At 43.3% G+C, this 57,671-nt stretch carries 36 protein-coding genes and 1 pseudogene (2 of these 37 running past the window's edge); 20 read left to right on the forward strand and 17 right to left on the reverse strand.

Going from position 1 to position 57,671, the window contains the following annotated elements:
* The 12 genes from HMPREF9010_RS21915 to HMPREF9010_RS21860 form a co-directional block, all read left to right on the forward strand.
* On the forward strand, window positions 1-52 hold the end of the coding sequence (locus HMPREF9010_RS21915) for an RNA polymerase sigma-70 factor (RefSeq protein ID WP_004312254.1). Its footprint begins 551 nt before the window's first position; 52 of the gene's 603 nt are visible here — the last part of the coding sequence; its start codon lies beyond the left edge, outside the window; it ends in the stop codon at window positions 50-52.
* Window positions 53-114: 62 nt separating this feature from the next.
* Window positions 115-1,278, forward strand: a complete 1,164-nt coding sequence (locus tag HMPREF9010_RS21910) for a FecR family protein (RefSeq protein ID WP_004322945.1) — start codon at window positions 115-117, stop codon at window positions 1,276-1,278.
* 152 nt (window positions 1,279-1,430) lie between these two features.
* Window positions 1,431-5,021, forward strand: coding sequence for a SusC/RagA family TonB-linked outer membrane protein (locus HMPREF9010_RS21905; protein WP_008646733.1), 3,591 nt, complete (start codon window positions 1,431-1,433; stop codon window positions 5,019-5,021).
* A gap of 23 nt (window positions 5,022-5,044) precedes the next feature.
* Window positions 5,045-6,613, forward strand: a complete 1,569-nt coding sequence (locus HMPREF9010_RS21900) for a RagB/SusD family nutrient uptake outer membrane protein (RefSeq protein WP_004312250.1) — start codon at window positions 5,045-5,047, stop codon at window positions 6,611-6,613.
* Window positions 6,614-6,634: 21 nt separating this feature from the next.
* A complete protein-coding gene (locus HMPREF9010_RS21895) occupies window positions 6,635-7,531 on the forward strand; it encodes a putative zinc-binding metallopeptidase (protein WP_004312249.1) in 897 nt (298 codons plus the stop codon).
* Between the two features lie 12 nt (window positions 7,532-7,543).
* Complete coding sequence (locus tag HMPREF9010_RS21890) at window positions 7,544-8,860, forward strand: DUF4302 domain-containing protein (RefSeq protein ID WP_032852575.1); 1,317 nt, start codon at window positions 7,544-7,546, stop codon at window positions 8,858-8,860.
* A 7-nt stretch (window positions 8,861-8,867) separates the two neighbouring features.
* On the forward strand, window positions 8,868-9,908 hold the full coding sequence (locus tag HMPREF9010_RS21885) for a BACON domain-containing protein (RefSeq protein ID WP_008646737.1): 1,041 nt from the start codon (window positions 8,868-8,870) through the stop codon (window positions 9,906-9,908).
* A 3-nt stretch (window positions 9,909-9,911) separates the two neighbouring features.
* Window positions 9,912-11,045 (forward strand): fibrobacter succinogenes major paralogous domain-containing protein, encoded by a 1,134-nt coding sequence (locus HMPREF9010_RS21880; RefSeq protein ID WP_008646738.1) that lies wholly within the window; start codon window positions 9,912-9,914, stop codon window positions 11,043-11,045.
* A gap of 35 nt (window positions 11,046-11,080) precedes the next feature.
* Window positions 11,081-12,229 (forward strand): FISUMP domain-containing protein, encoded by a 1,149-nt coding sequence (locus HMPREF9010_RS21875; RefSeq protein ID WP_008643920.1) that lies wholly within the window; start codon window positions 11,081-11,083, stop codon window positions 12,227-12,229.
* Window positions 12,230-12,469: 240 nt separating this feature from the next.
* On the forward strand, window positions 12,470-14,626 hold the full coding sequence (rnr, locus tag HMPREF9010_RS21870) for a ribonuclease R (RefSeq protein ID WP_008646739.1): 2,157 nt from the start codon (window positions 12,470-12,472) through the stop codon (window positions 14,624-14,626).
* An 84-nt stretch (window positions 14,627-14,710) separates the two neighbouring features.
* Window positions 14,711-15,190 carry a pyridoxamine 5'-phosphate oxidase family protein gene (locus HMPREF9010_RS21865; RefSeq protein ID WP_004312244.1) on the forward strand — a complete coding sequence of 160 codons (480 nt, stop codon included), beginning with the start codon at window positions 14,711-14,713 and terminating at the stop codon, window positions 15,188-15,190.
* Window positions 15,191-15,453: 263 nt separating this feature from the next.
* Entirely contained in the window at window positions 15,454-17,856 is a 2,403-nt protein-coding gene (locus HMPREF9010_RS21860; protein WP_008646742.1) for a glycoside hydrolase family 3 N-terminal domain-containing protein, read from the forward strand.
* 436 nt (window positions 17,857-18,292) lie between these two features.
* On the opposite strand, the gene HMPREF9010_RS21855 is transcribed toward HMPREF9010_RS21860, so the two are convergent.
* Entirely contained in the window at window positions 18,293-20,017 is a 1,725-nt protein-coding gene (locus HMPREF9010_RS21855; RefSeq protein ID WP_008646743.1) for a hypothetical protein, read from the reverse strand.
* A 331-nt stretch (window positions 20,018-20,348) separates the two neighbouring features.
* Between HMPREF9010_RS21855 and HMPREF9010_RS26730 the strand changes: the two are divergent.
* From HMPREF9010_RS26730 to HMPREF9010_RS21825, 7 genes and pseudogenes are all read left to right on the forward strand, one after another.
* Window positions 20,349-20,534, forward strand: a pseudogene (locus HMPREF9010_RS26730) (helix-turn-helix transcriptional regulator); the annotation flags it as partial.
* A 96-nt stretch (window positions 20,535-20,630) separates the two neighbouring features.
* On the forward strand, window positions 20,631-24,602 hold the full coding sequence (locus HMPREF9010_RS21850) for a hybrid sensor histidine kinase/response regulator transcription factor (RefSeq protein ID WP_008646745.1): 3,972 nt from the start codon (window positions 20,631-20,633) through the stop codon (window positions 24,600-24,602).
* A gap of 421 nt (window positions 24,603-25,023) precedes the next feature.
* Entirely contained in the window at window positions 25,024-25,839 is an 816-nt protein-coding gene (locus HMPREF9010_RS21845) for a family 16 glycosylhydrolase (RefSeq protein ID WP_008646746.1), read from the forward strand.
* 20 nt (window positions 25,840-25,859) lie between these two features.
* A complete protein-coding gene (locus HMPREF9010_RS21840) occupies window positions 25,860-29,048 on the forward strand; it encodes a SusC/RagA family TonB-linked outer membrane protein (RefSeq protein WP_008646747.1) in 3,189 nt (1,062 codons plus the stop codon).
* Between the two features lie 11 nt (window positions 29,049-29,059).
* Window positions 29,060-30,736 carry a SusD/RagB family nutrient-binding outer membrane lipoprotein gene (locus HMPREF9010_RS21835; RefSeq protein ID WP_008646748.1) on the forward strand — a complete coding sequence of 559 codons (1,677 nt, stop codon included), beginning with the start codon at window positions 29,060-29,062 and terminating at the stop codon, window positions 30,734-30,736.
* 20 nt (window positions 30,737-30,756) lie between these two features.
* Window positions 30,757-32,019 (forward strand): hypothetical protein, encoded by a 1,263-nt coding sequence (locus tag HMPREF9010_RS21830; RefSeq protein WP_008646750.1) that lies wholly within the window; start codon window positions 30,757-30,759, stop codon window positions 32,017-32,019.
* 45 nt (window positions 32,020-32,064) lie between these two features.
* Window positions 32,065-34,359, forward strand: coding sequence for a glycoside hydrolase family 3 N-terminal domain-containing protein (locus tag HMPREF9010_RS21825; protein ID WP_008646752.1), 2,295 nt, complete (start codon window positions 32,065-32,067; stop codon window positions 34,357-34,359).
* Between the two features lie 283 nt (window positions 34,360-34,642).
* Here the strand turns inward: HMPREF9010_RS21825 and cysK are convergent, their stop codons facing one another.
* The 12 genes from cysK to HMPREF9010_RS21765 form a co-directional block, all read right to left on the reverse strand.
* Window positions 34,643-35,590 carry a cysteine synthase A gene (cysK, locus tag HMPREF9010_RS21820; protein WP_008646758.1) on the reverse strand — a complete coding sequence of 316 codons (948 nt, stop codon included), beginning with the start codon at window positions 35,588-35,590 and terminating at the stop codon, window positions 34,643-34,645.
* A gap of 392 nt (window positions 35,591-35,982) precedes the next feature.
* On the reverse strand, window positions 35,983-36,891 hold the full coding sequence (locus HMPREF9010_RS21815) for a hypothetical protein (protein WP_008646760.1): 909 nt from the start codon (window positions 36,889-36,891) through the stop codon (window positions 35,983-35,985).
* Between the two features lie 6 nt (window positions 36,892-36,897).
* A complete protein-coding gene (locus HMPREF9010_RS21810) occupies window positions 36,898-37,887 on the reverse strand; it encodes an alpha/beta hydrolase (protein WP_008646762.1) in 990 nt (329 codons plus the stop codon).
* Between the two features lie 48 nt (window positions 37,888-37,935).
* Complete coding sequence (locus tag HMPREF9010_RS21805) at window positions 37,936-39,138, reverse strand: alginate lyase family protein (RefSeq protein ID WP_032852421.1); 1,203 nt, start codon at window positions 39,136-39,138, stop codon at window positions 37,936-37,938.
* A 120-nt stretch (window positions 39,139-39,258) separates the two neighbouring features.
* Window positions 39,259-40,011, reverse strand: a complete 753-nt coding sequence (locus HMPREF9010_RS21800; RefSeq protein ID WP_008641349.1) for an SDR family NAD(P)-dependent oxidoreductase — start codon at window positions 40,009-40,011, stop codon at window positions 39,259-39,261.
* Window positions 40,012-40,035: 24 nt separating this feature from the next.
* Entirely contained in the window at window positions 40,036-41,502 is a 1,467-nt protein-coding gene (locus HMPREF9010_RS21795; RefSeq protein ID WP_008646766.1) for an MFS transporter, read from the reverse strand.
* A gap of 4 nt (window positions 41,503-41,506) precedes the next feature.
* Entirely contained in the window at window positions 41,507-41,851 is a 345-nt protein-coding gene (locus HMPREF9010_RS21790; protein ID WP_008646768.1) for a cupin domain-containing protein, read from the reverse strand.
* A 236-nt stretch (window positions 41,852-42,087) separates the two neighbouring features.
* Window positions 42,088-44,295, reverse strand: a complete 2,208-nt coding sequence (locus HMPREF9010_RS21785; protein WP_032852422.1) for a heparinase II/III family protein — start codon at window positions 44,293-44,295, stop codon at window positions 42,088-42,090.
* Between the two features lie 46 nt (window positions 44,296-44,341).
* Complete coding sequence (locus tag HMPREF9010_RS21780; protein ID WP_008646774.1) at window positions 44,342-46,606, reverse strand: chondroitinase-B domain-containing protein; 2,265 nt, start codon at window positions 46,604-46,606, stop codon at window positions 44,342-44,344.
* A gap of 3 nt (window positions 46,607-46,609) precedes the next feature.
* Window positions 46,610-48,325 carry an IPT/TIG domain-containing protein gene (locus HMPREF9010_RS21775; RefSeq protein ID WP_032852576.1) on the reverse strand — a complete coding sequence of 572 codons (1,716 nt, stop codon included), beginning with the start codon at window positions 48,323-48,325 and terminating at the stop codon, window positions 46,610-46,612.
* 20 nt (window positions 48,326-48,345) lie between these two features.
* Window positions 48,346-49,866: a RagB/SusD family nutrient uptake outer membrane protein gene (locus HMPREF9010_RS21770; RefSeq protein WP_008646777.1), complete on the reverse strand. Its 1,521-nt coding sequence runs from the start codon at window positions 49,864-49,866 to the stop codon at window positions 48,346-48,348.
* Between the two features lie 12 nt (window positions 49,867-49,878).
* Window positions 49,879-53,061, reverse strand: a complete 3,183-nt coding sequence (locus HMPREF9010_RS21765; protein ID WP_032852423.1) for a SusC/RagA family TonB-linked outer membrane protein — start codon at window positions 53,059-53,061, stop codon at window positions 49,879-49,881.
* Window positions 53,062-53,302: 241 nt separating this feature from the next.
* Between HMPREF9010_RS21765 and HMPREF9010_RS21760 the strand changes: the two genes are divergently transcribed.
* Window positions 53,303-54,022: a FadR/GntR family transcriptional regulator gene (locus HMPREF9010_RS21760; RefSeq protein WP_008646779.1), complete on the forward strand. Its 720-nt coding sequence runs from the start codon at window positions 53,303-53,305 to the stop codon at window positions 54,020-54,022.
* Between the two features lie 226 nt (window positions 54,023-54,248).
* Here the strand turns inward: HMPREF9010_RS21760 and HMPREF9010_RS21755 are convergent, their stop codons facing one another.
* The 4 genes from HMPREF9010_RS21755 to HMPREF9010_RS21740 all read right to left on the reverse strand — a co-directional run.
* Complete coding sequence (locus HMPREF9010_RS21755; RefSeq protein ID WP_008646780.1) at window positions 54,249-55,043, reverse strand: endonuclease/exonuclease/phosphatase family protein; 795 nt, start codon at window positions 55,041-55,043, stop codon at window positions 54,249-54,251.
* A 61-nt stretch (window positions 55,044-55,104) separates the two neighbouring features.
* Window positions 55,105-56,484: an SMP-30/gluconolactonase/LRE family protein gene (locus tag HMPREF9010_RS21750; protein ID WP_008646781.1), complete on the reverse strand. Its 1,380-nt coding sequence runs from the start codon at window positions 56,482-56,484 to the stop codon at window positions 55,105-55,107.
* 17 nt (window positions 56,485-56,501) lie between these two features.
* The gene (locus tag HMPREF9010_RS21745; protein WP_008646783.1) at window positions 56,502-57,335 is read right to left on the reverse strand and encodes an endonuclease/exonuclease/phosphatase family protein; all 834 of its coding nucleotides are present in this window, start codon (window positions 57,333-57,335) and stop codon (window positions 56,502-56,504) included.
* A 21-nt stretch (window positions 57,336-57,356) separates the two neighbouring features.
* Window positions 57,357-57,671, reverse strand: the end of a protein-coding gene (locus tag HMPREF9010_RS21740) for a DUF3823 domain-containing protein (RefSeq protein WP_008646784.1). 414 nt of this gene lie beyond the right edge of the window; the window shows 315 of its 729 coding nt (coding positions 415-729); the start codon falls outside the window, past its right edge; its stop codon occupies window positions 57,357-57,359.

Below are 57,671 nucleotides of genomic sequence, written 5' to 3' on the forward strand. Positions count from 1 at the left end.
TATTGTGAAAGCATTACAGGTGATACGTGAAGAATGTGCAAAAAAATCATAAAGCAGGTGTCTTTATTTTATGATTAAACGTAATATAAATAAGTATGATACAGTCGAACAGTGATGAATAAAGATATTGACAATATAGATAGTACAGATAAATCTGTAGAGAAGGCACTCGACATTATGGAGAGCTCTTCAGAAATAAACGTCGAACAACTGCAGGAAATGCTTAAAGATGAAGAAACCCTGCAGGCTTGTCGCGACATCATGGATAGCAGCCTCTTCCTACAACAAAAAAGTGGAATGGAACTACCCAATATAGAGATGGAGCTAGAACGATTCAAGAAAAAACAGTACACGGCAAGAATGCGTTCCAACTTCTGGAAAGTAAGTATGGGAATAGCCGCCATGATTGCCGTTCTATTTGGAACTTACTATCTTATCAATACCCTGACGACCCCTGCCCTGGAACCAATCACAGTATTTACTGCGGATGCTGCCCCTCAACATATCACTCTGCAAAAAGATAACGGAGAAAAGATTGTATTAGACGAACCGCAATCAAACAATCAAACCTTACCACAGAAAATGATCTCAAAGTCCGAAAAGAAAGAATTGGATTACAGGCAAGTCATTTCAACGACCACTCAAACACATGTACTCACTGTTCCACGCGGTGAAAGTTTCAAGGTAGTGTTATGTGACGGCACGGAGGTCTGGCTCAATGCCAATAGTAACTTTGTCTATCCAACGGCCTTTATTGGCGACGAACGTATCGTCACTTTAGAAGGTGAGGCTTATTTTAAAGTGGCCAAAGATCCGGAGCGACCTTTCATCGTAAAAACCAAAACTGTGCAAACCCGCGTTCTCGGTACTGAATTTAATATACGCAGCTATACTCCTGAAGATACTCATGTAGTGCTTATTAATGGAAAAGTAGAAGTCAGCAATACCAAAGGAGGATCATATACCAGACTATATCCGGGAGAAGATGCACATCTGCAATCTGATGGCAACTTTATCCTGGCAGAAGTAGATCTAGACTCCTATGTTTATTGGAAAGACGGCTATTTCTACTTTGACAATGTCACATTGAAAGATATTATGCAAAATTTGGGACGTTGGTACAATGTAAACATAGAGTTCAGAAACAAAGAAGCGATGGAGTATAAAATGCACTTTATATCCGATCGTACCAAAGACCTGGAACATACAATCTCATTACTTAATAGAATGAAAAAAGTGACAGTCACCTTGCAAGGCAATACGCTTACTGTAGACTAGATTTTTATTGCATAAGTATAACTAATCTATGCAAAATACAACAAAATATCACTTTTATTAAAAAATAAATCACAAAAGGGGTATCCATTTTTTCTTCTCATACGAACTAGTTATATAAACATGTTCAAAATAGTGTTATTAAAGACAAACGTATGAGAAATAATTGGAACCTACTTATTGTGTGTTTTCTATGCGTATTATGTTTCCGACCCTACCAAGTAAATGCTCAGGTGCAATCGCAAAAGAAAATCACGATTGAAATTAGCAACGAACGGTTGCCGTCCGTACTAAAACGTTTAGAAAAACTATCTGGATATAAGATCCTGTTTACGTATGACGATGTCAAGAAATTCACCGTTTCTGGCTCCGTCAAGGATAAGAGTATAGAGCAGACTCTCGATATAATCTTAGCCAATAAGCCACTGGAATATCATATTGAAGACCAATTTATCACAATTACTATCAAAGGTCCTTCCAAACAGGCGAAAGTATTCAATGTGAAAGGAGTGGTTATTTCCGGTGATGACGGACAGCCGCTCATTGGTGCAACCGTTGTCATCAAAGGAAGTAAGTCCGGTGTATTAACGGATATAGATGGAAAATTCTCGATAGAAAATGTATCCAATAAATCCCTGTTACAATTTTCCTATATAGGAATGAAACCGCAAGACCTGACTCCTGCTCCAAATATGAATGTTACATTAATGCCTGATGTACAAACATTATCTGAAGTAGTAGTAACAGGTATGCAGAAAATGGACAAACGTCTGTTTACAGGAGCAACCAAACAATTGTCCGCAGATGAGGTCAAACTAGATGGTTTGCCTGATATCAGCCGGGGACTTGAAGGACGTGCTGCAGGCGTATCTGTACAAAATGTTTCCGGCACATTTGGTACCGCCCCAAAAATCCGGGTACGTGGTGCTACATCTATTTTCGGTAGTTCAAAGCCACTATGGGTGGTAGATGGAGTCATCATGGAAGATGCTATCGACGTAGGTCCGGATGACTTATCCTCAGGAGATGCCGAAACATTGATTAGTTCAGCTATTGCCGGATTGAATTCAGATGATATTGAAAGCTTTCAAATATTGAAAGACGGATCAGCAACCTCTATCTACGGTGCGCGAGCCATGGCAGGGGTTATTGTAGTAACCACCAAAAAGGGAAAAGCCGGTGTCAGCAAAATCAGCTATACCGGTGAATTTACAACTCGTATGATTCCCAGTTATAAAGAATTCAATATCATGAATTCACAGGAACAAATGGGAATCTATAAAGAAATGGAACAAAAAGGATGGCTCAACAATAGCGATACTTACCGTGCAAAAGATAGCGGAGTGTATGGACGTATGTATCAGTTAATCAATCAATACAATCCGGTTACAGGACAATTCGGACTTGCCAACACTCCGGAAGCACGTAACGCTTACCTGCGTGAAGCGGAAATGAGAAATACCGACTGGTTTGATACTTTATTTTCCAACAATATCACACAAAATCATTCTGTCAGTATCACTTCCGGAACAGAAAAATCTTCATTCTATGCTTCATTAAGTGCCATGTCAGACCCGGGGTGGTACAAGCAAAGTGAAGTAAAACGCTATACAGCTAATTTAAATACAACATATAATATATATAAGAATTTATCTATAAATTTAATATCCAGTGCTTCCTACCGTAAGCAGAAAGCGCCCGGAACACTAAGTTCTGAAGTGAATGCAGCTAGTGGAGAAGTCACCCGTCAATTTGACATCAATCCATATTCGTATGCACTAAACACATCACGCGCATTGGATCCGGCAGTCAACTATACAGCTAACTACGCACCATTCAATATCCTTCATGAATTGGATAACAATTATATGGACTTAAACGTAGTTGACGTTAAATTCCAAGGAGAAGTAAAATGGAAAGCACTTCCAGAATTAGAGCTTAGCGCATTAGGAGCAGTCAGATATCAAGCTTCTTCGCAAGAACATAATATTAAAGACCACTCGAATCAGGCAACAGCATATCGCACAGGAATGGATGACGCCACTATTCGTGACAACAATAATTTACTCTACACCAACCCCGACAATCCTTATGCTTTACCCATCAGCATACTGCCGGAAGGCGGTATTTACCAGCGTAAGGACTATCGCATGCTGGGAGTAGACTTTCGTGCCACAGCATCCTGGAATCATTTATTTGCAGAAAAGCATATAACCAATCTTTTCGCTGGTATGGAGGTGAATGATTTAAAACGCATGCAGAATTATTTTCAAGGATGGGGAATGCAATATACAATGGGCGAAATTCCATCGTACGTATATGAATTTTTCAAGAAAGGTATTGAGTCCGGTGAAAATTATTATGGATTAAACCATACCACAACAAGGAGTGTAGCAGGTTTTGCCAATGCAACCTATTCGTATGATGGCCGTTATACAGTAAACGGAACATTCCGCTATGAAGGCACCAACCGCATGGGAAAAAGCCGTTCTTCCCGCTGGTTACCTACATGGAATATTTCAGGAGCATGGAATGTACATGAAGAAAATTTCTTCGAAACACTCAGCTCCGTGCTGTCACATTTGACATTCAAAGCATCCTACTCTTTAACTGCCGACAGAGGTCCGGAATATGTAACAAATTCACATGCCATAATCACCAGCTATTCACCATTTCGCCCTTTCACCAGCGGACAGGAAACCGGACTTTATGTATCCGACCCCGAAAATAGCGAATTGACTTACGAAAAGAAGCATGAATTAAACATCGGTGCTGATATGGGATTCTTAAACAACCGGATCAATTTCTCAATCGACTGGTATAAACGCAACAACTATGACCTGATTGGTATAACTCCGACACAAGGAGTAGGTGGTTCTATTTATAAATATGCCAATATAGCCTCCATGAAGTCACATGGTATTGAATTCACCATCTCAAGCAAGAATATCCAATCGAAAGACTTCTCATGGAATACAGATTTCATCTTTTCCAAAGCAAAAAATGAAGTGACCGAGCTTAACGCCCGTTCCAGCGTGATGGATCTGGTTTCAGGCTATGGTTTTGCGCGTCAGGGCTACCCGGTGCGTGGTTTGTTCTCTATCCCATTTGTCGGCCTAAGTTCAAATGGTATCCCAATGTATAATATCAATGGAAAAATAACCAGTACTGATATTGATTTCCAAACACGTGACAATATAGACTATCTAAAATATGAAGGTCCCACTGATCCTACTATAACAGGTAGCTTTGGTAATATCTTCACCTATAAAGCATTCAAACTAAATGTATTTATCACCTATTCATTTGGTAATGTAGTACGTTTAAATCCGTGCTTCAATTATCAATACAGTGACTTATCCTCTATGCCCCGTGAATTCAAAAATCGCTGGACAGTTCCGGGTGATGAGAAGCATACCAATATCCCTGCCATCATTTCCAAACGTCAATATGAAGATAATAAAGATTTGATGTATGCATATAATGCCTATAATTACTCTACAGAACGAATTGCCAAAGGAGACTTTATTCGTATGAAAGAAATTTCCTTGTCCTATGATTTTCCAAAATCATGGATTACATCAGCAAAGATATCCAATTTATCTTTGAAACTTCAGGCTACCAATTTATTCCTAATCTACGCAGATAAGAAGCTAAACGGACAGGACCCGGAATTCTTCAATACCGGTGGAGTTGCCTCCCCTGTACCCCGTCAGTTCACATTAACTCTTAGATTAGGATTTTAACCATTCAGATAATTATAAAAATGATGAAATATAAAAACGTATTATATACAGCAGTCATTTCAACCTTATGCCTGGGAATAACCTCCTGTAGCGATTTTTTGGATGAAATGCCGGACAACCGAACTGAACTAACTACCGAAGAGAGCATTACCAAAGTATTGGTATCTGCATACCCAATGACCACCAACTGTCATATAGGCGAATTCTACAGTGACAACATTGATGAAAATAGTAAAGCATACAGCTATCTTTTCCGGTTAAACGAGCACTTGTATCGCTGGCAGCAAACCACTGAAGAGAATCAAGACTCACCTCATGCCTTATGGAATGATTGTTATAACTCGATTGCATCGGCCAACCAAGCCCTGGCAGCCATCGAGCAAATGGGAAACCCTCAATCATTGTCAGCACAAAGAGGTGAAGCTCTAATATGTCGCGCATATAATCATTTCGTACTAGCTACCACATTCTGCAAAGCGTATGGTACAAATGCAGATAAAGACCTAGGTATACCTTACATAAAGGAACCGGAAACATCTGTAAATCCACAATACTCACGCGGAACTGTTGCTGAAGTCTATCAAAATATCGCAGCCGATTTAGAAGAAGGATTGCCTCTAATCGACGACAATATTTACTCACGAGTGAAATATCATTTTAATAAAAAGGCTGCCTATGCATTTGCTGCCCGCTTTTATCTATATTACACACAGCCGGATTTTTCTAACTGCCAGAAGGTTATCAATTATGCCAATATAGTACTCGGCACGAATGCTTCCCAATATTTACGTGACTGGGCTGCATTAGGAGCTTTATCTCCCAACAAGAACATACAGCCGAACGCTTATGTAGATGCAGATAATCGGGCAAATCTACTGGTAATATCAGCAGCTTCATATTGGCCATTGGTTTCCGATCCGGGTTATGCCAACTGTGAAAGATACTGCATGAATAATATTACTGCCTCGGAAAGTTGTAAATCCGAAGGTCCATGGGGAGACCAGTCAAGCTACCACCAAATCCCATTTGCGCCTGGTGGCTCTATCAAGAACGGATTCCGCCGTTTAGTCATCTATCAGCAGTTCACATCAGGCAACAGCTGGGTCGGTTATATGCTGTATCCTGCTTTCACTACCGATGAAGCATTACTTTGCCGGGCTGAAGCTTACACATTACTAAAACGTTACGACGAAGCTGCAGCCGATATAGACGCCTGGCAGAAAGCCTTTACGAAAAATACACAAACCTTGTCCAAAGAGACAATCAATGATTTTTATGCTCAATTAAAATATTACACACCGGAAGCCCCGACAGTAAAAAAGGAATTGCATCCGGATTTTATAATAGAAAAAGGAATGCAAGAGAATCTGATACACTGTATTCTACATGCGAGACGCCTGTTAACTTTAGAAGAGGGACTTAGATGGCAAGATATAAAGCGCTATGGCATTGTAATCTACCGCCGCTATTATGAAGGTTATACCTTGGTGAATATCACCGACAAGATGGACACGAATGACCCCAGACGTGCAATTCAGCTACCGGCCAGTGTCATTACGGCAGGTATGCAACCAAATCCAAGAAATGACTAACTAACTTAAGGAGGGAAAAATATGAAGAAATACATCATATATAGTTTAATCATATCATTAACCTGCGGACTGGGAGCTTGCAACAACGACGAGGGCGTGGACAAAGCAAACAGCATCTTCTCTACAGAAGAAGTAGAACGCAGCCCATTCGACAACTGGATATTGGGTAATTACACCCATCCGTACAACATTGCATTGAAATATCGCATGGAAGATAACGAGAGCGATATGACACATGTATTAGCTCCTGCCGACTATAAAAAATCCGTAGTACTGGCTAAAATTATCAAACATGTATGGCTGGAAGCATACGATGAAGCGACCGGTAATCCGGACTTCTTACGTCAATACATCCCCAAGACCATTCACTTTATCGGCTCTCCTGCCTATGAAGACAATGGCACCATGGTATTGGGAACGGCAGAAGGTGGTATGAAAATTACATTATACAATGTAAATGACATCAATCCTGATAAAATAGATATCAATCTGCTAAACGAATACTATTTCCAAACAATGCATCATGAGTTCGCCCACATCCTGCATCAAACCAAAAACTATGATCCGGCATTTGATCGTATCACAGAAAATGCCTATATCGGCAGCGACTGGTATATGGTGGGAGCTAACCGCAATGCATGGCAACAAGGATTTGTCACTTCCTACGCAATGAGTGAATCACGTGAAGATTTTGTTGAAAACATTGCGGTGTACGTCACAAATACAGAAGACTACTGGAATAATATGCTACAAAATGCCGGTGAAAGCGGTCGTGCACTTATCAAACAGAAATTCGAAATAGTCTATAGTTACATGGAACAAACCTGGGGAATCAATCTGGACGAATTACGCGACATCGTTCTACGCCGCCAAGATGATATAGCAAACGGCAATGTAGACTTAAGTATTATTGAATAAACTATGAAAATTATGAAGAAATATCTATCAATATACACACTTCTGGCATTGACTTGCATTGTATTACAATCTTGTCTTTTCTCTGAAGAAGAAATATTCGACGAATCATCTGCCAACAGAGCTACAGCCGATGTAATAAAATGCCAGGAGATTCTTAAAGATGTTCCGAACGGATGGAAACTGGAATATTACATAGGAAGCAACTATTCTGCAGGTGCAGTCACCCTACTAATGAAATTTGATGGAAAACAGGTAGAAATGGCGTCGGAAGCAGGAGCAGAAGGTTACAAGCCGGGTACCATAATAACCTCCCTGTATCAAGTTAAATCGGAACAAAGCACTATGCTCACTTTCGACTCATACAACCAGCTGATCCACATGTTTTCAGGTCCTTTAGGCCTGAACATGAACGTGGGAGGAGATTATGAGTTTATTATCATGAGCGCAACTCCCGACAAGGTTATTCTACAAGGAAAAAAATATAAAAATATAATGGAAATGACGCCTATGCCCAAAGACATACCATGGCGTATCCAGCTTGAGGATATCATTAACATCGAGAAAGATGCTTTTCTGAATACATATCGCATGGAGAAAGGGGGCCAAGTACTGAACTACTTTATACGTGACAATGGCACAATGTCTACATTCTCCGTTTACAGTACCAATTATAGCAGTGCAGAAAGTTTACCATATATTTATACAGAAAAAGGGCTGAAGTTACAGTCTCCATATAATGTCAACGGAGTTGAAGTCCAGCACTTCAAATGGGATAAAAAGTCCAGGCTATTTGTTTGTACCGATGCAGATGCAACGGATATTGTATTAAAAGAGTATTATCCCGAAAACTATCTGCAATATGAAGACTATATTGGCACCTACACCGCAACGGTTGACGATTACGATGAAGGTCCAACTTCACAATCTGTAACCATCACTCCTAAAGTCAGAGGAGAAAGTTATACTCTAAAAAGTATTGGCGGATTCAACTTCACTCTTCTGTATGACAAAGCCAGCGGAAAACTGATCTTAGATTCACAAAGTATAAGTCCGGTTTCTTCATCGTCTTACTACTTTGCGTGTGCGGCAGGTGTAGAAGGATATGCTCACACAGAATTAAGTTTGCCTTCACGTCTACGCAGCGGATTGGTAAATGTAACGGCAAATACCAACCCTTTCACTTTTTACTTTGCGGATAAAGCAAGCCAGGAAAATACATTATTGATAATCTGGGCTTATTCCTCTGATGAATATTCAACTTCAGGACTAATGGGTTACTGGAGCTGGTATAACTCAATCTTAATGGAAAAAGAAAACGAAGGTAATTAATACAATTATGAGAAAGTTTTTTAATATATTCTTATTTGTACTTTGCACCATAGCAATAGCGGGATGCAATGATACGGAAAGCAGCGAATCCAGGTTAGAGATCAAAGCTGTAAATACTAATTTCCAAGCGACTGGAGGAAAAGGCTACATACAACTTCAGGCAACAGGCAATATAACAGCAGATGTTAATGCCGACTGGTGTGTGCTGAAAGAAGTAAACCCCAATGAAGTAGTATTCGAAGTAAAAGAAAACACCGGATACTCTGGTAGAAATGCTTTATTGACAATCAGTAACGGAGTAGAAAAAAAGGCGTTCAATATCAATCAATCCGGAGCTGTTTTCATCTTCGGTAAAGACGAGTGGATGCTCCGCACCGACAATAAAGCAGCTACGCTACCTATAAAATTACAAAGTTCTTTCGATTATACAATAGACATACCCGCAGAAGCTCAAGAATGGTTGTCATTTGAACAGAATGCGAAGGGAATAAATTTCAAGGTAAAAGAAAATACCTCCGGAAAAATGAGAGGAGCTATTGTCAATGTGGCAGCAAAAGACAGATCGGCTTCTTATCAGGTAATACAATATGATGTTGACGAACTTACCGGAACATGGCAAGGCATGTTTTCAGATGGGCAAATGAATTACGGTTTGAAAGATGTCACCATTGAGAAACAGGAAGACGGAACATACCTGCTTTCAAACATTCTAACCGGATTGCCTTACAAACTGAAAGCAAAAGCCATAGACAATTGCCTGGCTTTTGGGGCCGGTCAAAACCTAGGAGTCTTCGAGGACAATTTATATCTCTCATTCGAAATTCTTAGCTCTGATCTATATTATGTAAAAGATCCTTCTGTAACAATCTCATTAGGCCCCGTAATGTTAACAGACGGAACATTCGTTTTCGCTTTTTCCGGAATAAAAGAAAATGATCCTTTCGGTTTTGTTTTCCGGGTATATGAAGATGCAAAACTACAGAAAGTTATAGACAATCTGTCTATTTTTATTAATTGTATTCTATTTAAAGAAGACATAATCCAATAACATATGAAAAAGATACTATTAACTAGCTTTATCGTGGCATTAGGATTACTTGGTGCAAGCTGTAAAGATGACAACAGCACCGCAGGCGGAGGAGGAGAAATACTTCCGGACCAACAGGTAAGCTGTGAGATATTTATGCCAACTGATGGCGCAACCGTTATTATGTCAGACAAACTGATTATCAGAGGAGAAGGGACTACAAACTATGGTAAAATCATTTCTGCAGAACTGAAAGTCGGGGAAGAGATTATCACTGACATCACTTCAGTTCCATTCTATTATGAGTATACCTTCTCCAAAGATGCCGAACCGGGAGAACTGAAAATTGAGTTAGCAGTTAAAGGAGATCACGAAGGTAGTGCCTTGGCAACTATTACAGTGACAACAGAACAAGGAAACAAGCCTGCTCCCCCTCAATATGGAGAAGTGCTAACCGATACCCGTGATGGAAATACATACAAAACCGTACAACTTGCAGACCAGTTATGGATGGCAGAAAATTTACGCTATCTACCAGAGCAACAGTTTGATGTGTCCTCAACCGAACCAAGATATTACGTAATGTTTGATAATGATGCAAAAACAGAACTTGGAAAAGGTTTCCTGAATGCATATGGAGCCTATTACAACCTACCTGCTGCTCTACAAAACGAAACGGCTTTAGGTCCCGATGAAACACGTATAATAAAAGGAGTTTGTCCTGATGGATGGCATATTCCTTCTCAAAAAGAATGGCAAAAATTATCTCAATACGTATTAGATTCCGGAATGGCAGCAATTATGAATGATGGTCAAGTAGATGAAACAGCCCTAGCAAAGGCTCTAGCTTCAACAACGATGTGGATGATGCCGGAATACACAGAAATAGAACCACAGCCAACCTGGGTTGGAGTTGAGATGGAAAAGAATAATGCAACCTTATTCAATGGTCTGCCTATAGGTTTCCGTGCTTGTGCAGGCGACGAAGATTGGATGCATTCAGCCTACAGTGCGGGTTGGTGGAGTTCGACAGCGGGAGTACAAATGGGACCAGAATTTGGTATTACCGTACGTATGTGGTCAGACCTCCACACATTTGTAACCAATGCAGAATTTAATCCGGGAGTAGGACTCCCCGTTCGTTGTATCAAAGATTAACCATATATTATTACTCACTAAATAAAAATACAATTATGAAGAAGTTAGGATTCCTTTTATTTTTAGTCTTAGGACTAACGGCTTGCGGTGATGACAACAATGATCCCGCTCCAGAACAACATGTAACATGTGCCATATCTTCTCCTACTGAAGGAGCAACGATAGACATAGCTGAAAAGATGACAATCAAAGGAGAAGCAACTGTTGACATTGGTCAAATATCGAATGTTACTCTTAAAATCGGAGACAAACAAATTTCAGAAGTAACTTCTGTTCCATTTAGTTATGAATACACATTCGAAGCCAGTCAAGCCGTAGGAGCACTAAAAATTGAACTGACCGTCAAAGGCGATCAAGGTGCCATGGCGACAAGTGAAGTAAATGTCACACTAAAAAAGACCGAACCAACCCCAGAACCGGAAGAAGGAAAGATGATTGACCCACGGGATAATCATGAATACAAAATTGTTACAATTGGTGAACAAATATGGATGGCAGAGAACTTGGCTTATTTACCATCAGTTAGCAAACCGGAAGATGCCGCTACCAGTGATGGAGATCCGCTCTATTTTGTTTTCAACTATGATGGCAAAGATGTAAATGCAGCTAAAGCCACGAAAGAATACAAGACATACGGAGTCTTGTATAATTGGTATGCCGCTATGAACCAAAAGAACGCAACCGGTGGAAATGCGGATGCCATACCAAGTGGTATTCAAGGAATCTGTCCTAACGGATGGCATCTACCCAGCAAAGCAGAGTGGAAAAAACTAGAAAATTTTGTTGCAGATGAATTAGCACCAGTTGAAGGTAATGTATGGACAGATGATGAAGGAAATAAATACTCCGATAAAGACTGTAAAAACGTCTGGTCAGCATTGACAGGAAAACTGGATGCTGACGGTTGGGGAGAATCCGGCATGATAGATGAAAATCCTGATCTCGCTAAAGGTCCACGTGACACCTATGGCTTTAATGTTATACCTGCCGGACAATGTTATCAGAGCGGAAGTTTTGAAATGCCTAAGTCACAGAGTAGAACAGACTTTTGGAGCACAGACCAAGCTACTTACGGAGCAGGAACTGTATATTTCAGTAATATGAGTTATGGGTTAGGTTATTCTTCTGATAAAGGAGGAATACAAGTAAAACGTGGCCTTTCAGTACGTTGCGTAAAAGATTAACTATATTGTAGATAAACATTTATCAATTAGTTCATTACAGAATTAATAAATTCTCTCTTAAAGATAAGGGAAGTATGTCGAGAGATATGCTTCCCTTTTAATATATCTTTTTACACCTAGTTACCAACTCACTCAAACATATAATTAGTCGATATCCAATATCACGAAATAAAACAAATTCTGAATGTTCTTCCATTTTATTATATATCTTTGTAACTAGATATTTTAAAAGACTACATTATGGCAAAAAAGAAAGAAAAGAAAGAGAAAAAGGCCGGCAAGAGAATGAGTAAGAAAGAGCTGGCAGCGTTATTAATAGACTTTTTCCATGCCAAATCCAGCGAGACCTTAAGTATGAAATATATTTTTTCAGAACTGCGTCTCACTACCCATCCGCAAAAAATGTTATGCGTCGATATATTACATGACCTTTTAGCTGACGATTATATTTCTGAAATAGAAAAAGGAAAATTCCGTCTCACCAATCATGGAACAGAGATGGTAGGCACTTTCCAACGGAAAAGCAATGGCAAGAATTCCTTTATTCCTGAAGGAGGAGGCGAGCCGATATTTGTAGCCGAGCGTAATTCCGCCCATGCGATGAATAACGATAAGGTAAAGATAACCTTCTATGCCAAACGGAAAAACAGAGAGGCAGAAGGAGAAGTGATAGAAATACTGGAGCGTGCAAACGATACTTTCGTCGGCACACTGGAAGTAGCTAAGTCATACGCATTCCTGGTGACAGAGAACCGTACATTAGCCAATGATATTTTCATCCCGAGAGATAAGCTAAAAGGCGGAAAGACCGGAGATAAAGCCATTGTGAAAGTAACCGAATGGCCAGACAAGGCAAAGAATCCTATCGGACAAGTAATAGATATATTAGGTCAGGCTGGCGACAACACCACAGAGATGCACGCAATTCTTGCGGAGTTCGGTCTGCCGTATGTATATCCGAAAGCAGTAGAGACAGCAGCGGACAAGATTCCTGCCGAGATTTCAGCAGAAGAGATTGCCAAACGCGAAGATTTTCGTAAGGTAACAACTTTCACTATCGACCCGAAAGACGCCAAAGATTTTGACGACGCACTCTCCATCCGCAAGCTAAAGGACGGATTGTGGGAAGTAGGCGTACACATTGCCGACGTAACACACTACGTAAAAGAAGGTAGCATCATCGACAAAGAAGCAGAAAAGCGGGCAACTTCCGTTTATCTGGTAGACCGTACCATCCCGATGCTTCCCGAACGGCTGTGTAACTTCATTTGTTCACTCCGCCCGAACGAAGAAAAACTAGCTTTCTCCGTTATCTTCGATATTACGGAAAAAGGAGAAGTCAGAGACTCACGTATCGTACATACGGTTATCAACTCCGACCGTCGCTTCACCTACGAGGAGGCACAACAAATCATAGAAACAAAAGAAGGAGACTTCAAAGAAGAAGTACTCACATTAGATACGATTGCCAAAGCACTGCGCGAAAAACGCTTCTCTGCAGGAGCCATCAACTTCGACCGCTACGAAGTGAAGTTCGAAATTGACGAAAAAGGAAAACCAATCAGCGTTTACTTCAAAGAGTCAAAAGATGCCAATAAACTGGTGGAAGAATTCATGTTGCTCGCTAACAAGACCGTAGCAGAAAAGATAGGATGTGTGCCGAAGAACAAGAAAGCCAAAGTGCTTCCTTACCGTATCCACGACCTGCCCGATCCGGAGAAGTTGGAGAACTTGTCACAGTTCATCGCCCGCTTCGGCTACAAAGTGCGTACAAGCGGAACGAAGACTGATATTTCAAAATCCATCAACCATTTATTGGACGACATACACGGAAAGAAAGAAGAGAACCTGATAGAAACCGTATCCATCCGCGCCATGCAGAAAGCACGTTACTCAACCCATAACATCGGTCACTACGGACTAGCTTTCGAATATTACACTCACTTTACTTCTCCCATCCGCCGTTTCCCGGACATGATGGTACACCGTTTGGTGACGAAGTATATGGACGGAGGACGTAGCGTATCCGAAGCCAAGTACGAAGACCTCTGCGACCACAGCTCGAACATGGAACAAATTGCAGCCAATGCCGAGCGTGCTTCCATCAAATATAAACAGGTGGAATTTATGAGCGAACGTCTGGGGCAGATTTACGACGGTGTAATCTCCGGCGTAACCGAGTGGGGACTTTATGTAGAACTGAACGAAAACAAATGTGAAGGTCTGGTCCCTGTTCGTGATCTGGATGATGACTACTACGAATTCGACGAGAAGAACTATTGTCTTCGCGGACGCCGCAAAAACAAAATATACAGTCTGGGAGACGCTATTACTGTTCGGGTAGCTCGTGCTAATCTGGAAAAGAAACAATTGGATTTTGAATTAATAGAAAAGTAAATTCACCACAGAGTACACTAAGAAATCAGGAAGTAAAAAGACTTCATGTACTCCGTGTCCTCTGTGGTAAGCCAAACAGCCATTATGAAAACTGTCATTATTGAAGATAAACAACGAATCGAATCCATTATTCTCCATTGCGATGCCTGTTTTGTAGGCATTACTGATTTGGAAGGTAATCCCTATGTAGTTCCGATGAACTTCGGTTATGAGAATGGCATCATATATCTTCATTCGGGTCCTGAAGGCAGCAAGTTGGAGATGCTGGAACATAATAATAATGTATGCATCACTTTCAGCGTTGGACATAAACTTGTCTACCAACACGAAAAGGTAGCCTGCAGTTACAGTATGCGTTCGGAAAGCGCGATGTGTCGGGGGCAAGTAGAATTCATCGAAGAAATAGATGAGAAACGCCGTGCATTGGATATTATCATGCGTCATTACACGGATAGTGAGTTCAACTATTCCGATCCTGCGGTACGTAATGTCAAAGTATGGCAAGTACGTATCGATCAGATGACAGGAAAAGTTTTCGGTCTGCGAGCCAACGAAAAGCCATGAAGCGGTTTTCCGGCTTTCGACAATACTTGAGTAGAGTATTCAACAAGCATTGTAGAGTATTTCCAAACTAATTTCTCTAAACAAAAGTTTAGATCACTTTTACCCTCACACCCTCACCATTGTCTGTATCTCTTTATCCATCGGCATTACAGGTGTGAGGGTAAAGGTGATTATAAAGACTATTCTATCCTCTCATATCAAAATCTTTTTGTATACTTGCAACATAAATAAAATAGATAAGTACTCTTGCAAAAAAATAGATTATGAAGAAACTGCTATGTCTCGCCCTGTTAGTATCTGCCGGAAGTATCTACTCCGGAAGTATCTCGGCAAACAACAAACCTACTGATAACAAATCCGGCAACAACTCAAAGGACATATACAAAAAGACCTGGATCGACTTCAATAAAAAGGGTATAAAGGATGTATACGAAGATCCCTCCGCTCCTATCGAAGCCCGCATCGCGGATTTGCTTTCGCAAATGACACTGGAAGAGAAAACCTGTCAGATGGCTACTCTCTACGGTTCGGGACGGGTATTGAAAGATGCATGGCCTACTGCCGGATGGTCAGCGGAAATTTGGAAGGACGGTATCGGAAATATTGATGAGCAGGCGAACGGACTGGGTAAATTCGGTTCTGAAATCTCCTATCCGTATGCCAACAGCGTAAAGAACCGACACACCATTCAACGCTGGTTTATGGAACAGACACGACTGGGTATTCCGGTGGACTTTACCAATGAAGGAATACGCGGATTATGTCACGACCGGGCTACCATGTTTCCCGCTCAATGCGGGCAAGGTGCCACGTGGAACAAAAAACTGATCCGGGAAATTGCGAAAGTCACTGCAGATGAGGCAAAAGCATTGGGATATACCAATATTTATTCTCCTATTCTGGATATAGCACAAGATCCTCGCTGGGGACGTGTGGTGGAAAGTTATGGGGAAGATCCTTATCTGGTGGGCGAATTGGGAAAACAGATGATTCTCGGTCTGCAAAATGAAGGTATCGTTGCTACTCCGAAACATTTTGCCGTTTACAGTATTCCGGTCGGTGGACGTGACGGAGGTACGCGTACTGATCCGCACGTGGCCCCGCGTGAGATGAAGACTCTTTATCTGGAACCTTTCCGCAAAGGTATTCAGGAAGCGGGTGCTCTAGGGGTGATGAGTTCGTATAATGATTATGACGGGGAGCCTGTTTCCGGAAGTTATCATTTCCTCACGGAGATTCTGCGTCAGCAATGGGGATTCAAGGGATATGTAGTATCGGATAGTGAGGCGGTAGAGTTTCTGCATACCAAACATCGTATCACTCCGACTGAAGAAGAGATGGCAGCACAAGTAGTCAATGCAGGATTGAATATCCGTACTAACTTTACTCCGCCACAAGATTTTATTCTCCCGTTGCGCCGTGCTATCAACGAAGGCAAAGTTTCTTTGCACACGCTCGATCAACGTGTCGGTGAAATTCTCCGTGTCAAGTTTATGATGGGACTTTTTGATAATCCGTATCCCGGTGATGACCGTCGTCCGGAGGCAGTGGTACACAACGACGCTCATAAAGCAGTATCTATGAAAGCCGCTTTAGAGTCCATCGTTCTTTTGAAGAATGAGAATCAGATGCTTCCGTTATCCAAGAACTTCAGCAAAATAGCTGTGATTGGTCCGAATGGGGAAGAAGTGAAGGAGTTGACTTGCAGATATGGTCCCGCCAATGCGTCTATTAAGACTGTATATCAGGGAATCAAAGAATATCTGCCTAACTCGGAAGTTCGCTATGTTAAAGGCTGTGATATTATTGATAAGTATTTCCCGGAGAGCGAACTGTACAATGTTCCATTAGATACACAAGAGCAGGCGATGATTCATGAAGCGGTAGAATTAGCAAAAGCTTCGGATGTCGCTATTCTTGTACTGGGTGGAAATGAGAAAACGGTTCGGGAAGAGTTCTCACGTACCAATCTTGACCTCTGCGGACGTCAGCAACAATTATTGGAAGCGGTTTATGCAACAGGTAAACCCGTCGTTCTAGTGATGGTGGACGGAAGAGCAGCAACCATCAACTGGGCAAACAAATACGTTCCTGCCATTATCCATGCCTGGTTCCCCGGAGAATTTATGGGGGATGCCATCGCTAAAGTTCTTTTCGGAGACTATAATCCGGGAGGACGTCTGGCTGTCACTTTCCCGAAATCAGTGGGACAGATTCCTTTTGCATTCCCATTCAAGCCGGGCTCTGACTCCAAAGGAAAAGTCCGTGTAGACGGTGTGCTCTATCCTTTCGGATATGGTTTAAGCTATACGACCTTCGGATATTCAGACTTGAAAATATCTAAACCGGTGATCGGTCCGCAGGAAAATATCACTCTTTCATGTACTGTAAAGAATACAGGAAAGAAAGCAGGGGATGAAGTAGTCCAGCTTTATATCCGGGATGATTTCAGCAGCGTTACCACCTACGATAAAGTTTTGCGTGGTTTTGAACGTATTCACTTGCAACCGGGAGAAGAACAAACTGTCAACTTTACCCTTACTCCTCAAGACTTGGGATTATGGGACAAGAATAATCGGTTCACGGTAGAGCCGGGAAGTTTCTCGGTGATGGTGGGAGCTTCTTCACAGGATATACGGTTGAAGGGGAGTTTCGAAGTGCAATAAATAAATCCAAGACAGTCACATTGCTTTTATTTCTCTTTCGCCAATTAGGATAGAGCTATAAGTTATACTTAATAAAACAAATAAAACCGGCATCTTTATAAGTTATGCTTAATAAAATTGCTATATCTGTTTTGTATATCAACTATAGATGATTTTACTGCCACAGGAAGAAAACGACTTCTACTTTTGACTGGATTAATTGGCTATCAGATCTAACAATGCTGCAATAAAAGCGTTTGGTATTCCAGAACGTTAGACTATTTATATATTACTGTAGTGGCAACTAACGTTGCCCCTACAGTAAACTAATAATGCAACAAGCTTTTTACACTTTCTCTAAAAAACAAGAACAAATAAAAAACACAAATCTTCTATACATACCTATAGAAAGTATTTGCAAATGAAATGAATCACATACAATATTCAGAGAAAATTCTTATTTAAATTTTATATTATACTCCGGTATATATGTTCTACTAGATATTATTTCCTGCCCTGTACTCTTCACAGTCATAGTAACAGTAACATTAACCCCAAGATTCGCTACATACAATACAGGTTTACCATTTAAACACATATTGCACATTGAGCGGGGAAAAGCATCGACTTCAGTACGATTATAAGATGACATATATGAGAATATAGTATTAGAATATAACTTGAAAGTCCCTGCATATGTAGAATAACCATTAATATAAGTATCAGGATCACCTATAACAATCGGATATTCGTAATAAGATGCAAACTTAACCTTTGTGCCTTTCTTCTCATCCTGAATAACCGTTGGAGTAAAATCGTATCCAGACCTTTTACTTGGTATATAAACATAAACTCCTGTATAAGAAGGATTAGGGGTTCTATTATAATAATCCTTAAATTGAGTATCCCATTCACTTCCTTCAAATTCGACAACATTAGAACTAACTTTATAAGTTACTTCATCTGCTATGGCTGGATTAATAACTACATTAAATGTTGGATGAAACGATAAACTATAATATTTCCCAGAATATTTGCAATTATATGCAGAAGCAATATCTGGTCGAGCCGTTATTTCATGATAAGTTCCTGTTATATTTAATATTGGTGCAGATGTTAAATTCCAGGCCCCAAATCCTTCATCATATTTTATAGCAGTCAAAGGCAATACCGGAATCGAGCTATTACCAATCATCTGTCCTTTTAAATCAATAGTTCCATTGGTAGATAATTCAACCGTTTGTATAGTGGGCTCATTAACCTTCTTCGAACCAAGAAATGATCCAAAGAGAGCGTTCAATCCTCCAGCTATCAATCCTGAAACTCCTCCCTTTGCTAATCCAGCCAGTCCACCAGCAACTACATTTCCTACATTTTTTAAAATTCCAGATGAAGAATTATTGATAGCCTTTTCAGCCTCTCCTTTCACCCATTTTTCAGCTGCATCTCCTCCCGCCTTTACAATGGTATTTGCACCTTTTTGCAAAAGATTTGGAGATGAGGAATAATGATCTTCGATAATAGTACCTGTTGTTGTGTCTTTGTAATTTCCTGTAATAGTTAGTTCTGAGATATTTAACACTTTTGAATAAACATTGATCCCCCCGTCTGTTTTTCCTGTATAAGTTAGCGGTATCTGAAAACAATTCCAACCTCTGTCAATGCCCAGGGTGGTGTTATTGCTCAAACAATTGACACCTACACGCTGAATAGAAGCCCGATCCAATGGCGCTGTGAATGTAGTTCCCTGATTAAAATAGCCATAAAATCTTTCATCAAAAAATTCCCAAACAGCATTATTACTTAAGAAAGAATTCTGATTATAATAAAACACCTTTAAAATCCCGGTATATTTATTATAAAAAATCAAATAATCACTGCCAATATCTTTGTTTGGAGTACTCAAGAACACCCATCCATCTTCTTTTTTTATGTCCATCCTTATATCATAAATTATACTTGTAGGAGCATATTCAACCCAAGGCAAATCAACAACCTTATTATCAGTCAGTTGAATCGATGTTTGATTTTCCCAATCTTGTTCAAAGTTTGGAGGGGCCAATGATCTAGTAATTGCCGATGCATTAACTTCTAAATCCAACAAATTGTTTTGACTTTCATCTGTACATGAATAATTAATAAAAACAGATAAAATAACGAAGAAAATAGATACATGTTTCATAATAATAAAATTTAAAAGGTTTTACTCTATAGAAATACATTATATCTCAATATATTAAATATGTAACACCAATCATTTTTCACAATTATATCTCTATCATCAACACTTACGAGAATTAACATATTCAATACATGAACTTCATTATTAGCTTTATCCTTATACGTTTTCAAGACTAATTAAAAACTATAAGAAGATAACATCATAATCAAATAATAGTTACCTGACAAATATACAATTTTGCCCAATAGCGACAAACTTTATCTCTCTATTTTTTCAATCATTCCTTATAAAAAATCGGATATAAATCTTTAAAAAGATACTTTTTTAAGTTCCCAGTCTCACAGCCAGTGAGTTGAGATTTTGTGCACTGTTACGGCTAAATCTATCGACCAAAGATATTGCGCAGTTCACCAATCTTACTATTCGTGGGGTAGAAACAGCCCGCTATCGAATAAGAAAGAAACTTGCCATTCCCGGAAATATTAATCTTGTTGATTTTCTAATTGACTTTACATAGGAAGATTTACTGAATATTCCTTCTAATTTCACACCCCTATTCTGTTGGGATTTTCTAAAGAAACTTTATCTTTGTAATGTCAACAATTAAAAGAATATGGTTCGTTTTAATCTTGTTATCACCTTACTACTAATGATAAGCATGGCTGTCAAAGCCGAACTGACCAACCGGATGTTCGATGTCAGGCATGTAGGCTATGCAGAAGGCCTTAGTAGTCAACGTGTTTTTTCGATTGTCGAGGATGGAGACGGTGCTATGTGGATTGCTACAAAAACCGGAATAGACAGATACAACGGTCATACGGTAAAGAACTATGATTTGCCGGGCAGTTTCTATTATGGCGATCTTGCCGGACGCAGACTTTACTTATTGTACGACGCACAACAAGGACTGTTTGCCTACGACCACACCGGACGAATCTACCGATATTCCACCATCCTGGATCATTTTGAACAAGTCCTCCACCTGGGACAATTGATTCAGGAAGAAGTCATCTTGAACAAACTCTGTTTGGATAGTGACGGAACCTGGTGGATGGGGGCGGATAAAGGACTATACAAGCAAGAAGCGGACCATCGTATAGTTGCCGTGCTGAAAGGACAATATGTCAACGACATCGCATTTGCCGGCGAGTCGCTTTTTGTGGGCACTTCTAACGGAGTCTGGCAACTGTCACACGCCCTGCCGGGTAAGAAACGCCAGCTGCTGGAGGGGTGGAATGTACAAACATTGTTCTGCGACAAACCGAAAAAAGAACTCTGGATAGGCACATTTGGCAGCGGTTTGTCTGTGATGAACCTCGACACTTCCAAAGTGCTTGCGCTGGAGGGACAAGGGAGCACGTTCCTTCATCCGATACGGGCAATTACAGACTATGATGTACATACCATACTCATAGGCGTGGACGGTGGCGGTGTGTATGCGATAGACAAGGACACCAAGAAAGCCCGTTTACTGATGAATACCAAAGATGACACAGATACTTACCTGCGCGGAAACGGCGTATATGCCGTAACCAGAGACGACCAGGGCAACATCTGGATAGGTAGTTATACGGGAGGTGTATCCGTGGCTATCCTGCTGAAACATCCCATTTCGATATTAGCACACGAAAAGGGAAATACCCATTCTCTCATCAGCAACAACGTGAATGATATCGAAGAAAATCCGGATGGCAACCAATGGTTCGCTACTGATGATGGAATCAGCATCCGAAACACCCTGTCAGGCACTTGGAAACACGTGCTGAAAGAAATCGTAACCATTTCTCTTTGCACATCCGGAAATGGGAACGTATGGGTAGGAACGTACGGAGACGGAGTGTATCTACTGGATAACAACGGACGCGTGTTACGCCATCTCACCAAGCAACAAGGGCAATTGACCACCAATTATATTTTCTCCGTCAGACAAGACATGGAGGGAGACTTATGGATAGGAGGTCTGGACGGATGCCTGATCATGTTTGAAAAAGAAAAAGGCAGCAGACGGTCTTTCGACGTGAATTGGGTACAGTCCATTGAACCTATCGACCGAAACCGGGTAGCGGTGGCTACGGTCAACGGTTTTTTCCTGGTGGACAAACATACAGGGAATATACAGCACTATGCCAATTCCCAGGAATTTCACAATCAGAATGTCAGTGCTTATATCATCTCTATGCTGTTCAATGACGACGGAACCGTGTGGCTGGGAACCGAAGGGGGAGGATTGAATCTATATGATATGAAAAACCGGACGGTAAAGACTTTCACTGTTCAAGAGGGATTGCCGTCCAACGATATATATAGTTTGCAGCGAGACGACAAGAAACGCTTGTGGGTCAGCACCGGAAAAGGAATTGCCTTGATAGACAGCCTGCGCGTGTCGAACCTCAACTATGCGGGCAATATAGACAAGGAATATAACAAATCCTCATTTGCCCGGTTGATGAACGGCGAGTTCGTGTATGGCAGCACGGATGGCGCTGTCTTTATCATGCCACTCGACATTTCAACCGTAGACTACTGGACGCTCCTGCGTTTCACAGGGCTGACGGTTGATTATCAAAACGTCCAGGAAGAAGAATCGTTGAAACCTGCCATCCATGATATGCTTGCCGACCGTGCGGTACGGCTCGGCTATAAATACAACTCGTTTACCGTTTCTTTTGAATCTATCAACTATCGTTTCCAGCGCGATATTGTCTATCAGCATATTTTAGAAGGGTATGACAATGACTGGAGCAAACCATCTGCCGAGGGGAAGGCATCCTACACCAAGGTATCGCCGGGCACTTATCTTTTTAAGGTGCGCAGCCTGCGGCGCAGCGACGGAAAGACTATCTCCGAAAGCACCTTAGAAGTGAAAGTGAGCCAGCCATGGTGGAACTCGTGGTGGGCTTGGACTATTTACCTATTTATAATAGGCTTCGTTTTCTATTTCATCCTGCGCTATAAGAGCAACCAGCTCCAAAAGAAATACGACGAAGACAAAATACGTTTCTTCATCGACACGGCGCACGACATTCGCACGCCGGTAACGCTTATCATGGCGCCGCTGGAGGATTTGAACCGGGAACAGGATCTCTCAGACAAAGCCCGTTATTACCTGAATCTGGCCCATGAAAGTACCCAGAAACTCCATTCGCTCATCACACAATTGCTCGAATTTGAAAAGGTAGACGCCCACAAACCATCCTCTTCATCGGTTCCGCTTTGTCTGAATGAAGTTTTGCTGAAAGAAGTCTCCGTCTTCCGGTCTTTTTGCGAGAAGAAGCAGTTGACACTGAATCTGACCCAACCCGACGAATCCGTTTTCGTTTCGGCCGACAAACACCTGATAGAGATGTTACTCGACAATCTTCTTTCCAATGCCTGCAAATACACCATGCCCCAGGGAGAAATCAGTCTGGATTTGAAAGCCACGAAACGCAAAGCCATCCTTTCGTTGAAAGATAACGGAATAGGCATACCGAAGAAAGCGAAAAAGCATATCTTCTCCGATATTTACAGAGCCGAAAATGCCCGGCAGTCACAGGAAGAAGGAACCGGATTCGGACTGTTGCAGGTGCAACGCATTGTAAAGATGCTGCATGGAAAAATCACTTTCTGTTCCGAGGAGGGCAAGGGAACTACTTTCATCGTAACATTGCCGCGAACCACCACCGTAACCGAACCCGTGTCGCACGAATCATCCCTCGAACACCTTGCCGGCACATCGGATAATAACAGCCCCGAAACGGATAAAATGAAAGATCCGGACGACCGGAATACATTGCTCATTGTAGAAGACCACGAAACTCTCCGTCACTACCTCCGCCAGACCTTTGAACACCTCTATCGGGTGATTGATGTTGCCGACGGACACGAAGCTATCGCCTGTCTCGCCAATGAATATCCGGATATCATCCTCTCCGACGTCATGATGCCCGGCATACGGGGTGACGAGCTTTGCAGAATGGTAAAGGAAAATCCTGACACATCAGGTATTCCCGTCGTTCTGCTGACGGCAAAGGCTAACCACGAAGCAATAGTGGAAGGATTGAAGAAAGGCGCGGATGATTATATCCCCAAACCATTTAGTACAGAGATACTGAAATTGAAAGTACAAGGATTGATTGACAATCGAAACAGGCAACGGCAGTTTTTCATGCGGCAAGCCATCGCTCAAGTAGAGGCGGGCGGCAAACGTGACGACAATGAAAGCAATGAAAACAATGAAAGTATCGACAACAAAAACGTAACGACAGCAAGCGAAACAATGGCCGAGGGCGACCGCCGGTTTATCATGCAAGCTACCCGGTTTGTTCTTGAACATTTGGATGAACCCGATTTCAACATCAATCTCTTATGCCATGAAATGGCAATGAGCCGAACACTATTCTACAGTCGCCTTAAATCACTGACGGGAAAAGGGCCGCAAGAGTTTATTCGTATCATCCGGCTACAAAAAGCTGCCGAACTGCTGAAAGAAGGTAAAAGCGTAACCGATGTCGCCGCCGAAACCGGATTTGTCAACACGAAGTATTTCAGTTCATTGTTCAAGAAACAATTCGGGATGCAGCCGAGTAAATATAGTGGGAAGTAGACAACCATTCATGTTCGGTTTTGAATTAAAATTAACTCGTTTCCGGTACAGTAATGCACTGTTTCAGCCTATTCTAACAAGGGTATATTCTCACTGTAATGAGAAAAAGTTCTCATTGTAATGAGTATTTTTTCTCATACCTATGAGTATTTTTTCTCATAGGGATAAGTATACTTGAGAATGTGTACGGAAGTTTTTTTGAATTATAATTGTATGAGTTTACCTCATTCTTGTATAGCAACAATCTTCGAAAAAGAATGGGTAAGATAACGTCAGTTCGATAAAAATCAGCAGATTTGTCAGCAATCAAACCTAATATGTCAGCAATCTGACCATCGTTTCAGCCTGATATTAGCATCTTTGCACCAAGCTTTACAAGCATAAAGCACATATTATGTTTAACCTTTAAAATGCTAAAACGATGAAAAAAGTAGCACTATTCCTATTTTTATCCGTCTGCTTCGCGCAACAGTCCTGCTCGTCGGATGCTGTTGAAACGGAACCGGAGGAAATTCCACAAAACATTCTTTTTAAAGACGATTTCAACTTTTTCGACGAAAAAGTATGGACGAAAGAGACTCATGAACCCGGTTGGACCAATCAAGAACTACAGGCATACGATGCCGCCCATGTATCGATAGGAAAAGACGGGGATAAATCGGTTCTGATTCTTACCGCCGAACGCAAAGGGAATAAAATCTACTCCGGCAGGATCAATTCAAAAGGGAAAAAGAGTTTCAAATATCGCAAGATAGAAGCAAGTATCAAGCTTCCCAAGACTAACGGCGGACTGTGGCCTGCTTTCTGGATGATGGGAGACAACGACAAAGAATGGCCGGCATGCGGGGAGATCGACATTATGGAAATGGGAGAACAGAGCGGAATGGCTGCGGGCGATTCGGAAAAACAAGTGAACACCGCCATTCACTATGGCCCCAGCGCAGCGGCTCACGAACAGCAATACTACAAAGCCAATGTTGCCAACAGCCTGCAAGACGGCAATTATCACACCTACTCTCTGGATTGGGATGAAAACAACCTGACAATATCCATCGACAACGTCAAGTTTCATACGTTCGACATTAGCTCGAACACATACTTTCATGACAACTTCTACATCCTGTTCAACCTCGCCGTGGGAGGTGCGTTTACAGGAATTACCGACATTAATAAACTGATGGGCCTGAAAGACGGTCAGAAAGTGAAGATGTACATCGACTGGGTGAAAATATTATAGGAATCTTAAATATACATGCTATGAATATGGAAAAATGTAAGTATCTACTGTTTTGCGGAACACTCGCCCTTTGGATGGCGGGAAGTTTCCAGCAAGTGTATGCAGCAACGGAACCAAGTTCCCAAGCTATTCAACAACAAAGCAACAAGGTAACCGGAAAAGTGAGCGATGCCACAGGTCCCATCATTGGGGCTTCCGTAGTGGAGAAAGGAACTGCCAACGGAACGATTACCGATCTGGATGGAAATTTCAATTTGAATGTAAAAGCGGGAGCTACGCTCGTTGTCAGCTACGTGGGTTATAAATCCGAAGAAGTAAAAGCGGGAAGAGGTCCTTTGAACATCACCTTGAAAGAGGACGCCAAAGCATTGGATGAAGTGGTAGTCACCGCCCTTGGCATCAAGAGAGAGCGCAAAGCGTTGGGCTACGGCATTGATGAAGTGAAAGGTGAAGCCTTGACCAAAGCGAAAGAGACGAATCTCATCAACTCCATGGCAGGACGTGTGCCGGGCTTAGTAGTCAGCCAGACCGCCGGTGGTCCTTCCGGTTCTACGCGCGTTATTCTGCGAGGCAGTACCGAAATGACCGGCAACAACCAGCCTCTTTATGTAGTGGACGGTGTACCTTTGGACAATACCAATTTCGGCAGTGCCGGCACAAACGGAGGCTTCGACTTGGGCGACGGTATTTCGAGCATCAATGCCGATGACGTGGAAAACATGTCGGTATTGAAAGGTCCTGCAGCGTCCGCACTTTATGGTAGCCGTGCCAGCCACGGTGTTATCTTGATTACAACCAAGCGAGCCAACAAGGATAAAGTCAGCGTGGAATATAACGGAACGCTGACTTTCGATACCCAACTTGCCAAATGGGACGAAGTGCAACAGATATACGGTATGGGAAGCAACGGTACTTATAGCTATGATGCCATATCCAACACAAACAAAAGTTGGGGCCCCAAAGCGGACGGTTCAAACATGCTGAAGTATTTCGACGGCGTAGAACGCCCTTTCCTCATTGTCCCCGACAATACGTCCAACTTCTTCCGCACAGGTATCACCGCCACCAACTCCGCCATCATAGGTGTGAACAGCGGAAAAACCGGAATTCGCTTTACCTATACGGATATGCGCAATAAAGACATTGTTCCCCAAACGCACATGAGCCGTGACATTTTCAACCTGCGCGCCAATACGTCTGCAGGAAAGGTAGACCTGGATTTCAGCGTCAACTATACACGGGAAGACGTGAAGAACCGTCCGGCACTGGGCGACAGCAAGTCCAATATCGGTAAAAACCTGATGACCCTTGCCACCACCTACGATCAGGAATGGTTGCAAACCTATCAGACTGCCGACGGCGAATATTCCAACTGGAACGGCATGGACCCCTACAACGTAAATCCGTACTGGGATATCTATAAGAACTTCAATAAATCCAAGAAAGACTTGTTCCGCATGAACGGCAAGGCCGTATGGAACATCGACCCACATCTGAAACTTCAAGCAACATTGGGCGCCGAACTCAACTGGTTCACGTTCGATGATTATAAAGCACCTACCACTCCCGGATTCGAAGCCGGAAGACTTCAAAACAGCGCTTTCCGCAACCGCATGTACAACTTTGAAGTGTTGGCTCTCTACAACAACCATTGGGGTGATTTCGATTTCAACGCTACGTTAGGCGGTAATGTATATAAGGTGAACAACCAGACCACCGTTACCACCGCCCAAGACATGAAGATACGCGATGTCCCTTCATTGACGAGCTTCAACGAGATCAGTGTAGTGCCCGGCAGTTACCGCAAGCAGATTAATTCGGTTTACGGAGCAGTGAACGTGGGATGGAAACACATGCTTTACCTCGATGCTACGTTGCGTGGCGACCAATCGTCTACCCTACCTACTGGCAACAACATGTATGTGTATCCTTCTTTCTCCGGTAGCTTTGTATTCTCCGAGCTGACAAAACTGGGCGACCTCCTGCCTTACGGAAAGGTGCGTATGTCATGGGCGCAAGTAGGTAGCGATACCGATCCTTACCAATTGGGACTCGTCTATACGAAATCCAAATATGCTTATCCCGGATATACCATCGGATATATCGATAACGGAACCATCCCCAACAAAGACTTGAAACCAACCAAAACAAACTCCGTGGAAATGGGATTGGAATTGAAATTCCTGAAGAACCGTATCGGACTGGATTTCACCTACTATTCTCAAATCAGTAAAAACCAGATTATGGGAATGGCAAGTTCCTGGACAACCGGTTATAACTATCGCTTGATTAATGCCGGCAAGATAGAAAACAAAGGTATTGAGATTGCCCTTAGCACACGACCGATTCAAACACGCGATTTTTCCTGGGACATTAATCTGAACTTCTCCAAAAACAGCAACAAAGTAAAAGAACTGGATGGCGAATCAGATATGTTTGAACTGGAAAAGGCGTCTTGGCTCGACGTTCAGGTAGCCGCTAAGGTAGGCGAGAACTTTGGTTCTATTGTAGGCCCGGACTTCCAACGAAACGAAAAGGGAGATATTCTGATTGACCCGCAAACCGGTCTGCCGCAATATGACAAGAGCAACCACGTATTGGGTAATGCCTCTTGGGACTGGACAGGTGGATTACTCACCAACTTTACCTACAAAAATCTTTCGCTGATAGCGGTATTCGATGTGAAAGTAGGCGCCGACCTCTATTCCATGTCTGCCCGTGCTGCTTACGAATCGGGTAAAAGTCCGGAAACATTGGCAGGCCGCGACGCCTGGTATCGCTCGGAAGAAGAAAGATTGGCAGCCGGCATTGCAAAAGGAGCCGACAACTGGAAGCCGACAGGCGGATTCGTGGCTCCGGGTGTCATCGACAACGGTGACGGAACGTATCGCCCCAACGACATCTACATCAATCCGGAAGACTACTGGATGAGCGTTTGCCGTAATGCGCCTTCTATGTTTATTTACGACAACTCATACGTGAAATGCCGTGAGCTGACGTTGAGTTACAATGTGCCCAAATCCTGGCTGAAGAATGTAGTAAGCGGACTGACCGTTTCGTTCGTTGCCCGCAATCCGTTCATCGTATGGAAGAATATCCCGAATATCGACCCGGATTCCAACTACAACAATACCACCGGTATGGGACTTGAATACGGTTCGTTGCCTTCACGCAGAAGCTATGGTTTTAATGTAAATGTGAAATTCTAAAAAGATATACCATGAGACAATCTAAATACATCACAATCATCACGATGGCATGTGCCCTGTTTTTCGCTTCTTGCAGCGATGAATACATGGAAAACATGAATACCGACCCTTCCAAGGCCGCTACCATCGACCCGAATGCGCAGCTCACCACTGCCCAACTGCAAACGTACGGAGACCTTAGTATGATGGAAATCTACCGTAACTACCATTATGCATTCACCCAACAACTGATGGGATGCTGGAACACCACCAACTACGGCGGTCGCCATACGCTAGACAATAATGAAATGAGCCGTATCTGGACATCGTTCTACACTCAATCCCTGAAGAATATCATCGATGCTCAATATCGCACAGCCGAAGATGCAGAGAAAGTGAACATCAACTCTGTGCTCCGCATTTATCGGGTTTATCTTATGTCTATCATCACCGACACTTACGGAGACGCTCCTTTCAGTGAAGCCGGCCTGGGATTCCTCGAAGGAAAGTTCAATCCGAAGTATGACAAACAGGAAGATATTTACAACGCTTTCTTTCTGGAGCTGGAAGATGCCGTCAACAAAATCGATCCGACCAAAGATAAAGTGACAGGTGACCTCATCTATGCCGGTGACGTAACTAAATGGCAACAACTGGCAAACTCGCTTCGCCTTCGTTTTGCCATGCGAATCTCCAATGTCAATCCTACAAAGGCGCAAACGGAATTTGAAAATGCTTTGGCTGCCAATGGGGGTGTAATAACGGACGCCTCAAGCGATGCGCTCATCAAATACATGACAATCGCATTTAGTTTCGGACAAGAAGCGTACTCTGATTATCGCGGAAATTCATTGTCGCAGTTATTGTTCGGCAACGACCCCGCCAATAATCCAAGTTACCTCTGTTCCACTTTCTTTAATCAGTTATACAATTCCGGTGATCCCCGTACATTCAAAATTTCCCGTTGTTATTATGACGGCTTGATGAGTGCCACCAGTCCCGACAATCGTGTCGACATCACCCAGGAGATGATTGAAAAAGGGATTGCTTTCAGTCCGCGCGACCCGGGTGCCTACTCGTGGGAACCATGGCCAACAGGATACGACAGCGATATTTGTAAGGAATTAGCCGTTAACAATCCTTCCGTTACGGTCACTATGGCTCGTGAAGTGGAACCCAAACTTGCCAATAATTTCCTAAAAAGCGACAATCCGGGCGTGGTGATGACCTCTGCAGAAGTGAAGTTCCTGATGGCGGAAGCTACCGTGAAAGGTTGGAACGTCGGCAGTGTTTCGGCAGAGGCTCTTTATAAGCAAGGAGTGCGTGCGGCTATGGATTTCCTGACAGACAACTACGGTTGCACGGCTACTACTGATGCAGAGTTCGATGCATTCATTCAAGATAAAGGGGCATTCGGACATACGGACAATCAGAAACTCGAAGCCATCAATACACAGGCTTGGATTCTTCACTTTACCAATCCTGCCGAATGTTGGGCAAACGTGCGTCGTTCCGGTTATCCGAAGTTGAAATCACCGGCAGAATATGGGTTCGGACAATACCTCACCGGTGGAACGGAAATTCCGGTACGTCTCTGTTACCCTGTATTGGAATCTTCCTATAATAAGGAAAACTACCATGAAGCCATCGAACGCATGGGAGGAACAGATAATTGGCACTGCCTTCTGTGGTGGGATACTGAAAACTAACTATTAAACAATCATCCATTATGAAAAAGATATATATTGCACTATTTGCCCTACTCGCTGTAGGCTCCACATTTACTGCATGCACCGAGGAAGAACCGTTCGCTACGGTGACAGAAAATGATGATCCGCATATCCTTGCCCCAGTGTTCCCCGACAGGACGAACGGCCAATTGGCTACATTCGCCAACATCAGCCGGGATGCGAACTTATCCATCGCGCTGACCGTGACTCCGAAAGATTACACCACAGTAACCTGGTTCATTGACGGGCAGGAAGTAGAATCGGGTACCGACTCCGACAAGGCAATCAACCGTAGTCTGAAAGCCGGTACGTATAATTTGAAAATAGAAGTGGAAACTGTGAAAGGGAAGAAGACTTCCCGTGAAGGATTAGTGGTGGTCAACCCATTGGCTGATGACCCTCAATCTAAAGAAGTAGCCTTTGAGAGAATGGTATCTCCCGGCAAGACTGCCCGTTTATATGGCAGTAATCTACAGAAGGTAACGGCCATCCTCTTGGGAGGAAGCACGATTACCGCTCCCACTTATGTTGAATCGGCAGACGGGGACTATCTGGAATACACCGTCCCGACAGGCGTAAACGAAGGCAATTACCGCATCGTTTTGCAAGATGCTGACGGCAATGAATATGGAGCCGACATGGTGAAAGTAACCAATGCTTCCCTTATCATTGCGGGAGCTAACCGGGCTACTGCCAACGTGGATTGGACCATTTCCGGCATCAATCTCGAAAACATCGCTTCTCTAACCATCGGCGGGCAGACGGTATCTCAATTCAGCAACCAATCCTCTACAGAGATTACGCTGACTTGTCCGGATTTGTCTGATGGAAGCTATACGCTGACAGGCAAAACCCGTAGCGGAGAGGCTGTGCAGTTCTTGAACGACAATGCTACAACTACCGAACAGACTGTGACCGTATCTACCGAAATAACGCTTTGGTCAGGACACCATTACGTTTCGTGGGATAAGCCGGACGGTGATCCCAACAAAACTTTTGGTTTGATTCCAATGGATGTGTTTGCCGGTATCACAGCCGGGTCGATATTGAAAGTAGTCTACTCCATAGAACCAACCGCCGAATATCATCAGATGAAACTTGCCACAGGCTGGTGGACTGACCTGACAGATAAGATAGAATTTACGGAAAACGGTGAATACACACTAATACTGACACAAGACATCTTGAATAAGATTCAAGATGAAGCCGGATTCTTATGTGTAGGACATGGCTATTATGTAGACCTGGTAACCATAAAGTAATGAATACCAGATTGAATAAATAATACTACTTAAAAACAAATCATAATGAAACTCAGAAATATTATATTAATGACCGCATCTGTCGCAATGACTGCCTGTTCCAAACAGGCAGTTCCCACTGCCATTCCTGAAGACGCTAAAATAGAACAACAAGTGGAAAAGCTTCTATCAGAGATGGACCTCGATGCCAAGATTGGGCAGATGACCGAGCTTGCTATTGATGTATTAGGAGAGACGATAAATGGAGAATTCCAATTGGACGAGGCAAAACTCCACAAAGCGATTGCTGAATACAAGGTAGGTTCGTTTCTCAATGCTCCCGGCCCGGTAGCACAAAGCCCTGAAAAGTGGAACGAGATTATCGATCGAATACAAGAACTGTCGATGAAGGAGATTGGTATTCCATGTATCTACGGTCTGGATCAGAATCATGGTACTACCTATACATTGGGCGGCACGCTCTTTCCTCAAAATATCAATATGGGTGCTGCCTTCAATCCGGATTTGACCTACGAAGCGGCACGTGTAACGGCTTATGAAACAAGGGCTGGCAATTGTCCCTGGACATACTCTCCCACCGTCGATATGGCACGTGATCCCCGTTGGCCGCGTGTATGGGAAAATTATGGAGAAGACTGTTTAGTCAATGCCATTATGGGCAGCACTGCTGTCCGAGGCTTCCAAGGAGATGATCCAAACCATATTCCCGCCGACCGAATCGCCACCTCCGTGAAACATTACATGGGATACTGCATGCCACGCACCGGCAAAGACCGTACACCGGCTTATATATCGGTTTCCGAACTGCGTGAGAAACACTTTGCACCGTTCAAGGCTTGTGTGGAAGCAGGTGCGCTGACTATAATGGTCAACAGTGGTTCCATCAACGGAAAGCCTGTGCACGCCGACCGCGAACTCCTTACACAATGGCTGAAAGAAGACTTGGGATGGGACGGAATGTTAATCACCGACTGGGCGGACATCAACAATCTTTATACCCGCGAACATGTGGCGGCAAACAAGAAAGAAGCCATCGAAATGGCAATCAATGCAGGTATAGACATGGCTATGGAACCGTATGATCTCAATTATTGTACACTGCTAAAAGAGTTAGTGCAAGAGAAAAGAATACCCATGAGCCGTATTGACGATGCCGTCCGCCGGGTGCTTAGACTTAAATTCCGTCTGGGGCTGTTCGCTCATCCGAACACTTTATTGAAAGATTATCCTCTCTTCGGCAGCAAGGAGCATGCACTTATCGCACTTCATGCAGCTGAAGAATCGGAAGTATTGCTAAAAAATAAAGATAATATTCTTCCGCTTCCTCAAGGGAAAAAGCTACTGGTAACCGGTCCGAACGCCAACTCTATGCGTTGCTTGAACGGTGGTTGGAGCTATTCGTGGCAAGGACATCTGACCGACAGATTTGCCGACAAATATAACACCATTTACGAAGCAATCTGCAACAAATTCGGAGCCGGTAATGTCCGTCTGGAACAAGGCGTAACCTACAAACCCGAAGGTGCTTACATGGAAGAAAATGAACCGGAAATTGAGAAAGCTGTGGCCGCTGCCCGCAACGTGGATATTATTATCGCCTGCATCGGTGAAAATTCGTATTGCGAAACACCCGGCAATCTTTCCGAGCTTGCCATCTCTGCCAACCAAAGCAAACTGGTAAAAGCACTTGCCGCTACGGGAAAACCGATCATCCTGATACTCAATGAGGGTCGTCCCCGCATTATCAACGACCTGGAGCCATTGGCTGATGCTGTTATTGACATTCTATTACCCGGAAACTATGGTGGCGATGCATTAGCGAACATTCTGGCAGGAGACGTGAACCCCAGTGCCAAGATGCCTTACACATATCCGCGACACGAAGCAGCACTGACTACCTACGATTATCGGGTGAGTGAAGAGATGGACAAAATGGAAGGAGCTTACGACTACAATGCGGTAGTCTCCGTTCAATGGCCTTTCGGATACGGATTGAGCTACACCACTTTCGAATACAGCAACTTCCAAACGGACAAATCTTCGTTTACCGCAGGAGATGATTTGCACTTTTCCATAGACGTAACCAATACCGGTAAATATGCCGGAAAAGAAGTTGTCATGCTATTCAGCAGTGATCTTGTGGCTTCGCTTACTCCCGAGAACCGCCGGTTACGAGCCTTTAAAAAGGTGGAACTGCAACCGGGCGAAACCCAAACTGTCACTCTATCCATCAAAGGAAGCGACTTGGCTTTTGTCAATTCCGACGGGCAATGGGTACTGGAACAAGGGGATTTCCGTATGCAATGCGGAAATCAAGTAGTGACTATTACTTACAAATAGGCATTTATAAGTAGATATTTATAGGTAAATATTTATAAGCAGGTGTTTATAAGTAAATGTACATTGTTAATGTATACACTCCCGACAATAACTCCATGAGACACTGCGTTATTTCGGTGGTGAACTCAAATTATCATCTATCCGGCTGAACAGCCTCAAACGGCTGTTCAACCAAATTTAAACAACCGCTCCTCTTGATCCAAACGAGCGTATGTCTACAATAAAAAGACAATCGTTTGAGTCCAAAGGGGCGGTTGTTTTTATCTGAAGGAAAAAGGTATTATTACAAAGGATATTCCTCAAAAGCATACAAAATGGTAGATAAATAACGTTCGCCTGTATCAGGTAATAATGCAACAATCATTTTCCCGGCATTTTCCGGTCGCTTCGCCAGTTCCGTAGCAGCATATACGGCTGCGCCTGAAGATATGCCTACCAACAAACCTTCCTGTTTGGCTAATTCACGACTCGTACGAATGGCATCGTCATTCTGCACCTGAATAATCTCATCTACGATAGAAGCCTTGTACGTTTTAGGAACAAACCCTGCACCGATTCCCTGAATCTTATGCGGCCCTGGTTTACCTCCCGATAGTACCGGAGAATCAGAAGGTTCTACCGCCACAATCTTTATACTCGGATCACGCATCTTCAGAGCCTCACCTACACCACTAACTGTCCCGCCAGTACCTACTCCGGCTACAAAGATATCGACTTTCCCCTCGGTATCTCTCCATATTTCCAGACCAGTAGTTCGTAAATGCATGGCGGGGTTAGCAGGATTCTCAAATTGTTGCAAAATGACAGCTCCCGGAGTGACAGCCTTCAGTTCTTCAGCCTTGGCAATAGCTCCTTTCATACCATCGGCACCAGGGGTCAACACTAATTCCGCACCCAAAGCTTTCAGAAGATTACGCCGTTCGATGCTCATGGTATCGGGCATCGTCAGAATCAGTTTATAGCCTTTAGCTGCCGAAACAAAAGCCAATCCCACACCGGTATTCCCGCTGGTCGGTTCAATGATAGTTGCTCCGGAATGCAAAATTCCTTTCGTTTCTGCATCCTCAATCATAGCCAATGCTATGCGGTCCTTCACGCTTCCTGCCGGATTGAAAGATTCAATCTTTACAATCAGACGAGCTTTCAGGTCGTTACTTGTATTATAGTTACTAAGTTCCAATAACGGAGTGTTACCTACCAAATCCGTCAATTTTCTTGCTATCTTTTCCATATATATATGTTTTAAATTTCTCTTGTTTTAATATATGACAAAGATAGTGCGGATTCTGTTCAGGGAAAATACCACAGATGTGGTAATTTCATACCATATCTGTCTGAGTACATCCTTTATTATTCAAAAATATTCTCATTAATCATTCTTAATAAAATAAGGAAAGATATCTGTTTTGTAAGTTAAGTAGTTACTTATACTTAATAAAACCATCCTATTTATTCCATTTATCAATCATAACTTATGAAATGAACCGATTGTAATATACCACCTCTTAAAACGACAATCTCCCACCCGAAAACATACCCGAAAGTATATCTCGGACAGGAGACCACCATAATAGACAAAACTAACCGTCTGTCCTTTTCCAAGGTTTTCTTTAAAATCCCTCTCTAAAGCTTCTTGATGGAGAAATCGGCAAAACGGATTTCTTCGTCACGCAACTGGTCTTGCCAGCTCCGGTCTTCACCCAGATAGCGGTAGATACCCCATTTGGGACGAAGCCCCATACAGTCCGTGCGCCACATATCCATTTTTTCAGGACCGAACTTTAAGAGTACTTTTCCGTCTTTTATGCGTGTGATAGTTACTTCATACGAACCGTTCTCACCGAAACAGGCTTTTTCTTCTACTTCTACCCAGTTGCCAAGGAAGCCGGCAAGGTCTGTACTGGCAAGGGTAGTAGTGCTTCCGCCACGTTTGTCATAACGTACACGCAGTTGTTGACCGCCTTTGCTGCCGCTGTTGGAATAAGCAGTCAGGGTAATGAGTGGAGAACCGACGTCTGCCGTGCCCGATGAGTTATCAATGCCCTTCAACTGGTGGAGATGGGAGAATTTGGTTGTCGTCTGGAATCCTGCCGGCAAACAGAATTTCCAGCGAAACACCATAGTCTCTCCCTTTTGTCCGACAAGGCTTTTCGGAGATTTATTATCCGTCTTTATCTCATTACGCTGGCGGTCGGTGATGTTTGTCAGTCCGCGGTCATCATCTATCTCGGCATGAATAAAGAAAGCAAATACGTACTTATTTAGCTGGTTGTCATGCACCTGCTGAATATGTTGGAAGTGCTCTGTCTTATGTTCGCGCGAGGAGTCGGGCGCTTCGTGGTTATAGCCCGAACGCTTAATCAAGTCATACGTTTTTGCACTATTACCGTCAGCGATTAACGTGCCGTTCACCGATTCTTCCGGCTTTGATTGCTCCGGTTTCGGCTGTTCTTTCTCATCTATCACTTCCGGCAAACTGTTGGAGCAGGCGATAAAGGCAAAAAGGACTAAGAGTAAAATTCCTTTTCTCATTTGGATTTATTTAATATAGTTGGTCAGGAAGTCTACCGACTTGAAGAAGATCTCTTCCATCTTGTCCGAAGTCTTCGAACTTACGTTATGGTCATAGTATTCATACTTCAACAAGTCACATACTCCGCCTCTTTTCTTTAAAGCCGATGCGAACATTTCGCTCTGTTCACACTCTACCGTAACATCACACGTGCCACATACCAACATGGAAGCAGGAACGTTCTTCTTTGGAATCAAATTTATGGGAGAGGCTTCATGAAGCACTTTCGGATTCCGGTCACAGAAGTATACGATACGCTGGGGGTCTTTCGTTTTCATAGTGATGGCAGCTTTTTCCAGGTCATAAATACCCGAATAGCCTACGAAAGCCTTTGTACCGGGGACAGTCATCGCAGCTACTGCTGCCAAGTGCGCGCCGGCAGAAGTTCCCAGGAAGCCGAAACAGTCAGGGGCAATGTTCAGTTCTGCGGCATGTTCCTGTACATACTTCACTGCGTCCAGAATATCCTGAATAGAGACTTTCACCGTTGCATCGGATTGAGGTGCCAATGTGTAGGAGACACGAACACCTGTTATACCTCTCTGTTTCGCCAAATACTGGGATAAAGACCTCGACGAACCGTTATTGCCCCGCGCCCATCCGCCACCGTGGATGTAAACCACAAAAGGAGCAGGTTTATCTGTCTCTGCAAAGTCTATTGTGAGTGTCAGTTCATAATCCTTATGTTTCTTGTAAACAATGTCCTTGGCAGTGACTCCTTTGTAATCCTTACTTTTCAAGCGGTCTGCCTGATAGGTGTAGGGAACCATCACGTCGGGAATGGTATTCACATCAATAAACTTCGCATATTTCTTTGCATACAACAAGGCATAAGAACCGTCGTCGTTCCGCGTCATCTTCATGCCATAGCGGTTGGAGAACTGCTGTGGTTGAGATTCCTGCGCAAGGCAGAGAAGCGGCAGCATACAAAAACAAAAAATCAGTTTCAGTTTCATGTTATCACTTTATATTAGGTACAGATAATCTTATTTCTTCTTCAAATTTTATTTCTTCTTTAAAACCAGATAAGGTATTGTTTCCACATCGGACGTACTGTATTTCAAACCGATGCGCTTTGCCGTATCGACATACTTCTGATTACCCAATGCCGTTCCCGCTTCATAGAGAAGAATGGCGGCACGGGACTGGTCGAAAGGCTTAATCTGTTTGAATTTCCAGCTTTCGGGATTCAGGTAATAGGGATACAGATACTCTACCGCCTGCGAAGCCATTTTTCCGTTGGAAGCAGGGGTGCTCCATAGATTGATGCCTATCTGGCTAGTAATCTGGTTAGCTTCCATTAAGGCTTCCAAAGCGAAAGTTGAATAATGCAGGGAGAGCGTCCGTTTCAGTTCCTGGGGCAATGAGCCGTCATCGGCAATCTGCGTACCCATCTTGGGAAGGATGCTTTGTTCAGCCACTTCGCGGATGCGGTCGGTACGGTCTAAGTAGGCCAGTACCATCACATGGATGGCTTCGTACCACAAACCATGATTGTTGGCGGCATGCGATTCCCCTTGCCCCTGCGTGCTGTTCTCCATCCAGTAGCAGAAAGCGGTAGCCCAGTCATCGAGTTTTTTCTTATCCGAGGGAGTCCAGCTTTTCGAATCTTCTATCAGTTTGGCAACACCCAACGCACGGCTGAAACGGCGCGAGTCTATGAAACCCGAACCTCTCATTTTCTTCATACCCGGCACAGTTTGGGCGTAAGTCATATTCGGGTTCATACCTAGTTTCGGGTCTGTGAACCATGTCCGCAAGTGGTTGGCACATGCTTTGGCGTAGACTTCTTTTCCTGTGATATAATAGAGTACTCCCAGGCAGTAAGCGGCATCACCAAAACGGTTGGCATTCTCACGTTCGGGGTATTCGTAGACTTCGGGATTGCGTTCGCCATCTTTACGGATATAGGGAAGTCCGTCGGTCTTGGTAGAATCAGGCCACCAATAGGGAGATAAAGTCATATAATCCCTGGGGTCTTTGCTGGGGGGAAGTTTTTTCTTGGCAGTCACCGATAGAGGAGTCATCTTTATATATTTCTCTGCCACCTTTTCCTGAAGTTCAATGTATCGGGTGACCTCTTTCTCACCTTTCTGATAGTCGTTTTTTAGCTGTTCAAGCAAAGTCGCATTAAACGGACCTAAGGGGACGGCATTCAGTATCCCCCAATAGAGGCATACAGCCCATATGGCAAAGATTCGTCTCATAAATATTTTCTTTAAAGTAGGTAAGTATGTCATTCGGAGCGAAGCGGAGAACCTGCTTCTGGTATCTGCCACGAGGCAGGTTCTTCACTACGTTCGGAATGACGGTATCAGCTTTCTTCTTTAAGAGAAGAAACAGCCACCGTTGATATCAATGTTCGTACCTGTCAGGTAAGAAGACTCGGAGCAAGCGAGGAAGCAAACCAGGTCGGCAACTTCATCGGCAGTTCCTTCACGACGCAATGCGTAGGAAGCCTTCATACGTTCGCGGTTTTCCGGCGTATTGAAACGGTCGTGGAAAGAAGTGGCAATCGTGCCTGGACAGATAGCGTTGCAACGGATTCCCTGAGGGCCGAGTTCCTTCGCCATGGAACGGGTAAATGTCATTACCGCACCTTTCGCGGTTGCATACATGGAAGCTCCATTGCCACCGCCGTCGCGGGCAGCCAATGAAGAGAAGTTGACGATAGAACCGCCTGCCGGCATCATCGGAACCACTTCACGGGTACAGAGGAATACGGAACGCATATTGACATCCATCAGGAAGTCATACCAGTCTTCGTCCTGTTCGGTGATTTTCTTACGGCCTACAATGCCGCCTACTACATTCACCAATACATCTACCTTGTCGCCGAATGCCTTGTTGCACTCTGCAAAAAGATTCTTTACCGCAGCAGCCTTTGTCATATCACCCTGAACTGCGATTGCTTCGCCACCGACATTTTTAATCAGTGCCAATGTTTCCTGTGCATCGGCTTCATTGTCGAAATAGTTCAGGCAAACTTTTGCACCTTCTGCTGCCAATTTCACTGATATTGCACGACCAAGGTCGCGTGCGCCACCTGTTACGATAGCTACTTTTCCTTCTAATTTCATAATTGTCTTGTTTTTAAAATACGTTTATTTTTCTATTTGTTTAATCTCTCCTACTGTCAGGAAGATAGAACACAGCGATAGCGGCACCAAAGCTCCCAACAGACTGAATAATAATATCCAATTCGTAATATAACTGGCAAAAAGGATTGCCAGGATAGTACCCAATACGGCCGAAGCACCGCCCAGTCCTGCCAGCGAGCCGACAGATTTGCCACTGTGCAGGTCGCTCGGGATAGTCTGCAAGTTCGTCATAAAGAACTGGAATCCACCCAGTACCAATGCCATGAAAACGATAGCGACCGGAGCCGTAGTAGACATGATAGCTGCCAAGATAGACGGGATGATGATAATCCCACCAAGCAGCATTGCCGCCTTACGGGCATAGTTCACCGTATGTCCCCGGTTTATCAGCCAACCGGAATACCAGCCGCCGGCAATACTTCCCAATGCCGCACCTACATACGGAACCCAAGCGGAGAATGCCACCTCTTTGATATTCAAGTGGAACACATCTGCCAGATATAACGGCAGGAATGTCACGAACATCCACCAGATAGGGTCGAGGAAGAACCGTCCCAAAATGACAGACCAGTTCTTTTTCACCCGGAGCAGTTCGCCCCAGCTTTTTCCTTTATCCTCGGTTTTCAGCTCCTGTTCGGGCTGACCGCTCAAGATATAGGTACGTTCTTCTTCTGTAATCCAGGGATGCTTCTTCGGCCCTTCCTTATTGATAATCAACCAGGGAATCAACCAAATCAGTCCTAATCCGCCGACTACAATAAAAGTCAGTTTCCAGCCGAAAGCAATGAAGAGCATCAGGATAATAATCGGTGCAAGGATTGAACCGATGGATGCTGCCGCCCCGAACAAACCCTGTGCGAAAGCGCGTTCCTTCTGCGGGAACCATTCGGCGTTGCTTTTCGTCGTACCGGGCCACGGACCGGCTTCCCCCAATCCGAGCATCATCCGGAAGAAGGTCAGCGAGAAGATTCCCCGTGAAAGGGATGCTAATGCATCCGCCGCCCCCCAGACGAGCACGCTCCAGAAGAAACCTTTCCGGCATCCAATCTTGTCGTACAGTTTCCCGGAGACAAGCTGGCTGATACCGTATGCTATCATAAAGAAGATAGTTATCAGACCAAGAATATCTTTCGCTTTCTGCGAAGCATCCGGGTCGTTGCGGTCTATCAAGTCGAGGTCGATAGCGATACCTTCGCGATTGGTTACGAACGTAACGCCGTTCTTCTCCTTCATCTGTACGTTGGCTACGCTGACAGAATCCCGGTTGCCATTAGCGGCTGTCAGGATATACTGCTCTCCTGCCAGGACGGCATGATTACCTTTATCTGCCGACGCATCCGCTTCGGAAACCAAGTGATAGTCGATATTAGCCACCCACATATAGTTGAGCGTACCTCTATCCAGATAGTTGATGATGGTTATCAGCATAATTAACCCGATAACCATCCATCGGAGTCCTTTTACCTTCATACGTTTACAGGTTTAAGAAGTCTGCACGCACAGGGCTGAACGTATCAATCAGGATACCGGCTTCGATGCAAACACAACCGTGCAGCTCGTCGGGCGCTACATAGTAGCCGTCTCCGGCAGAAAGGATTTCTTTCTTATCGCCGATGGTTAGTTCAAACTTGCCGCTTACTACGTAAGTCGCCTGGCTGTGGTAGTGCTCATGCATACTACCTACTGCACCTTTGTCAAATTTCACTTTGACCATCATCAACTGACCGTCATACGCCATAATCTGGCGATTTACACCCGGAGCAGGATTTTCCCACTTCAAATCTTTCTCAAACTGATAAGTTTCACTACATGTTTTCATATTTCTGTCTATTAATGGTTTATTATATTCTCGATTCATTTATAACTCATCTTTCATTAGTTATCTCATCCCATATTAACATCCTGTAATCAAGTTGTTAATTCACTGTATTTCAGAAGTTAATTCACCGTTCGTCAAGTGTTAACTGTTAAGTTGTCAAGTGTTAACAGTTGAGCCGATAAGTATTAATACTTGAGAAGACAGGTATTAATACCTGAGAAACGGAAAACTAATCATCATTTCATAAATACTCCGCAACGACCGTTCCAAGCATACATAGTGCCTTCGACCGTCAGGCGGTGCCCTTTCTCTTTGTCGGCATCGGTATTGCTCAAGCAAAGCATTACGGAATGCCCGCCTTTATAGGTTGCTTTCACCACTGTATAGGAAGCCGTATCCATCACGACTTTCACCTCTTCGCAAGATGAGGTCAGGTTACTGGAAGTTTCCATTACCACATCATATTCTCCATGCGTTTCGATGGAAGTGGCGAATGTATGGTTCTTCCGTGCTTTTTCCCTTATCAGGAAAGCGGTTTCGTTTCTCAAGTTGAAATCAGGGTCATTGGCACCCAGACGAAGCATCTTCATCTCTGTTTGCGCAGTAGTAGCTATACTAATAGTATAGAAACGATCCTTATTAACAAAGGTGAAGCTTGATGTATTTCGGCTCTTGTTCTGCCCCCAGGCTTCCAGCCAAAGATGCTGATAGCCGTCTTTCGTACCAAGAGTTTTCAGTTCGTTAGTTGCTTTGGCGTAAGGGAAGTTCAAGGAAACAAAGTGCCCGTTATACCAGATAGGGTAATCGTATTGGTGCTCTTTATCCGCATTTGCTTGCAGCACATCCAAGATTAACGGGAATTGCAGGAAAGGGGTAGTCACGTAAGCCAGTGTACGTTTCATCTCTATCCCGGGATAGGCATTAGTGTCTTTCGCCACCATTACCTGAAAATGTCCGCCGTTGAAATCATGGTAAATAATATCTGAATGATAACGGGAAGAGACTTTTATATCTCCGGCAAAGTGGGATGTTTCGTCCACGACCAATGTATTGTGCGCAATTGTCTGTTTGGCAAACGATTGGTTTTCGCGGGTATAATGTCCTTTGTACTTGGCTTCGATATTCAAGAAGCGGGAAGCGCCGTAGTCGGTCAGAATCTCGTTTCCATTGTCGTAATACGCCATTGTCAGTTTATCAAAATGTCCGTGGCTCAAGCCGTGTGAGGTAGCTTTCAGTGTCAAGGCGCTGTTCAGATTAGAATCTGTGGAGCGGATTACGGCTATACCGCCTTCATCCCCCTTGCGCCCGTCACGAAATACACTGCTGCGATAGATAATCGGAGCAGCTTCTCCGCGGGCAATATCACGGGCTACTTTAAAACCACCGATAGTAGGGAGATAAGTATGCTGGTACTTATTTGCAACGGAAAGCAGTGATTTGTCCGAAGGATTAACATTATACAATATGTCGACCGCATATACCAGTTCCTGTGCGGAAAACCCTTTCAGCAAGGCATCATTAATATGGAAGAATTCGCCTTCATAAGAAAGTTGTATCAATGTGGAGAGGGCTTTTGAAAGAATGCTATCCCGGTAATTGAAGATTTTCAAGTCCGGCAGTTTATTCTCGATGCATTGAGCGAAGATGACGAAAGGCCAGATGGCATAACGTTGATAGTAGGCTCCTTCCGTGAAGTAACCGTCAGGAGAGAACAGGTAATCCATCTGGCGGATAAAGCCGCCCCGTTTGCCTGTTCCGTCAGAACCGTAAAGTGCCTTCTTTACGTAATCTTCACGATTCATCGCAAAGCCAATCATGCCGACAGCAGCCGTAGCCCATGTGGCATGGTTGTGCATTTTATTGAATGTCTTGTTATTTGCATGGTTGTCTCCCATACCGTCCATGATGAAGTCCGCCATCGGAACGAAGAGATTCTTCTCGATAGTGGCACGCTGTTTGGGTGAGAGTGTGTTATAGATACAGTCATAAGCAACCGCTGTATGCACCAGCCATACACTTTCATTCAGTGTCTGCCAAAACAGACGTCCCGGAACGGGGGAAAGTAGCAGGGGGTGGAACCCTAAAGTAGGGTATAGTTTTGCATAGGCTTCCAACATATCGCCCACGTAGGCGGCATATTTCTTATCCCCTGTCAACTGATAGGCAACTCCACAATGGAACATGGCATAGTAATTGGATTTATGCTGTTCGTGTACCACACCGCCACCGCCATCTACGGGAACCGGTACGGAAACAGGAGAGTTTACTGCTGCATCGGCTGCGGCCAACACTTCCGAAAGAGATTTGTCGAATGCGGGTACTGTCCCCTTTCCTGCCCTCATCTCGTTCACTTCTTCCTGTGTGAAAAGAAGGGACGGATGTTGGGCAAATGAAAAGAGGCATCCACCTAAAACCATGAATATGCAAATAATAAGTTTTCTCATCTTACATCATTTTCTATTTCAATAATAGTATCGTATGACAACTGTTCTACTTCTTTTTCAAGCCGATAGAGAGTTTTTCCAGTTCGCTACCCTCAACCGGAATATAATCGTATGCTTCGGCATTGATATATGCGGGACGGATATTGTACATCTTGCCCTGTATTGCCTGGGAAGTGGTAGTCATCATTCTACCGGAGTTCCACAGATTACAGTTTGCAATGCGTACCTTTTCCCAGGTGGCCTCATACAGGCGGATAGTTGCCCCGCCGCGTCCGCTATTATCAAAATTGCAGTTCTCTACTGTCAGTACTTGCGGGCCAATCAGGCGCATGACACTTCCACGTTCTTTGTTGCAACAGTCTACAAAGGTACAATGTCTGACAGTAATATAAGGGCCTGCCGTACTTTCATCGCTTCCGCCACGATAAATATTAATAGGTAAACCCAACAGACGGTAGAAAGAGCAGTTTTCAATCAACATGTCGTCGGCATTATAGCGGCCTATATCATCTTTCTCTGCTGCATAGTTGATAGCATCTCCCGACAAATCACGGAAAAGACAGTTGCGGATGGTAACGCTTTCGGCAAAAGTAGCTTTTGTTCCTTTGATAGCAAAGAATCCGCCTTCTCCGAAGTTCTGGAATTCGCAGCCGTCTACTATCAGTGTATAAGGTTGTATCATATCAAAGGCAGTAGAAATTCCTGCTTTAGCCAAAGCCTTTCCGGGCTCTAATACGCCATCGAATGTTATATTCTCAATGACCATTTTGCCGCCATCGGCAATAGTTACCATATTATCCGGCTTATCTCCGTTGAAACGGACAAGCGGCTTGTTGGCTGCATCGGCTGCACGGATAGTCAACGGTTTGTCAATGAACATAGCACGTTGGATAGGATATGTGCCTTTCGCCAAAATAATGACGCCACCCGGTTCTGCCGAATGAATGACTTCGGACAAGTTCGTTCCCGGAGACACATTGTATTCCTTATGAACATTCGCTGCTGGGTGTGCCACTTGGTTCTTAAACCAGGAAGCGCCTTTATCCTTACGTATCGCAGCATCGTCGGGCAACTGGGGAGCTTTTACTTTTTCCGTAGTAAATCCCGGAGCCGAGTAGTTCTTTGCCAATTGCACTTTGTTATCTTTGAACTGGATACCCGCTACGTCGTCAACGGCTATATAAGGCTGGTCGAGTCCTTTATTGATGATGATATTATCCGTGAATGAGACTTTTTCCGGTGCAAGAGTACGTTCCATATCCTTGCCTGTACCAAATTCTATATTCGTGCAATCTACGAATGTGTTACGGTACATCTTGACATCAACAACTTGACAATATCTATTAGGTAACGAATTGGGTACGGCATCCATAACTCCCAAAGCTGAGAAGAAACGGGTACCTGCCAAGCCGACCAATACATTATCGTAAATCTGATGTCCGGCATTGACGACACGGATACCGCCGGTATTACGACGTCCGTTACCGATAAACAAGTTATCATTCACAGTATTACGGTCACCATGACGCAGTGCTACCACTCCTTCACATTCCAACAGCGTATTGTTGCGGATGATGTTATCACTGGATTTAATAGAAATTACTTCCACTTCACCGGAGCAACGTTCGAACAAGTTGTTCTCAATCACCGTATTTGAAGAACTGTAAGCTTGCTGGGAAGTTCCTACGCGCATTGTTTCGGCACCGTTCGAGCCATACACGGGTCTTTCTCCAAAGTAGTTATGGTCAATCCGGTGATGATTCTCCAGACAACGTTCGTCGTTGAGGATGACAATCAGTGTCACCCCCAAGTTTAGTTTTCCTGTCAACGAACAATGGTCTACTCTGTTGTGACGACCATAAAGCAATATATAGCTGTAAGCCTGGTCCCGGCGGGACGGATTGAATTTGTCTATCACACAATTCGTCAGGCGGCAGTGATTAGCCAATTCTTGTCCGTTACGGAATTCTATTACGGAACCTTTGGGAGCATATCCGTCAGTGAAATGCAATCCGCTGACAGATAGCCACTCGCCCGCTATTCGCAAGGTGGAGCCACCTTCTATCTTTACTTTTCCGGGATTCAAGGCTTCTATCGTAATAGGAGATTTCTCCGTTCCTTTGCCTATCCATTTCAACTGCATATCTTTGTATAGGCCGTCCTTGATGTAAATCCGGTCGCCCGGTTGGGCAGTTTTTAAGCAGGAAGCTACTTCGGGAAGCGCTACATCGTATCTTTTTGCAAAAGAGACTGACGGTAGCCCGACAAGCAGGAACGCTATAATTGCCTTATGTATATTTCGTGTCATCATTAATTATTGAACTTTTGAGTAATCGTAATCTTGTTTCTGCCAGTACATATCAAAGGTTATAGAACTTGCGGAAAATTCAGTTGTCGAGCCTTCCTTCAGCTTAAAATCAGCTTTCTTTATATGTAAGATACCGATACGCTTCACATTAGCTACAGGGTTCTTATCCGGATACTTATTACAGTATCCATTTTCATTATAATAAAATACTAAAAGAACCGCATCAAGATCAACATTTGTTTTTTCTACTCCTTTTTCAAATTTACCTTTAGCCCATCCGTCAGCAGCCACAGGCGCAACACTCACCGAAAGTTGTAACCCATTACATGTTTTTTTAGCTACATTCAATGAAAAGGTACTCTCATCTATTTTCTTAATATCACCTGCCTTCACCTTATTAATTAGTTCTATATAATCGTGGTTTTCAGGATCTAAATACATAAACGATAATGCAGGAGTCCCCCACCAAGCAGCCTTTCCCGTTATTGAAGAAGTAGAACTCATAGAAGTACAAAAGTTTTTTAACTGTCCGTCAGAGTTAGCTGGACTTTGTAATGACAAAGATTCATTTGAACTCGAAGCTGAAATAAAGAAGTAAGGATTCACCTTATCATAATCTTCTTTTGTTATACCTAATATATAAGACGGATTATTAGCATTATCTTTCGGAGAAAAACCACTAGCAAGACCTGCAATCGGATCTACTTTTATTCTCCAATCCTCATTAGCATAAACCACTCCCGTTTCAGGTGAGAAAAATGCAGAAAATTGTTCTTCTACACGAGCTTGTGCATAAATAGTCCTATTCTCCCAATAATATACAAAAGCCACCCTTACAATAAATTCGTCCGTTAATGTCGGTGTTTCACGACCGTCAAAATAAGAAATCTTCAACGGTACTATATTATCACCGTTCTTAAAACTATCAGATGTGGGTACAACAAACTTCAATTCAGTTTCAGTCTGCAACGTAATAGTACACTCAATATCACCTAACAGCACTTTATCAATCTTATTTAGATATGCTCCCTCCAGCACTACCATATCTCCCACGTTGACTGGTTCAAATACAGTAGTTGTAATCTCCGGCTGATAACGTTTCACCGTTAACTTGGGTGCGGACGAACTTGACGTCTCCACCTCTTTTGTTCCATTAAAATATTTAAATGTTACAATAGCCTTGTCGCTTTCCACATAAGGAACCTTTACTACTATCTCATTTTCACTTTGTGAGATGATCTCTGCCTCATTTCCTTCTGTCCCCCCTTCGGCAGTGAAAAGAACAGCACTCACCACATTCATGGAACTACCGGAAAGCAACAAATTATTGCCCATTTCAACCTCCGAGGGCATTTCCGCCTGTGAAACGGCAGGAGCCGGATATTCAAGGGTAAAATCTCCTTCGGACACACCCTCACCTATCGAATTTACCAATACAATTTTACCACTGCGTGCCTGATTTGTCACTTTCAAAGACAAACGCCAGTTGGACACTTTCTGTAAGATAACGGCTTTTCCACCACCGATAGTAGCACTTACCACATCATCCAAATATTCTCCGGTAACAACAATTTCACTACCTATACTTCCACTCTCGGGCGAGAAAGAAAGGATTTCCGGTGAACTAACCGCCACATCCTTCATCGATGTAGAATCACAACCACACAAAAAGAATAAACAGACAAACAATGATGCCAGACTCCATTTTCTATATTGTTTCATATTCGTAAGCATTTAAAAGATTAATAACCCGTATTCTGTGCTATCTCTGGATTAATGTCAATCACACTCACCGGAATAGGCAGAAATGTTTGCCAATCTTCTATATCATTCACCGTATAAGAATATTCCGTATAAAGAAGCTCGCTGTTCAAGTAGTTGTTTACTGTCTGAGTAGCGATACCCCAACGAAGAAGATCAAACCAACGCTGGTTCTCAAAAGCCAGTTCAAGCCTGCGCTCATTACGTACAGCCTTTCTAAAATCATAAAGACCTGGCAGGTCGGTCAGTGTATATGTAGAAACACCGGCACGTTCACAAACCATATTCAAATACTTCAGATTGTCTGCCGAAGGCCCCGAGATTTCATTTGTCAATTCAGCATAAAGTAAAGCAATATCAGCCACACGAATCACAGGCCAGTCACTTTCGCCATCATACTGTGTAGTTACAGGATTTACATACTTCTTACAGTAACGGCAATTACCTTCCGTCACCCACGTCTGAGTAGTTGTATTGAAATATTTCTGGGCGATATTCACATCCAGACGTTTATCAGCACCCGCACCTCTTTGCTCGTAAGCTGCAATAATATTGTCAGTAGGAGTATTATAACCGGAAGAAGTACCGATAATCACATTTGCACCATTATTGACCGGAGCAAACATATTGCCGAACGGTGAACCGATACCGGCATTTCCCGAAAGGTAACGAACTGCAAAGATTATCTCCTTATTCATCTCATTGCCAATATCAAAAACCTTATCATAAGCCACAAGATCACTACCCGATTGCGGATTTCCCACAGATTCACTTTCGAGTACTTCCTTACACAGTCGGGCGGCACGGGCATATTTCTCGTCACCCGCCCGGTAGTGCGTAGCATATACTTTGGCAAGCAACGCTTTTGCCGCGTTCAGGTCAGCACGTCCCAAGTTACCGTCCGCCATCTTACCGGGCAACAGTTCATTATTGACAATATTCTCCAAATCTCCTTCAATAAGCGCATATACTTCATCCACCGTAGAGCGTTGCATATCACGGGCCACTTCAGAAGGAACCTTGGAAGTAACGATAAATACCGGTCCCCATAAACGGACCAGATTGAAATACTCCAATGAACGAAGAAAAAGCACTTCTCCCTCATATTGGTTCCGCAATGTCTCGTCCGTCACTACATCAAGGTAAGATATAACATTGTTTACCCGTGCAATTGTGGCATAACAGGCATTCCAGTACGTTTCCACCCATTCGTTTTCCGGTACGATAGTACCCTGGTCGAGCTGTTCCACCAGTCGTGTAGTATTCGAAGAAGAACCTGCAGCATACATACGTCCGTTATCCGAGCGCAATTCTGTCATGGCCCATTCGTAATACATCACATCATGCAGGGAATTATAACAACCCAGCACCAGATTATTTACCGACGAAGCATCTTTCACATACTTATCTGCCGCCACTTCCGAATAAGGATATTGATCCAAATCACAAGCGGAAAATACCATGACGATTAACAATAATCCTATATAATTTATTTTTTTCATCGTTTTCCTCCATTAAAAATTAATATCAAAACCGGCAGAAATGGTAGAAGTCAACGGGAACCCACCACGCTGATACCCCGAAATCATTGCACTGGAATAATTACCGGATGTTATACGCGACTCCGGATTAATGCCTTTGTAGCCACTTCCCCAAATATAGAGCAAGTTACTGCCCGACACATAAAAACGCACACCTGATAACTTAATCTTGCGGGCAGCAGTTGCCGGCAAGGTATATCCCACTGTAAAGTTACGCAGACAAGCATAAGAAGCATTTTGCAAAGGATAATCAGTAAGCATGAGGTCATGTCCCGTTTTCACATTCTGATAAGGCGTTTTTCCGTTACCCGGATGTTCTGCACTTACCCAACGGTTCTTTGTGTACTTCTTGTTCCACTTCTTTGTTTCATTATAATATACATCACCATTAAGCACTGTGATGCCCTGTACACCCTGAATAAGGAATGAGATGTCGAAATCTTTAATTTGGAAAGTATTGGTAATGCCCCATGTGAAATCCGGGTAAGGAGTACCCAACGCAACCCGGTCTTCAGGAGTCAAAGAGCCGTCATTATTGGTATCGACAATGCGTATTCCCCCCGGAGCATCGTCTGAAAAATGAGGATTAGCTGCAATCTCTTCCGCACTATTCCATACACCACACGTTTTGTATCCATAAAATTGAATCAACGGCTCACCCACTTTGGCAAGATAACCTTCATTTCTTTCACCCAAAGAAATCATTTGTTGTTCACCGCCTAACTCCAATAATTTATTACGCGAAAGTGAGAAATTTATATTAGTATCCCATGAAAACTTACGGCTTTTCATATTGTGTGTATCAAGCTGGATTTCCAAACCTGAGTTACGGACTTTTCCTATATTATTCCAATAGTGTGTGTAACCAGTAAACGATTGCGTCGGTTGTTCGAACAATAACGCACGTGTCACTGAATAGTAAGCATCTATCGCCAGATTGATACGGTTGTTGAAAAGTCCCAAATCCAGACCATAGTTAAACTCATCAGTCTGCTCCCATGTAATATTAGAATTAGCCAGCGAAGAAGAGATATTCGCAGAACCATTAACCAATGAACCCGTACCTTTGCCGGTCACGTAATTTGCACTGTTCAATACCTCGAGGGCTGCATTATAACTGATACGGTTATTTCCTGTCACACCATACGATGCACGAAGTTTCAAGTTAGAAATAGCCTTGACACCCTTCATGAATTTCTCTTCACTCACGCGCCAACCCAGTGATACGGAAGGGAACCAGGCATTACGGTTTCCTTTGGAAAAGAGCGATGAACGGTCCAGACGTAGAGAGGTAGACAACAAATAGCGCCCCAGATAACTATAATTGACACGTCCCAGATAAGATTCCAATACAACATCCGGATATCTGAAAGTTCCCGTACCCGCCGTATTTCCATTACCCACACCAGCCAACTCGTAAACGGTGGCAGCATTCAAAGTATGGATGTCATCCGTAGCAAATCCCGTTGCAGCCATAGCCACCCGCTGATTCCGTGTCTTTTCTACCGTATATCCCAATAAAGCGTCAAGACTATAGTCTTTATTCTTTCCAAAGTCCAAATGGTAACTCAAGGTATTCTCACTCAACAAATCAATATAAAGTGCACTGGAATAAGTAGCACGGCTTGCTTCCTTGTCTTTCGTAGCGTCCTTATTTGCATAATAATAAGAAGGGGCAAAACGAACATTCAAGCCGTTGGATGTCTTAAACTGTAATCCTTTACAAAGATCAAGCGTGAGATACATGCTGGCCAATCCTTGCATAGTCTCGCTCCAACGGAAAGTATTAGTCATTACGCTTGCCGGATTATTATTGGCAGAGCTAAATGGAGACGATTTTTCCAATACACGGTTACCGTCGGCATCCAACAACGGATTTCCATCGGCATCCACGGCAGTCGGTGTCATAATATTGTTAAAATGGCTACCTCTTGCAAATCCGGTATATCCGGTCAGGTCTGTACTATACGCATTGTGATAGACCGGTAAAAAAGAGGGAGTACGATAGAAATCAATAAAGTTATTTTTCGGACGTTCCGTCTTGCTATATGTACCGGATATATTAACACCCACCGTAGCTATCTTTGAGAGTTTGGTATCCACTTTAGTACGGAAATTCAGTTTGTCCAGTGAATTGTTGAGCATCACCCCCTGGTCTTTAGTATAGGCCGCTGAAATAAAATATTTCGTCTCTTTGCGTCCGCCCGAAACACTCATCTGCACATTCGTGATACCTGCCATATCACGCAAGCCCTCTTTCTGCCAGTCGGTAGTCCCCATCTGGCTTTCCAAATAAGCAGCCCCGCGAGCAGCACTCGGTACTTTCGGACCACCTAAGGCAGCTTCTTCTTCCAATAAACCCAACCATTCGGAAGAAGTCATCATGTCGTGCAACTGATAAGCGTATTTAAATCCCTGATAGAACTTAAAAGAATATTTCGGTTTGTCCGGCGTACCGCTTTTGGTAGTCACCATAATCACTCCATTGGCAGCGCGCGACCCATAAATGGCAGCCGAAGCGGCATCTTTCAAAATTTCAATAGACTTCACATCCGCAGCATTGATAGACGACAAACCACCGGATACGGGAAATCCATCTATGATAACCAACGGTTCACTATCTGCGGAAATGGAACCCGTACCGCGTACCCGGATAGAAGGAGTCACACCCACTTCCGATGTCTCATTAGAAACCGTCAACCCAGTCATAGCACCTTGCAAGGCAGTAGTGACATCACTCACCGGAGCATTAATCAGTTTCTCGCCTTCCAATTTTGAAATCGAACCTGTCAAATGAGATTTCGCTTGTGTACCGTAACCGATTACCACAACATCATCCAACATTTTCGAGTCTTCTTCCAACGTCACATTCACAACTGTACGTTTGCCAACCGCTTCCGCCTTATCAACGTAACCGATATACGAATAAACCAAAATTGTCTTGGAATTAGGAACCTTAATGGAGTATTTACCTTCAGCGTCCGTCACAGTACCGGTAGGAACAGCAGCGTCTTTCACTGTCACCGAAGCTCCAATCAACGGACCCTGTTCATCTATCACCTTACCAGTAACTACATGCTGGGAGTAAACGTTCAATGTCCCTACCAACAACAGGAACATCATCACGACTTTTTTAAAAATACAGGAGTTGTTCATAGATTAGTGTTTTAATTTCTTTGACAAACGTAACGATTAAAATTGGTAAACCAAAATTTTGGTCTACCAATTAATATTTATTAATAATTAGATATAAGCCGCTTATAAATAACACGTTACGCGTACCTCTATATAAAAGGACAGGAGAATATTTTTACTAGAAAGCTTTACTTTGAAAGATAATATTTGTACTTTTACAGCCGAAACGGAAAAGGTCATCTTTTTAAAATATTTATATCTTATGAAAGACGAAATCAATTCGCAACCAGTTAAGCATGTAATAGAACACATAAAAAAACAAATATCAGAACGTCAGATTTTACCGGGAGAGCGTCTCCCTTCTGAGCGTAAATTATCCGAACTTTTGAAAATCAGTCGGTCACATGTTCGCGAGGCATTGCAGAAACTGGAATTATACGGTATTGTAAAAACATATCCTCAGAGTGGAACAGTGGTATCCGAATTCTCCAAAGACCAGTTGGATACTATGATTACCGATGCATTGAAAATCAGCAGATATGATTTTTCAAGCTTGGTTTATGTACGTGTACTTCTGGAAATAGAGGTCTGCAAATTATGCGCAGTAAACCGCACAGAAGAGGATTTGAAGAATATCGAAAACACGCTTGTCGAACTGGAAGAAAAGTTTGATACAGACCTTCGTGTCGAAAAAGATTTTGCCTTTCACCAAGCCATTGCGCAAGGCGGACATAATCCGGTAATCAGTTCACTCCTGCTTATTATTACTCCCGATATTTTAAAATATTATCAAAAATATAAAGTTTGTGCCGTTCCTCAAAAAACGGTTCATGCAGAACATAGGGAAATGTTACAGAAGATAAAAGATAGAGACAAAGAAGGAATGAAAGAACTGGTACTCCGCCACTTGGCCAATCTGATTGATTTTGCTAAAATGTCCGCGAAAGGCAATATCCCGGAATTCGAATACGGACATATTTAAGATACACAAAGAATACACTTAATTAGTTGTATGTGAGAAATTATTCAGTCTCTTGCATACAACTAATTAAGTGTATGCACAAAATTAATCGTCTAACAGTTGTCGCTCTTTCGTCTAACAGTTGTCAGACGAAAAAGCAACAACTGTCAGACGAATAAAGTTATTCGATTGAAGGGTTAGTTTGATACATACGAAAGACTAATTGATAGCGGTCGGACAATTAATCTTATTTGATAAGATAAGTAGCCACTACCGGATAATGGTCTGATTCCTTATCCGCCCAATAACAAACATCATACGCCTTCACCGTAAAAGCCTCGTTTGGCGTATAAATCAACCAGTCACATGCGTAAGCCGGACTTGGAACGGGCACTGTCCATGGGGCACCATCACTCAAACAATTTACGGTGAAATACTTTTGAAAAGCAGCCATGGTAGCAGAACCACGACGGGAATTCAAATCTCCCCCCAAGATAACAGGTTTATCCAATTGCTCCACGCACGCGAGAATCTCATCAATCTGTTTCAGACGGGCAGCATCTTCGTATTTATGGTCCAGATGCGTCGTAGCGAAATAGAATTCCTTGCCTTCCTTCGCGACTTTTACATAGCCGAAAGAACGGACATAATCACCTTCTTTCAGTACACTCAACTTAAAACTCTTTTCCTCGGAAACCGGATATTTGGAAAGAATCACATTTCCGTAATCTCCGCCAGTCGGAATATCGAGCGCATGGGCAAAATAATAATATTTCATTCCCGTTAGTTCCGACAGTTTTTTCGGAGTATCCCAAGGGTTAATCTCCGTGTTTCTTTCTATTTCCTGGAGTGAAACGATATCCGGGTTCTCTTTCTTAATGACTTCGGCTATCTTATCAATTCCTTGTTTACGACCGCTATACGTGTTGTAAGTCATGGCTTTTACTGTGACCTCTTTCGGTTTTGTCACAGGTTGCTGTGCCGTTGAGGGTTGTAACAAACAACACAATAGAAACAATGAAATGCATATTCTAAAATTCATATATGACCAATTAATAAGTGAATGTTATCTTGAAAAACAATCTTTCCTACCTGATACAAAATTAATCCTTTTCTATCTTACGAATCTTATGATTCCAATAATCTGAAATATACAATGCTCCGTCCGGACCGAACTGTACACCTTCCGGATGGTTGAATTGCGCTTTATCCAACGGGCCGTCTGTCGTACCGGAAGTGCCTGTACCGGTGTAGTTTGTCAACATACCGTCAGGGGTAATTTTCGCTATACGATGCTTTTTACGGACTGCTACATAAATATTTCCTTCTTCATCCAAATCCATCTGGCAAGGCTCTTCCAGTTTGGCTTCATTTCCCTGACCTTCTGTAAAACCTGCTTTCTCGTACTGCCCTACCCAAACATGGAGATTAGAAAATTCGCCTGTCGACATATCATAATCTCCTTTATAAATCACATCTTTTTCCTGTGAACTCATATACACGGTAGTCCCTGCCTTGTCAAAAAGGATACAGCGGATTTTCACTTTCGACGCATTTTTACCTGCTGCATCGGGAAGTTGCATGCCAGTTGCCACCATCGTATTCTGCTCCGGGTCATATTTGTAAATCATGGCATTTCCATGAGCCACGGAGAAAACCTCTCCCGTGACAGGATGCACACCTACATTAGTGACGCCATTCCCCAAAGAAGGAGTGATTGACCATATTGCAGACAGATTAGCAGCATCATACTGATGCGTATCCTTGTTCCATAGCATCGTTGCAATATGTGCATTGCCCGAAGCGTTGGCATCATTGGATAAGAATAAAGTATTGCCATCCAATGAGAAAGCGATATTCATCATTCTGAATACAGTTCCACCCGTTCCATCACCGCGTAAGAAAGTAGCGACCTGATTATTTTTCGCGATACGGATATCACGGTCATCATCTTCCACAATATATAAAGCACCTTCCTTGTCGAAAGCAATAGAACCCGGTTTCCAAAGAACCGCTTCCATGAGGGTCCCCTCTTTCTTCTCCGTTTTTGCGGCAGGAACATAACTGCCGATATAAGTACTTACAATAGGAGACTGAGAATACTCAAACTCCGTTTTATATGTCAGTTCCTGCATAGCTTCTCCCTGACCGAGGTATACTTTCACCGGACCGGAGCCGGAACCCCTCTGCACATTGGCAGTAATAATATTCCCCAACGCACCCGTCACTTCGGCATCCACCCCGTTGACTGTCACGCGGATATGTTCCAAATCCGTACCGAAATGTGTACCGTATAAAGTCAGGCTTGTAGACTTCCCGCCGGCTGTCGGCGTGTACATAGTGATTTTGGGAGTAGCTTCGCCCTCTCCGATTTCAGGTGTCATATCCTGCCGGTTCTCATCCTCGCAAGCGACAAAGCAGATTGACGCAAACATCAGAGAATAGATAGAAAACCGTTTCAAATGATGTATCAATGTTTTCATGTTTCTGTCTTTTTAGGTTAATCGTTTATACTGAACGTAGCTACCACCGGAAAGTGGTCTGATTCTACATAAGCATCATAATACACATCATAGGCTTTCGGAGACATTCCGTCATCCGGAGTGTACAATACGAAATCAATCGCTTTCACCGGAACGGGCGTTCCCGTTGTCAGTCCATAGTTCCCGTTCAGGCAACCGATTTCAAAACGCTCATACAATATCTTCATCGGGCCGGAGTCGGCTAAAGCATTGAAATCGCCAGTCAATATCATCGGCTTATCCAAGCCCTTTGTCTTTTCGATAATCGTTGTAGTCTGGTTGATACGATTAGTTTCGTTGCCCACATGAGACAGGTGCGTCACTCCGAAATAGAAACCCTTTCCATCTTTTTCTGTTTTCACTACTCCCATCGAACGCGGGTAGACATCTTCCACTGTCTCTATTCTCGGCAAATCATAATTCACTTCATCACTTATCGGATACTTCGAGAGAATCAGGTTTCCATACTCGCCGCCGTCCACATCACGGGTTTTGACAAAGAAAGCATAAGGCATTCCGGTCACTTCTTTCATCAGGGCGATAATATCCGCTTTCTCCACCTTGTTAGTCTTCGTCTCAAACTCCTGCAAACCTGCCAAGTCCGGATTTATCTTTTTAATCACTTGGGCAATCGCTTCCATTCCCTTTTTCCCGGAATAAGCTTTCTGCCCGCTATATATATTGTAAGACATGACTTTTACCAATACCCCGTCCTTTTCGTCCGGCGGGGTCACACCGTCATCGTCCGAACTGCAACCGGCAAACAAACCGCCCACCAACAGTACCAGTAATAAATAGAATTTATGTTTCATTGTTACCTTCTTTTTTATCGTTTATCTTATATCATTCACAGTTACTTCCACTACCCGGCTGTAGTTCACGTACGGTTTGCTTTCTGCTGTCACCGTAGCCGCAACACGTACATACACCCTGTTCTTGTTGGAAACAATCTTATAATGATTCTCTATAAATTCAGTATCACTCATCAGGTCGATGACGTGCGTGCCACTGGCCTTTGTCCCCAGTGAAGAGAGGGTGGCATGGTTTGCATTGTTCACATCCACTCCCGGAGCATAATTCCATATCACGGAAACATCCGTCAGTTGCAATGTCTCGTTCGATGTTTTCGCATCATAGGTCAGTGTCAG

Origin of the sequence: Bacteroides sp. 3_1_23, assembly GCF_000162555.1 — a bacterium.
Lineage (GTDB): Bacteria > Bacteroidota > Bacteroidia > Bacteroidales > Bacteroidaceae > Bacteroides > Bacteroides ovatus.

Excerpts from the sequence above, each read along its gene's own strand:
- HMPREF9010_RS21830 (WP_008646750.1), top strand. The coding sequence starts at position 30,757 with ATGAAAAAGATATATATTGCACTATTTGCCCTACTCGCTGTAGGCTCC.
- HMPREF9010_RS21745 (WP_008646783.1), bottom strand. The coding sequence starts at position 57,335 with ATGAAACATAAATTCTATTTATTACTGGTACTGTTGGTGGGCGGTTTG.
- HMPREF9010_RS21885 (WP_008646737.1), top strand. The coding sequence starts at position 8,868 with ATGAGAAAGTTTTTTAATATATTCTTATTTGTACTTTGCACCATAGCA.
- HMPREF9010_RS21865 (WP_004312244.1), top strand. The coding sequence starts at position 14,711 with ATGAAAACTGTCATTATTGAAGATAAACAACGAATCGAATCCATTATT.
- HMPREF9010_RS21910 (WP_004322945.1), top strand. The coding sequence starts at position 115 with ATGAATAAAGATATTGACAATATAGATAGTACAGATAAATCTGTAGAG.
- HMPREF9010_RS21775 (WP_032852576.1), bottom strand. The coding sequence starts at position 48,325 with ATGAAACAATATAGAAAATGGAGTCTGGCATCATTGTTTGTCTGTTTA.
- HMPREF9010_RS21875 (WP_008643920.1), top strand. The coding sequence starts at position 11,081 with ATGAAGAAGTTAGGATTCCTTTTATTTTTAGTCTTAGGACTAACGGCT.
- HMPREF9010_RS21815 (WP_008646760.1), bottom strand. The coding sequence starts at position 36,891 with ATGAGAAAAGGAATTTTACTCTTAGTCCTTTTTGCCTTTATCGCCTGC.
- HMPREF9010_RS21770 (WP_008646777.1), bottom strand. The coding sequence starts at position 49,866 with ATGAAAAAAATAAATTATATAGGATTATTGTTAATCGTCATGGTATTT.
- HMPREF9010_RS21800 (WP_008641349.1), bottom strand. The coding sequence starts at position 40,011 with ATGAAATTAGAAGGAAAAGTAGCTATCGTAACAGGTGGCGCACGCGAC.
- HMPREF9010_RS21790 (WP_008646768.1), bottom strand. The coding sequence starts at position 41,851 with ATGAAAACATGTAGTGAAACTTATCAGTTTGAGAAAGATTTGAAGTGG.
- HMPREF9010_RS21765 (WP_032852423.1), bottom strand. The coding sequence starts at position 53,061 with ATGAACAACTCCTGTATTTTTAAAAAAGTCGTGATGATGTTCCTGTTG.
- HMPREF9010_RS21900 (WP_004312250.1), top strand. The coding sequence starts at position 5,045 with ATGAAATATAAAAACGTATTATATACAGCAGTCATTTCAACCTTATGC.
- HMPREF9010_RS21880 (WP_008646738.1), top strand. The coding sequence starts at position 9,912 with ATGAAAAAGATACTATTAACTAGCTTTATCGTGGCATTAGGATTACTT.
- HMPREF9010_RS21905 (WP_008646733.1), top strand. The coding sequence starts at position 1,431 with ATGAGAAATAATTGGAACCTACTTATTGTGTGTTTTCTATGCGTATTA.
- HMPREF9010_RS21845 (WP_008646746.1), top strand. The coding sequence starts at position 25,024 with ATGAAAAAAGTAGCACTATTCCTATTTTTATCCGTCTGCTTCGCGCAA.
- HMPREF9010_RS21805 (WP_032852421.1), bottom strand. The coding sequence starts at position 39,138 with ATGAGACGAATCTTTGCCATATGGGCTGTATGCCTCTATTGGGGGATA.
- HMPREF9010_RS21840 (WP_008646747.1), top strand. The coding sequence starts at position 25,860 with ATGAATATGGAAAAATGTAAGTATCTACTGTTTTGCGGAACACTCGCC.
- rnr (WP_008646739.1), top strand. The coding sequence starts at position 12,470 with ATGGCAAAAAAGAAAGAAAAGAAAGAGAAAAAGGCCGGCAAGAGAATG.
- HMPREF9010_RS21750 (WP_008646781.1), bottom strand. The coding sequence starts at position 56,484 with ATGAAAACATTGATACATCATTTGAAACGGTTTTCTATCTATTCTCTG.
- HMPREF9010_RS21855 (WP_008646743.1), bottom strand. The coding sequence starts at position 20,017 with ATGAAACATGTATCTATTTTCTTCGTTATTTTATCTGTTTTTATTAAT.
- HMPREF9010_RS21860 (WP_008646742.1), top strand. The coding sequence starts at position 15,454 with ATGAAGAAACTGCTATGTCTCGCCCTGTTAGTATCTGCCGGAAGTATC.
- HMPREF9010_RS21835 (WP_008646748.1), top strand. The coding sequence starts at position 29,060 with ATGAGACAATCTAAATACATCACAATCATCACGATGGCATGTGCCCTG.
- HMPREF9010_RS21810 (WP_008646762.1), bottom strand. The coding sequence starts at position 37,887 with ATGAAACTGAAACTGATTTTTTGTTTTTGTATGCTGCCGCTTCTCTGC.
- HMPREF9010_RS21795 (WP_008646766.1), bottom strand. The coding sequence starts at position 41,502 with ATGAAGGTAAAAGGACTCCGATGGATGGTTATCGGGTTAATTATGCTG.
- HMPREF9010_RS21895 (WP_004312249.1), top strand. The coding sequence starts at position 6,635 with ATGAAGAAATACATCATATATAGTTTAATCATATCATTAACCTGCGGA.
- HMPREF9010_RS21785 (WP_032852422.1), bottom strand. The coding sequence starts at position 44,295 with ATGAGAAAACTTATTATTTGCATATTCATGGTTTTAGGTGGATGCCTC.
- cysK (WP_008646758.1), bottom strand. The coding sequence starts at position 35,590 with ATGGAAAAGATAGCAAGAAAATTGACGGATTTGGTAGGTAACACTCCG.
- HMPREF9010_RS21780 (WP_008646774.1), bottom strand. The coding sequence starts at position 46,606 with ATGATGACACGAAATATACATAAGGCAATTATAGCGTTCCTGCTTGTC.
- HMPREF9010_RS21850 (WP_008646745.1), top strand. The coding sequence starts at position 20,631 with ATGGTTCGTTTTAATCTTGTTATCACCTTACTACTAATGATAAGCATG.
- HMPREF9010_RS21825 (WP_008646752.1), top strand. The coding sequence starts at position 32,065 with ATGAAACTCAGAAATATTATATTAATGACCGCATCTGTCGCAATGACT.
- HMPREF9010_RS21890 (WP_032852575.1), top strand. The coding sequence starts at position 7,544 with ATGAAGAAATATCTATCAATATACACACTTCTGGCATTGACTTGCATT.
- HMPREF9010_RS21760 (WP_008646779.1), top strand. The coding sequence starts at position 53,303 with ATGAAAGACGAAATCAATTCGCAACCAGTTAAGCATGTAATAGAACAC.
- HMPREF9010_RS21755 (WP_008646780.1), bottom strand. The coding sequence starts at position 55,043 with ATGAATTTTAGAATATGCATTTCATTGTTTCTATTGTGTTGTTTGTTA.